Origin of the sequence: Streptomyces specialis (assembly GCF_001493375.1) — a bacterium.
Classification (GTDB): Bacteria; Actinomycetota; Actinomycetes; order Streptomycetales; family Streptomycetaceae; genus Streptomyces; species Streptomyces specialis.
Genome location: NZ_LN929894.1, coordinates 238513 through 293986 on the forward strand (window position 1 = coordinate 238513; position 55474 = coordinate 293986).

The window sequence follows — 55474 nt, forward strand, 5'->3', positions numbered from 1 at the left end:
GCGGCGTGGGGCGCGGGCGGCGGGCGGGGCGGCCGGGACGACGGCGGCGCGGGCGGCGGCGGCCAGCGACAGCGGCCGGAAACCGGCCGCGACGGCGGCGCGCAGCAGTCGCACGAGGGCCCGTTCGCCGCAGCGCAGCCAGGTCGCGGCGAGGAGGCCGACGGCCAGGTGCGCCGCGAGCAGCAGCCAGGGCGCGGCGGGATCGGCGCCCGTGGTGCCGGCGAGCGGGCTCAGCGGGTCGCCGAAATCGCCGCCGGCACAGACCAGATCCACGCCGAGCATCCGCAGCGGGCCGGTGACCGGCCCGCCGCCGGGCCCGTAACAGGCGGTCTGCCCGGCCGTGAAGACGGTGTCCGCGCCGAGCTGGAGCGGGATCAGCAGGGCGGCGATGGCCCCGAACCCGCGCTCGCGGTCCCCGGCGAGCGCCAGGGCCGGCGCCAGGACGGCGGCCGAGACGGCGACGACGGGCACGGCGGGCAACGGAGCGCCGGAGAGCAGGACATGGGCTCCTACGGACAGGGTGACGCAGAGCGCGGTGAACACCACCGCGCGCGTCACCCGGATCCAGAAGGCCGTCATGTCCATCGGGAAGGAGTGTGCCACGGTGTCGTGTACGGGGGCGATAAGGGGATCGCGTTGACCTTGGACGTTACCGTTCACGGCCCCTCTGACCTGCGGAAACGCGCGTGTTACGAGTCCGGGTGGGGGCGGTCGGCGGGCGGGTGGCGGATGTAGGGTTCGGGTATCCCTGACCCTGCTGCGGAAGGCCCGTGGAGTGACCAAGCCCTTCACACACCTGCATGTGCACACCCAGTACTCGCTGCTCGACGGAGCGGCGCGGCTGAAGGACATGTTCAAGGCGTGCCAGGAGATGGGCATGTCACACATCGCGATCACGGACCACGGCAACCTGCACGGCGCGTACGACTTCTTCCAGCAGGCGCGCGGCGCGGGCGTCACACCGATCATCGGGATCGAGGCGTACGTGGCGCCGGAGTCGCGGCGGCACAAGCGGCGCGTGCAGTGGGGGCAGCCGCACCAGAAGAAGGACGACGTCTCCGGCTCCGGCGGTTACACGCACAAGACGATCTGGGCCTACAACAAGACCGGGCTGCACAACCTGTTCCGGCTCTCCTCCGACGCCTACACCGAGGGCTTCTTCGTCAAGTGGCCCCGGATGGACAAGGAGACCATCGCGCAGTACAGCGAGGGCCTGATCGCCTCCACCGGCTGCCCGTCGGGCGAGGTCCAGACCCGGCTGCGGCTGGGGCAGTACGACGAGGCCCGCAGGGCGGCGGCCGAGTACCGGGAGATCTTCGGCAAGGAGCGGTACTTCCTGGAGCTGATGGACCACGGCCTGGAGATCGAGACCCGGGTCAGGGACGGGCTGTTGAGGATCGGCAAGGAGGTGGGCATCCCGCCGCTGGTCACCAACGACTCGCACTACACGCACGCGCACGAGGCCGGCGCGCACGACGCGCTGCTGTGCGTGCAGACCGGGAAGAACCTCTCCGACCCGGACCGTTTCCGGTTCGACGGCACGGGCTACTACCTGAAGTCGCCGCAGGAGATGTACGCCATCGACTCCTCCGACGCCTGGCAGGAGGGCTGCGCCAACACCCGGCTGGTCGCCGAACAGGTGGACATCGACGGCTGGTTCGAGCCGCGCGACCTGATGCCGCGCTTCGACGTGCCCGAGGGGTACACGGAGGTGACCTGGTTCCGGGAGGAGGTCAAGCGCGGCATGGCCCGCCGCTACCCGGGCGGGGTGCCGGAGGACCGGCAGAAGCAGGCCGAGTACGAGATGGACGTCATCATCCAGATGGGGTTCCCCGGGTACTTCCTCGTGGTCGCCGACTTCATCATGTGGGCCAAGGAGCAGGGCATCGCGGTCGGCCCCGGGCGCGGCTCGGCGGCGGGTTCCATCGTGGCGTACGCGATGGGCATCACCGACCTCGACCCGATCGACCACGGCCTGATCTTCGAGCGGTTCCTCAACCCCGAGCGCGTCTCCATGCCGGACGTCGACATCGACTTCGACGAGCGCAGGCGCGGCGAGGTCATCCGTTACGTGACGGAGAAGTACGGCGCCGACAAGGTGTCGATGATCGGCACCTACGGCACCATCAAGGCGAAGGCCGCCATCAAGGACGCCTCCCGCGTGCTGGGTTACCCGTACGCGATGGGCGACCGGATCACCAAGGCCATGCCCGCCGACGTCCTCGGCAAGGGCATCCCGCTCTCCGGCATCACCGACAAGGACCACCCGCGCTACAGCGAGGCGGCCGAGGTCCGGGGGATGTACGAGAACGAGGCGGACGTCAAGAAGGTCATCGACACCGCGCGCGGACTGGAGGGCCTGGTCCGGCAGATGGGCATGCACGCGGCCGGCGTGATCATGTCCAGCGAGCGGCTGGTGGACCATGTGCCGCTGTTCGCGCCGAAGAACGACGGCGTCGTCGTCACGCAGTGGGACTACCCCACGTGTGAGGCGCTCGGGCTGCTGAAGATGGACTTCCTCGGCCTGCGCAACCTCACGATCATGGACGACGCGGTCAAGCTCATCAAGAAGAACAAGGGCGTCGAGATCGAGCTGCTGAAGCTGGCGCTCGACGACCCCAAGACGTTCGAACTGCTGGGCCGCGGCGACACCCTGGGGGTGTTCCAGTTCGACGGCGGGCCGATGCGTTCCCTGCTGCGCATGATGAAGCCCACGGACTTCGAGGACATCTCCGCCGTCGGCGCCCTGTACCGGCCGGGCCCGATGGGCATGAACTCGCACATCAACTACGCGCTGCGGAAGAACGGCCAGCAGGAGATCACCCCGATCCACCCGGAGCTGGAGGAGCCGCTGCGGGAGGTCCTGGACGTCACCCACGGCCTGATCGTGTACCAGGAGCAGGTGCAGAAGGCCGCGCAGGTCCTCGCCGGGTACTCGCTCGGACAAGCGGACCTGCTGCGGCGGGCGATGGGCAAGAAGAAGAAGGAGATCCTCGACAAGGAGTTCGTCCCCTTCCAGCGCGGCATGCGGGACAACGGGTACTCCGACGAGGCGATCCAGGCCGTGTGGGACGTGCTGGTCCCGTTCTCCGGCTACGCGTTCAACAAGGCCCACTCCTCGGCGTACGGCCTGGTCACCTACTGGACCGCGTACCTGAAGGCCAACTACCCGGCCGAGTACATGGCGGCGCTGCTGACGTCGGTCCGCGACGACAAGGACAAGTCGGCCGTCTACCTCAACGAGTGCCGCCGGATGGGCATCCGGGTGCTGCCGCCGGATGTCAACGAGTCCGAGGCGCACTTCACGCCGCGCGGCGACGACGTGATCGTCTTCGGTCTCACCGCCGTCCGCAACGTCGGGCAGAACGTGGTGGATTCGATCGTCGCGACGCGGAAGGCGAAGGGGAAGTACAGCTCCTTCCCGGACTTCCTGGACAAGGTGGAGGCGGTGGTCTGCAACAAGCGGACCATCGAGTCGCTGATCAAGGCGGGCGCGTTCGACACCCTGAACCACACCCGCAAGGGCCTCACCGCGCACTTCGAGTCGATGATCGACAACGTGGTGCAGGTCAAGCGGAAGGAGGCCGAGGGGCAGTTCGACCTCTTCGGCGGCATGGACGAGGACGGCGGCGGCGACGGTCCCGGCTTCGGCATGGACGTCGTGTTCTCCGAGGAGGAGTGGGAGAAGACCTATCTCCTCGCGCAGGAACGGGAGATGCTCGGTCTCTACGTCTCCGACCACCCGCTGTTCGGCATCGAGCACGTTCTCGACGAGAAGGCGGACGCCGCGATCTCGGCGCTCACGGGCGGGGATCACGCGGACGGCGCGATCGTCACCATCGGCGGCATCATCTCGACTCTCCAGCGCAAGATGACCAAGCAGGGCAACCCCTGGGCGATCGCCACCGTCGAGGACCTGGCCGGCTCGATCGACTGCATGTTCTTCCCCGCCAGCTACCAGCTCGTCTCCACCCAACTCGTCGAGGACGCCGTGGTGTTCGTCAAGGGGCGGCTGGACAAGCGGGAGGACGTGCCCCGGCTGGTCGCCATGGAGCTGATGGTGCCGGACCTGTCGGAGGCGTCGGCCGACGCGCCCGTGACGATCACCATCCCGGGTGTGAAGATCACGCCTCCGCTGGTGGCCCAGTTGCGGGAGGTGCTCAGCCAGCACCGGGGGCCGACGGAGGTCAGGGTGAAGGTCCAGGACAGCCGCACCACGCGGGTGCTGAGGCTGGACCGGGACCGGGTCCGGGCCGATCCCGCGCTGTTCGGTGACCTCAAGGCGCTGCTCGGACCTGCGTGTTTGGCCGGTTGATGCCCTGCTTGGCCGGTTGATGCCCGCGTGTTGGCGGGATGATGGAAGTGGCTTTACCTGAACGCGGCGCACTCCACACTACCTTCGAAAACGGAGCGAAATCGCCGTGTGAGGGGTGGAAACGCCATGGATGTGCGGATGGTCAGAAAAGCAATGTTTCTGATCCGTGAAGTGCACGCGTCCCGCCAGGACGCCGTGCACGCCCTGCTGGAGTACTTCCCGGGATCGGCCTTCGAGGACCGGCTGCGCTGTGTCCACGAAGCCTGGGACATGCTCAGCCGGAGCGCGCACCGCGTGTGACGGAGGCGGACCGGTGATCGCGGAGGGGCGCACCCCGCTCGGTGCGCCCCTCTTCCGTGTCCGCCCACGGGTCCGGCGCGCGCGGTCAGTTGTGCCCGAACCGCTTCTCGCGTTTGCGGGACTTCGCCGTCTCCGCCGGTGCTCCCGCCTCCGACGTGCGGGTCTGCCCCGGCGAGGGCTGGGGGGTGGCCGGGCGGCTCCGGTTCTTGTTCTTGGCCATGATCGCCTCCTGATCACTTCGTTCCGTGGCGTGGAACGCTTTGCCGCGTTCAGATTCGCACGGCGGTGCATACTTCGCATTCCGGACAAGGTGGAGGGTGGATTCGCCACGCCGAAGATCGAGTTGGCACAGATAACGGCGGCCGGGTCGGGCAGACTCTGGGAAACCGTTTCCGGTGAAAGAAGGTGCAACGTGGACCGCTGCGTCGTCCTGGTGGACGCCGGGTATCTGCTCGGTGCCGCGGCCAGCCTTCTCGCCGGTGAAGCCGCCCGCCCCCGGATCTCCGTCGACCACAGCGCGCTCATCCAGGGCCTGCGCGAGCGGGCCGAGGCCGACACGGGCCGTGATCTCCTCCGTATCTACTGGTTCGACGGCGCCCCGGACCGGGTTCCCCAGCCGGAGCACCGGCGGCTGCGCGTGATGCCCCGCGTCACCGTCCGGCTCGGCGCGCTGACCCGCACCGACGGGCGCTGGGCGCAGAAGGGCGTCGACGCCGCGATGCACGCCGAGCTGACCGAGCTGGCGCGGAACCGGGCCTGCGCCGACATCGTGCTCGTCACCGGCGACGGCGACCTGCTGCCGGGGCTGATGTCGGCCAAGGAGCACGGTGTCGCCGTCCACCTGTGGGCCGTCCAGGCCGCGGGCGGCGACTACAACCAGTCCGAGGACCTGGTCGCCGAGGCCGACGAGCGCCGGGTGCTGGACCGGGCCTGGATCACCCGCGCCGTCCGCGTCAACGAGGCGACGGTCCCCGCGCCGCCGCACACCGTGACCCGCCCGGAGATCGCCGCCATCCTGGCCGCGCCGTTCCCCGACCCCACCGCGCCGTCCACCTCGCCCACGCCGCGCGAGCGGCCCGCCGCGGCGAAGAACGGCGTCCACCGCGAGAACGGCGAGCACCCGTTCCCCCCGGCGGACCGCGACCCGGGGGCGACGCCCGTCAAGGGGGTGCCGACCCCCAAGGACCTGGCCACGCTCGGTCGTTCCGTCCAGCCCGCGGCGACGGCCACGCTGCGCTGGTCGTCCGACCGGGGCTGGGTGGACCGGGGCGTCCCGGAGGAGCCCGCCGAGATCGCCGCGCTGCCGATGCTCTCCCAGCTCACCACCGCCGAGCAGCGGTGGGCCGACCGGGAGGAGGACATCACGGCCGTCAGCGGTGACCCGTTCGAGGTCGGCCAGGTCTTCGCCCGCCGCTGGGCCGAACGGCTCGCCAACACCGCGCACTTGCAACGCCTGTCCAGCGAGTACCCCCGCATCCCGCACCGCATCGACGGCGAACTGCTGCGGTACGCCGCCCGGTTCGGGCTCCTGGCGCACAAGGACGACCAGATCGACGAGCAGGACCGGTACGCGATCAGAGCCGGTTTCTGGCGCGAGGTCGACGCCAGGACGGGCACCGAACGCGCCTCCTGACGTCCGCCGCGGCGCGCGGCCGCGACATGTCCGGAACGTACCCCCGGATCCCGGCACCCGTGTGACCCGCGTAGGCTCGTGCACCGTGGCCTCATCTATCGCACGGCCCTGGCCCGGGCTCGCGGCACCCGAGCACACCCCGGACGGCACCGCGTCCGCCCCGGCGGCGTTCACCGTGCGCGGCCTGACCAAGACCTATCCGGCCCGGCGCCTCAAGCGCTCCCGGACCGCCGCGGAACCGGCGGCGCCGGCCAGCGACCGGATCACGCTCGACGTGGCGCGCGGCGAGATCTTCGGACTGCTCGGCCCCAACGGCGCGGGGAAGACCACACTCGTCAAGCAGCTCACCGGGCTGCTGCGGCCGGACTCCGGCGCCATCACGCTGCTCGGCCACGATCTGGTGCGCCACCCGCGCCGCGCCGCGCGGCTGCTGGCGTACCTGGGGCAGGAGTCGACGGCGCTGGACGAGCTGACCGTCGCGCTGGCCGCCGAGACCACCGCCCGGCTGCGCGGCCTGGACGCCGGGGCGGCGCGCCGGGAACGGGACGCCGTCATCGAGGAGCTGGGCCTGGGGCCGATCGCCTCCCGGCCGCTGAAGCGGCTCTCCGGCGGGGAGCGCCGGCTGGCGTGCGTGGCCGCCGCCCTCACCGGCAGCCGTCCGGTCCTGGTGCTGGACGAGCCGACCGCGGGCATGGACCCCGTCGCCCGCCGCGCGGTCTGGGCGGCCGTGGACCGGCGCCGCGCCCTGGACGGCACGACGGTCGTGCTGGTCACGCACAACGTCATCGAGGCGGAGACCGTGCTCGACCGGGTCGCCGTGCTGGACGCGGGCCGGGTCATCGCCTGCGACACCCCCGACGGCCTGAAGGCGCTGGTCGGCACGGAGGTGCGGCTCGATCTGGTGTGGCGCGGTGAGCCACCGCTCGCGGTGCGGGAGATCGCGGCGTTGCGGCACCTGGCGGCGGTCGCTGGCCGCCGCTGGACGCTGCGGCTGCCCCCCGACCGGGCGCGTGCCGTGGTCGCCGCCGTCACACAGGGCCCGGCGTTCGCGGCCCTGGACGACTTCACGCTCGCCACGCCCAGCCTGGAGGACGTCTACCTGGCCCTCGGCGGGCGCGGTGAGGGGCTGGTCAGGTCATGACGGCGGTGGTGCCGCCGGCGCCGCCGGCCCGGCTGTGTCCCTCGCTGGCGGCCGTGTACCGGGCGCAGCTCTCGCGGGCGCGGGGGGCCCGGATCCCGCTGCTGTTCGTCGCCACCTTCCAGTCGATCGGGATCATGGTCCTGATGCGCGGCGTCGTGGACGGCGGCGACGGGGACGAGGCGCGGGCCGTCGTCGCCGGGTCGGCCGTGCTCGTCGTGGCGTTCGTCGCGCTCAACCTCCTCGCCCAGTACTTCGGGCAGCTCCGGGCCACCGGAGGTCTGGACCACTACGCCACGCTCCCGGTGCCCGCCGCCGCCGTGGCGCTGGGCACGGCGGCGGCCTACGCGTCGTTCACCGTGCCGGGTGTCGTGGTCACGGCCGTCTGCGGCGCGCTGTTGTACCAGCTCCCGATGGGCGGGCTGTGGGTGCTGCTGGCCGTCGTGCCGCTGGCCGGGGCCGCGCTCGCCGGGCTCGGCGCCGCGCTGGGGCTGCTCGCCCCGCGTCCGGAGCTGGCCACCCTCTGCGGGCAGCTCGGCATGTCCGCCGCGCTGCTCCTGGGCGTACTGCCCGAGGCGCGGCTGCCGGAGCCGGTGCGGTGGCTGCGGGACCTGCTGCCGTCCACCTACGGCGTGGACGCGCTGGCCACCGCGCTGGAGCCGGGACCCGACTGGGGTTCGGTCGCCGCCGACCTCGCGGTCTGCGCGGGGGTGGGCGTCGCGGCGCTGGCGCTGGCCACCTGGGCGTACCGGCGGGCCGCTCTGCGCTGAGGCGCGTGGCGGTGTGACGATACGCCCGCGCGCTGGTCGGGGCCGCCCTCACCGCCGAACGGCCGTCCCGTAAGCCGAACAGACGCCCGACCTGGCAGGATGACGGGGTGACCGTTCCGCAGCCCACTCCGGACCACCGTTCCGCCGCCGCCGCCGAGGCCGGCGCCGAGACCCCGGGCGGGGGGCGGGACCCCGGCGTCCCGGCCCCGGCGTCCCGGGCGGCCTGGGGACGGGAGATACGCGAGGCCCTGCTGGTGGCCGTGCCGGTCGCCGCGCTCACCGGTCTGGTGCTGGGCCTGGTGTGGCTGTGGCGCGCGCCGCGCGTGCCGCTGGTCTCGGACGGCGAGGCGGTGCTGCCGGCCAACGCCGAGGGGCAGCAGGCGATCGGCGCGGACGGCACGGTCCTGCTGATCGGCCTGGTGCTCGGCGCGGTCGCCGGGGGCGTCGTCTTCCTGCTGCGCCGCGCGGGCGGTGTGGCCGTGGTCCTCGGGCTCGCGGTGGGCGCCGGGCTCGGCTCGGTCCTCGCCTGGCGCCTGGGTGTGTGGCTGGGCCCGACCGACGACATCGCCGGGCACGCCCGGTCGCTGGGGGCGGACGTCGTGTTCGACGCCCCGCTGGGGATCGGCGCGAAGGGCGTGCTGCTCGGACTGCCGTTCGCGGCCGTGGCGGTCCACATGTTCTGCCTGTCCGTCTGGGGTCCGCGCGACCCGGCGCCGCTGCCCGCCGAGCTGCCCCACTGGTACGAACCGGCCCGGGACGCGGGCGCCGGGCGGACCGGGGACTGAGCCGGTCCGCAGCCGTCAGGCGCGGGCGATCGGCGCCACCAGCGCGCCGGTGAGGCCGATCAGCGCGGCCGGGGCGAGTTCGATCTCCAGCCCGCGGCGGCCCCCCGAGACGAAGACCGTCGGGTGACCCGTGGCCGAGGCGTCCACCACCGTGGGGAGCCGCTTGCGCTGCCCGAGCGGCGAGATGCCGCCCAGCACGTAGCCGGTGGCGCGTTCGGCCGCCGCCGGGTCGGCCATCGCCGCCCGCTTCCCGCCGACCGCGGCGGCCAGCGCCTTCAGACCGAGCGAGGCCGCGACCGGCACCACCGCCACCGTCCACGCGCCGTCCACCTCCGCCACCAGCGTCTTGAACACACGGCCCGGGTCGGCGCCCAGCGCCCGGGCCGCCTCCTCGCCCCACGACGGGGCGGCCGGATCGTGCGCGTACGCGTGGAGGGTGAACGCCACCCCGGCACGGGTCGCCGCCACGGTCGCGGGCGTTCCGCCGGCCGTGGTGCCCCGCTGCCTCTTCCCCACGCGGACGGTCCCGCCGGTCAGTTCAGGCTCGTCGGGCGGGTCGTGTACTCCGCGCCCGGCACCGACGGGAGCTTGCTGATCAGGGCCGTCTCCTGCCGCAGGATCCGCAGCTCCTCGGCCAGCCGCGTCGCGGTGTCCTTGGCCTGGAGCAGCCGCTGCTTGTCTCCCGTGTGGAGCATCGTCGCCGCCGCCACCAGATACGACACCACCGAAGGGTCCTCGGGCAGGTCCTGGCCGGGCGCCAGGGTGCGTTCGTTCGCGCCCGCCAGCACCTTCTGGTACGACCGGAACGCCCGCAGCACCCCGGACGCCAGCGCGCCCGCGCCCTCCCCGGCGACCTCGGGCAGCGGCTCGACCTCGGCCTTCAGATACGGGCCGCTCGCGTCCACCGACAGCAGCCGGAACCGGGTCGTCCCGGTCGCCAGCACCTCGTAGCTCTCGCCCGCCTCGCCGCCCTCGCCGGGGCCCGAACGCTCCCTGATCGTGGAGGCGTCGGCGACGCAGCCGATGGCGTGGAAGGAACGCATCGGGTCCCCGGAGGCGACCCCGGCGCCCGGGCCCGCCTCGGTCGTCTCCGTCGGGTCCGGCAGGCCGATGCCGCTGGGCGCCACCTCGTGCCCGTCCCTGATCGCGATCACGCCGAACGGCCGGGGACCGTCCTCCGGCAGGGCCAGCAGATCGCGCATCAGTGCCCGGTACCTGGCCTCGAAGACGTTCAGCGGCAGCACGAGCCCGGGGAACAGCACGGTGTTCAGGGGGAAGAGCGGCAGGCGCGTGGTCGTCACGACCGGCCAGCCTATCGGCTGCTCTCCCGGGGCCGGGCCCGCATCGTGAAACGCGACGGCGGCCCGCCGCGCCGTTCTGCGAGACTGGTGAGGTGCTGAACCGAATCGATCTGCGCGGTTCGTCTCCCGCCCCCGGCGGGATCGACCGCGACCTGCTGCCCCGCGCCGAGCTCGACGTCGAGGCCGCCCTGGAGAAGGTGCGGCCCATCTGCGACGACGTGCGCCATCGCGGCACCGCGGCGCTGATCGAGTACGCGCGGCGGTTCGAGCAGGTCACCATCGAGCGCACCCGGGTCCCGGCCGAGGCGCTGACGCGGGCCCTGGCCGAGCTGGACCCGGCCGTGCGGGCCGCCCTGGAGGAGTCCATCCGCCGCGCCCGCCTCGTCCACCGCGAGCAGCGGCGCACCGACTCGACCGTGCGCGTGGTGCCCGGCGGCACCGTCACCGAGCGGTGGGTGCCCGTGGAGCGGGTCGGGCTGTACGTGCCGGGCGGGCGGGCCGTGTACCCGTCGTCCGTCGTCATGAACGTCGTCCCCGCCCAGGAGGCGGGCGTCGCCTCCCTCGCCGTCGCCTCGCCGCCGCAGAGGACCCCGGGCAACGACTGGGGCACCGGCCTGCCGCACCCCACCATCCTCGCCGCCTGCGCGCTGCTGGGCGTCGAGGAGGTGCACGCCGCGGGCGGCGCCCAGGCCGTGGCGATGTTCGCCTACGGCACCGAGGAGTGCCCGCCGGCCCGGCTGGTCACCGGCCCCGGCAATGTGTACGTCGCGGCGGCCAAGCGGCTGCTGAAGGGCGTCATCGGCATCGACGCCGAGGCCGGGCCCACCGAGATCGCCGTCCTGGCCGACGACACCGCCGACCCGGCGCTGATCGCCGCCGACCTCATCAGCCAGGCCGAGCACGACGTGCTGGCCGCCGCCGTCCTCGTCACGCCGTCCGTCGCGCTGGCCGACGCGGTGGACGCGGAGCTGGCGGTCCGGGTCCCGGCCGCCAAGCACCACGACCGCATCGCGGAGGCCCTGGCCGGCCGGCAGTCCGGGGTGGTGCTGGTGGACGACCTGGACCACGGACTGGCCGTCACCGACGCGTACGCGGCCGAGCACCTGGAGATCCAGACCGCGAACGCCGCCGAGGTCGCCGCCCGGGTCCGCAACGCGGGCGCCGTGTTCATCGGCCCCTGGGCGCCGGTCTCCCTGGGCGACTACTGCGCGGGCTCCAACCACGTGCTGCCGACCGGCGGTTGTGCCTGCCACTCCTCGGGCCTGTCCGTGCAGTCCTTCCTGCGCGGCATCCACGTCGTGGACTACAGCCGCGACGCCCTGGCCGAGGTGGCGCACCATGTGGTCGCCCTCGCCGAGGCGGAGGACCTGCCCGCCCACGGCGCCGCGGTGAAGGCACGGTTCGAGACCGGAGAGGTTCCGCACAGCAAGTGACCCGCATCGACGATCTGCCCATCCGGGACGAACTGCGCGGCAAGACCCCGTACGGCGCGCCGCAGCTCGACGTCCCCGTCCGGCTGAACACCAACGAGAACCCGTACCCCGTGCCGGACGCCCTGGTCCGGCGCATCGCGGAGCGCGTCTCGGACGCCGCCCGCACGCTCAACCGCTACCCCGACCGGGACGCGGTGGTGCTGCGCACGCAGCTCGCCGCCTACCTCTCCCGCACCGCCGGGTACCGGGTCGGCCCGACCCAGGTGTGGGCGGCCAACGGCTCCAACGAGGTGCTCCAGCAGCTCCTCCAGGCGTTCGGCGGCCCCGGGCGCACGGCGCTCGGCTTCGACCCGTCGTACTCGATGCACCCGCTCATCTCGCGCGGCACCGGCACCGGGTGGATCTCCGGGCCCCGCACCGAGGAGTTCGGCATCGACGTGGAGGCCGCGGTGGCGGCGATCCACGAGCACCACCCGGACGTGGTGTTCATCTGCTCGCCCAACAACCCGACCGGTACCGCCGTGGCGGCCGAGTCCGTTCTCGCGCTGTACGAGGCGGCGCAGGCCGCCGCGACGGGCGGGCGGGGCGCGCTGGTCGTGGTGGACGAGGCGTACGCCGAGTTCAGCCACCGGCCGTCGCTGCTGCCGCTGATCGAGGGCCGGCCGACGCTGGTCCTGACCCGGACCATGTCGAAGGCGTTCGGCGCGGCCGGGCTGCGGCTGGGGTATCTGGCCGCCGATCCGGGCGTGGTGGACGCGGTGCAACTGGTGCGCCTGCCGTACCACCTGTCCGCGATCACCCAGGCCACCGCGCACGCCGCGCTGGAGTTCGCGGATACGCTGCTGGGGTACGTCGCGGAGCTCAAGGACGAACGGGACCGGATCGTCGCCGAGCTGACGGCCCTGGGGTGCGATGTCACCGAGTCCGACGCCAACTTCGTGCAGTTCGGCCGCTTCGACGACGCGCACGACGTCTGGCGGCGGCTGCTGGACCACGGGGTGCTCGTCCGGGACAACGGCGTGCCGGGCCGTCTCCGGGTCACCACCGGGACCCGCGAGGAGAACGACGCGTTCCTGGATGCGGTACGCGCAGTGAAGAAGGAGATCGGCCAATGACCCGCGTGGGCCGCGTGACCCGCAGCACCAAGGAGACCTCGGTCGCCGTCGAGATCGGCCTCGACGGCACCGGAAAGGTCGACGTGTCGACCGGCGTCGGCTTCTTCGACCACATGCTCGACCAGCTCGGCCGGCACGGGCTGTTCGACCTCACCGTCAAGACCGAGGGCGACCTGCACATCGACAGCCACCACACGATCGAGGACACGGCGCTCGCGCTGGGGGCCGCGTTCCGGCAGGCGCTGGGCGACAAGCGGGGGATCGTACGGTTCGCGGACGCCTCGGTGCCGCTGGACGAGTCACTGGCGCAGGTGACCGTGGACCTGTCGGGGCGGCCGTATCTGGTGCACCGCGAGCCGGAGGGCATGGCGCCGATGATCGGCGCGTACGACACGACGATGACCCGGCACATCCTGGAGTCGTTCGTCGCCCAGGCCCAGATCGCGCTGCACGTCCACGTGCCGTACGGGCGCAACGCGCACCACATCGTGGAGTGCCAGTTCAAGGCCCTGGCCCGCGCCCTGCGGTACGCCAGCGAGCTGGACCCGCGCCAGACGGGGATCCCGTCGACCAAGGGCGCCCTGTGAGCGGCGGAGAATCTCACCGGAAGGATGCCGTGAGCGCCGCGCACGCGGCTGCCGGGGTGCGGGTGCGGGTGATGGCCGCGCGGTGCCGCGTGGGCGGAGAAGCTTACGAAAAGGATGCCGTGAGCGGCGCGCACGCGGCTGCCGGGGTGTGGGTGCGGGTGATGGCCGCGCGGTGCCGCGTGGGCGGAGAAGCTCACCGGAAGGATGCCGTGAGCGGCGCGCACGCGGCTGCCCGGGTGCGGGTGCGGCGGGGGAGGGTGCTGTGACCGGGTCGGCCGCGCTGTTCTTCGCCGTGGGGCTCTTTCTTCTCGGTGGGGTGTACTCGTTCGCCAAGCAGGGGCTGCCCAGAGGAGTCGTCGTGCTTCTCGGGCTGGCCTGTGCGCTGTGTCTGCTCGCCGGAGCGCTCCGGCTGGAGGTGTGAGCGGTGGGGACCGGTAAGAAGAAGGTCGTCGTCTTCGACTACGGGTTCGGCAATGTGCGGTCCGCCGAGCGGGCCGTCGCCAGGGCGGGGGCCGAGGTGGAGATCACCCGTGATCCCGACGCGGCCATGAACGCCGACGGGCTGCTCGTGCCGGGTGTCGGCGCGTTCTCGGCCTGCATGCGGGGCATCCGTGAGGCGCGCGGCGACTGGATCGTCGGGCGGCGGCTGGCCGGCGGCCGGCCCGTGCTCGGAATCTGTGTCGGGATGCAGATCCTCTTCGCGCGCGGCATCGAGCACGGCGTGGAGACCGAGGGCCTCGACCAGTGGCCGGGCTCCGTCACGCCCCTCCAGGCCGACATCGTGCCGCACATGGGCTGGAACACGGTCGAAGTGCCCGAGGACTCCGCGCTGTTCGCCGGGCTGCCCGCCGACACCCGGTTCTACTTCGTGCACTCCTACGCCGTGCACGACTGGGAGTTGCCGGCCGACAGCGGCGGGACGACGACCTCGCTGGCCGTGCCCCGCGTCACGTGGTCGACGCACGGCAAGCCGTTCGTCGCCGCCGTGGAGAACGGCCCGCTGTGGGCCACGCAGTTCCACCCCGAGAAGTCCGGCGACGCCGGCGCCCGCCTCTTCACCAACTGGATCGAGACGCTCTGAGATGTCCACGCTGACCCCCACGCTGGAACTGCTGCCCGCCGTCGATGTCCGGAACGGCCAGGCCGTGCGCCTGGTGCACGGCGAGTCCGGCACCGAGACCTCCTACGGCGACCCGCTCCAGGCCGCCCTGACCTGGCAGCGCTCGGGTGCCGAGTGGCTGCATCTGGTCGATCTGGACGCCGCGTTCGGCACGGGGAACAACCGGGAGCAGATCGCGGAGGTCGTCCGCGCGATGGACATCCGGGTCGAGCTGTCCGGCGGTATCCGCGACGACGACACGCTCGCCGCCGCGCTCGCCACCGGCTGCACCCGCGTCAACCTGGGCACCGCCGCCCTGGAGTCGCCGGAGTGGGTCGCCAAGGCGATCGCCCAGTACGGCGACCGGGTGGCCGTCGGTCTCGACGTGCGGGGCACGACGCTGCGCGGCCGGGGCTGGACCCGGGACGGCGGCGATCGGTACGAGACGCTGGAGCGGCTCAACTCCGAAGGCTGCGCCCGGTATGTCGTCACCGACATCAACAAGGACGGCACGCTGCAGGGCCCCAACCTGGAGTTGCTGCGGAACGTGTGCGCCGCCACCGACCGGCCCGTGGTGGCCTCCGGCGGGGTCTCCTCGCTGGACGATCTGCGGGCGCTGTCCGGCCTGGTGGGTGAGGGCGTCGAGGGCGCGATCGTCGGGAAGGCGCTGTACGCCGGGGCGTTCACCCTGGAGCAGGCGCTGGAGGCCGTGGCCGGATGAGTGTCGAGCGCGCGCCGGACGCGAGCCCCTGGGACGAGGCCCTCGGTTCCGCACGCGCGGTCGCGGCCGGTGAACTGGTGCTGGTCGGCGGGACGTTGCCGTCCGTCGCCGGGGCCGCCGGGGGCGACCCGTACGAGCAGGCGAGGTCCGCGCTGACGGAGGCGCTGGGGGCGCTGGAGCCGTTCGGGCTCGGCGCCGACTCGGTCGTCCGCACCCGGATGTACATCAGCCACGCCCGCGACGCGGAGGACGTGGGGCGGGCCCATCACGAGTTGTTCGGGTCCGTCCGTCCGGTCACCACGCTGGTGCTGGTGGCCGGGTTCGCCGACTCGCGGGCGCTGGTGCAAGTGGAGCTGGAAGCCTATCGAGGAGCCGCGACGTGAGCCTCGCCGTACGAGTCATCCCCTGCCTGGACGTGGACGGCGGCCGGGTCGTCAAGGGCGTCAACTTCGAGAACCTGCGGGACGCGGGCGATCCGGTGGAGATGGCGAAGGTCTACGACGCCGAGGGCGCCGACGAGTTGACGTTCCTCGACATCACGGCGTCCTCGGGGAACCGGGAGACGACCTACGACGTGGTGCGCCGGACGGCGGAGCAGGTGTTCATACCGCTCACGGTGGGCGGTGGGGTCCGCACGGCGGAGGACGTGGACCGGCTGCTGCGCGCGGGCGCGGACAAGGTGGGCGTGAACACGGCGGCGATCGAACGTCCGGAGCTGATCCGGGAGATCGCCGAACGGTTCGGCAATCAGGTGCTGGTGCTGTCGGTCGACGCCAGACGCTGCCCCGAGGGGACGGCGGTGACGTCTTCGGGTTTCGAGGTGACGACGCACGGCGGGCGGCGCGGTACGGGGATCGACGCGGTGGAGTGGGCGCACCGGGCGGCCGAGCTGGGCGCGGGGGAGATCCTGCTGAACTCCATGGACGCGGACGGCACCAAGGACGGGTACGACGCGGCGATGATCGCGGCGGTGCGGAAGCATGTGACGATCCCGGTGATCGCCTCGGGTGGCGCGGGGCGTCTGGAGCACTTCCCGCCGGCGATCGAGGCGGGCGCCGACGCCGTGCTGGCGGCGTCGGTCTTCCACTTCGGCGATCTGCGGATCGGTGAGGTCAAGGCCGCGCTGCGGGAGGCGGGTCACGCCGTTCGCTGAGCGTCGGTGGCCGGGCGTGCGACGGTGTCGGGGGGCGAGGGTGGTGCACGGGGGCGGTCCTCCGGCGCGGGGATCCGAGCCACTCCCCAGCGTGACCGCTGGGAGGTGTCCCCGCCGTTCCGGAGGGACCGCCCCCGCGTTCTGGGGGTTACGCGCCCTTGCGGAGCGCCCGCAGGTACTCGCGGTTCATGGTGCTGATCGAGGAGAGCGGGATGCCCTTGGGGCAGGCCGTGGCGCACTCGCCGGTGACCGTGCAGCCGCCGAAGCCCTCGTCGTCCATCGTGGCGACCATGTCCAGGACCCGGCTCTCGCGCTCGGGGCCGCCCTGCGGCAGGGAGTTGAGGTGGACGATCTTGGCGGAGGTGAAGAGCATCGCCGAACCGTTGGGGCAGGCCGCCACGCAGGCGCCGCAGCCGATGCACTCGGCGTGCTCGAACGCGGTGTCGGCGGCGGCCTTGGGGACCGGTGTGGCGTGTGCCTCGGGGGCGCTGCCGGTGGGGGCGGTGACGTAGCCGCCGGAGCCGATGATGCGGTCGAACGCGGACCGGTCCACGACGAGGTCCTTGACGACGGGGAACGCGGCGGCCCGCCACGGTTCGATGTCGATGGTGTCGCCGTCGGAGAAGTGCCGCATGTGGAGCTGGCAGGTGGTGGTCCGTTCCGGGCCGTGGGCCTGGCCGTTGATGACCATGCCGCAGGCGCCGCAGATGCCCTCGCGGCAGTCGTGGTCGAACGCCACGGGCTCCTCGCCGCGCAGGATCAGCTCCTCGTTGAGGGTGTCCAGCATTTCGAGGAACGACATGTCGGGGGAGATGTCCGCGACCTCGTAGGTGGTCATCGTGCCGTCGGTGTCGGGGCCCTGCTGGCGCCAGATGCGCAGGGTGAGGTTCACGCGTAGCTCCGCTGGGTGGGGTGGACGTGTTCGAAGACGAGGTCTTCCTTGTGCAGCACGGGGGCCTGGCCCGGTGCGGTGAACTCCCAGGCCGCCGCGTAGCAGAAGGTGTCGTCGCGGCGGGCGGCCTCGCCGTCGGGGGTCTGGCTCTCCTCGCGGAAGTGGCCGCCGCAGGACTCGGCGCGGTGCAGCGCGTCCAGGCACATCAGCTCGGCCAGCTCCAGGTAGTCGGCGACGCGGTTGGCCTTCTCCAGCGACTGGTTGAGGTCGGTGCCGCTGCCGGGCACCTTGATCCGCTCCCAGAACTCGGCGCGCAGGACCGGGATACGGTCCAGGGCCTTGCGCAGTCCGGTCTCGTTGCGGGCCATGCCGCAGTGGTCCCACAGCAGTTCGCCCAGCTCGCGGTGGAACGACTCGGGGGTGCGGTCGCCGTTGTTGGACAGCAACTGGTAGAGGCGGTCGGTGACGGCGAACACCGCCTCGCTGACCGCCGGATGGTCGGCGGGCACCTCGTCGGCCGGGGTGCGGGCGAGGTAGTCGGCGAGGGTGGCCGGGAGGATGAAGTAGCCGTCGGCCAGGCCCTGCATCAGCGCCGAGGCGCCCAGCCGGTTGGCGCCGTGGTCGGAGAAGTTGGCCTCGCCGATGGCGAACAGGCCCGGCACGGTGGTCTGGAGGTCGTAGTCGACCCACAGGCCGCCCATCGTGTAGTGGATCGCCGGGTAGATGCGCATCGGGACGCGGTAGGGGTCCTCGGCGGTGATCCGTTCGTACATCTCGAAGAGGTTGCCGTACTTGGCGGCGACGGCGTCGCGGCCCATGCGGGCGATGGCGTCGGCGAAGTCGAGGTAGACGCCCTGGCCGCCGGGGCCGACGCCGCGGCCCTCGTCGCAGACGTTCTTCGCGGCGCGGGAGGCGATGTCGCGGGGGACGAGGTTGCCGAAGGCGGGGTAGATCCGCTCCAGGTAGTAGTCGCGCTCGTCCTCGGGGATGTCGGCGGGGGAGCGGGTGTCGCCGGCCTGCCGGGGGACCCAGATGCGGCCGTCGTTGCGCAGCGACTCGCTCATCAGCGTCAGCTTCGACTGGTGGTCGCCGGAGCGCGGGACGCAGGTGGGGTGGATCTGGGTGAAGCAGGGGTTGGCGAAGAACGCGCCGCGCCGGTGGGCGCGCCAGATGGCGGTGGCGTTGGAGTTCTTGGCGTTGGTGGACAGGTGGAAGACGTTGCCGTAGCCGCCGGTGGCGAGGACGACGGCGTCCGCGAGGTAGGTGTCGACGCGGCCGGTGATCAGGTCGCGGGCGACGATGCCGCGGGCCCGGCCGTCGACCACGATCAGGTCCAGCATCTCGGTGCGCGGGTGCATCTCCACGTTCCCGGCGGCGATCTGGCGGGAGAGCGCCTGGTAGGCGCCGAGGAGGAGCTGCTGTCCGGTTTGGCCGCGGGCGTAGAAGGTGCGGGAGACCTGGACGCCGCCGAAGGAGCGGGTGTCGAGGAGGCCGCCGTACTCGCGGGCGAACGGCACGCCCTGGGCCACGCATTGGTCGATGATCTCGACCGACACCTGGGCGAGCCGGTGGACGTTGGACTCGCGGGCGCGGAAGTCGCCGCCCTTGACGGTGTCGTAGAAGAGGCGCCGTACGGAGTCGCCGTCGTTGCGGTAGTTCTTGGCGGCGTTGATGCCGCCCTGGGCGGCGATGGAGTGGGCGCGGCGCGGGGAGTCCTGGTAGCAGAACTGGACGACGCGGTAGCCCTGTTCGGCGAGGGTGGCGCCGGCGGCGCCGCCGGCCAGGCCGGTGCCGACCACGATGACGGTGTGCTTGCGCCGGTTGGCCGGGTTGACCAGCTTGGCCTCGAAGCGGCGGCGGTCCCACCGTTCGGCGATCGGGCCGCCGGGAACCTTGGTGTCCACGAGGGCGTCGCCCGTGGTGTAGTCCAGGTAGCTGCTCACACTGATCACATCGCTCACTTGACGATTCCGGTCATCACGCCGAAGGGGACGGAGAGGAAGCCGACGGTCAGGACGAGGGCGAGACCGTTGCCGGTGGCCCTCAGCGCGCGGTCGCGGGTGCGGCTGCCCGCGCCGAGCGTCTGGGCGGCGCTGTGGAAGCCGTGCTGGACGTGCAGGCCGACCGCGATCATCGCGACGGCGTAGATCACGTTGCCGTACCAGGTGTCGAACGTGGCGACGATGTTCTCGTACGGGTGGCCGCTCTCGCCGTTCGGGTTCACGGTGCCGGTGGTGAGGTCGAGGATGTGCCAGACGATGAACAGGGCCAGGATCACGCCGCCCCAGCGCATGGTGCGGGTGGCGTAGGAGGCGCGGCGCCCTCGGTGCGCGTACTTCACCGGGCGGGCCGCGATGTCCAGGCGGCTGAGCTGCCAGGCGGCCAGCCCGTGGGCGAGGACCGCCGCGAGCAGGACGACACGCAGGATCCACAGGAACCACTCGTGGTGCAGCACCGGCTCGCCGAGGGTGCGCAGCCAGTGGGCGTAGCCGTTCATGTCGTCCGGGCCGAAGAAGACCTTCAGGTTCCCGATCATGTGGGCGATCAGGTAGAGGAGCATGATCGCTCCGCTGACGGCCATCACCGTCTTCTTGCCGATCGTCGACCGCCACAGCCGGGCGGCCGTGCCGGCCGGCCGACGGTCCGTGCGGGTCGTCGTGCGGGGCCGCGTCGCCAGTGCCATGTCCACGACGGTAGGGCCGCCGGAGGAGATCGGTCCAAGACATAGCGGAGCTGATTTCGATAGGCTATCCCTATCGTGCTGTCGCCATCGTGCCTGTCGCGCGGGCCGGGCTCCCGGCCGGCCGCGCCGCCGGAAAGGGGTTGGCCATGCAGCTCCAGCAGCTCCGTTACTTCACGGCCGTCGCGGAGACCCTGCACTTCACGCGGGCCGCGCACCGCGAGCACGTCGCGCAGCCGTCGCTCTCTCAGCAGATCCGCGCGCTGGAACGGGAGCTGGGGGCCGAGCTGTTCCACCGGGCGCGCGGGCACATCTCGCTGACCGACGCGGGCGCGGCGCTGCTGCCGCTGGCCCGCCGCATCCTCGCCGACACCGAGACCGCGCGCCGCGAGGTGCAGGAGGTGGCGCGGTTGCGGCGCGGGCGGGTGCGGCTGGGGGCGACGCCGAGCCTGTGCGCCAGCCTGGTGCCCGGGGTGCTGCGGGCGTTCCGCGACGCCTATCCGGGCGTCGAGCTGTTCGTGCACGAGGACGGCTCGCAGGACCTGGTACGGATTCTGGCCGCCGGGGAGCTGGACCTCGCGCTGATCATCACCCCGCTGCCGGGCCAGGCCCCGGCGCTGGCCACGCGGGAGCTGCTGCGCGAGGACCTGGTGGTGATCTCGTCCCCGGCCGCTCCGGCACCGGTGACGGGCCGGCGCATCCGGGTGGCGGATCTGCGGGACCGGCCGCTGGTGATGTTCCGGCACGGGTACGACCTGCGGGAGCTGACCCTCGCGGCGTGCCACGGGGCGGGCTTCGAGCCGTCGTTCAGCGTGGAGGGCGGCGAGATGGACGCGGTCCTCGGCTTCGTGCGGGCCGGTCTGGGGGTGGCCGTGGTGCCGAGCATGGTCGCCGAGCGGTCCGGACTGCGGGCGACGCCGTTCGTCCCGCCGGGGCTGCACCGGACGATCTCGGTGGCGCACCGCAGTGACGTCTCCCCGCCGCGCGCGGCGCGCGAGTTGCAGCGGATCCTGCTGACGCACCGGCGCGGCCCGCTCTCCGGACCGGCCTGACCGGGGCCGCCGCCTCAGCCGTCGAGCCGGACGATGCCGAGACCGACGTCCGCCAGCAGGCCGGGGATGTCCCGGACGGCCTGCCGGTCCTTCTCCCGCGCGTCCTCCGCGAGGCGTTCCCAGGGGACGAGGTCGGGGTGGCGCCTGGCCGCGCCGTCGCGCCGCTCGCCGTGGGTCCAGCCGGCGGCGACGCGCTCCGCCGTCCACCGCCGGTGCTCGTGCTCGGACAGCCGCTCGATCTCGGCCTCGCGGTACTGGAAGGCCGCCGTGGTCTCGTCCCGCAGCGCCAGGGAGCAGCCGATCGTCCGCAGCTTCGCGCCGATGTCCCGGGCCTGGCGCCGGTTGGCCTCCTTGAGGACGGGCGACAGCTCGTGCCACGGCACGGTGGAGGGGGTGCCGGCCGGGTCCCCGCCCTCGGCGGCGCGGGCGCGGACATACCGTTCGTGGAGGGCGCGGGCGACGATCTCGGTCAGGTCCTCGTCGATCACCCCCGGATCGTGGGCGAGGTCGGCGACACCGGCCATGTGCAGGCGTTCACCGACGGCGTCCAGGAGCCGGCCGCCGTCCGCCGCGTTCCCGAACGCCTCGCCCACGCCGTCGAGCCCGTCGAGACGCACCACCACCGAGCGCCGTCCGCCGTGCCACAGGCGGGTGGTGGTGAGGGCGGTCCGCAGCGCCGCCTCGTTGTCCTCCTGGCAGATGTAGACCCGGTCGGGCGGCGGCTGCCCCCGGTCGGCCCGTTCCCGCAGCAGCCGCGCCAGGTCGCCGTCGTGGACGGTGAGCGCGCAGGTGTCCGCGAGGAAGGCGTAGCGCGCGGTCAGGTCCCGCAGCACGCCGCGCGCGTCCGGGTCGAGGACGGTCAGCCGGATCCGGCGGGCGGGGGGGCCGCCGGCCGCCCGCCACTGCCGCGCCGTCTCGACGAGAACGCCCCGGCCGAACGCGGTGAGTCCCGAGACGACCACGTCGGGGGAGGACACCCCCTCGGGGACGGGCCGGTGGTGGCGCAGCAGCACCCGGGCGGCCAGCTCGTCGGGGCTGAAGAAGTCGACCGCCGGGCCGGGGGCGGCGGCCTGGCTCCACCGGCGGGCGCGGAAGGCCATGCACAGGTCGGGGTCGTTGACGCGGACGAAGACCCGCAGGTCCGCCGGGGACCGGTGTCGGGCCCGGGTGGCGGCGAGGGCGACGGCGATGTTCCGCGCGCTGTCCTGGCCGCACACGTACAGGGTGGACGCGCCCTCGATCCCGGCCGCCCGCAGGGAGCGCGCGTCCTGGGGGTCGCCGCGCACGGTCGTCAGCCCGGCGTCCGCCGCCTGGGGCCGCTGCCCGACGCGGACGACGCGCAGGCCCCGGGCGCGGAGGCGGTCGGCCAGGATCAGGCTCGCGGCGTCGTCCCCGCACACGATGGCGTGCCGGGACAGGCGCCGGGTCCGCACCCTGCGCCACTCGGCCGCGAACAGCAGCCGGCCCGCCTCGAAGAGCGCGTAGACGGTGACGGCGGGCGCGGCGAACATCGCGACCCGGAGGGTCCAGGGGACGGGCTCCCGCCCTTCGAGCGGCGTGGAGCTGAGCACGAACAACTGGAGGTCGTAGTAGAGGATGTCGAACGGCCCGTGCTGGAACGCGGTCCGGCCGTCCAGATGGGTGCTCAGGCCCGCGTAGCCGAGGACCAGGGCCAGGACGGTCAGGGCGCCGAAGCAGAGCCGGGCCGCGGTGAGCACGTACGCGGGCCGGTCGTCGCCGTCGTCACCCACCGGTGGAGAACTCCGGGGAGGTGGCGGCACCGGCCGGGCCCGTGGTCAACTCCCCGGCGGGGGCGAGTGGTCGGGGCGTGGCGCTGATGCCGTCGGGGGCGGCCGTGACGCGGTCCATGGTGCCGTACGGTGCCACACCCGCTCCGGTCCGGGCGAGCCCGCCCGTTGCCCTGGCGCGGTCGGCGTTGCGATCATGCCGTTGGTCCGCCACCCCTGACCGCTGGAGAACGGCATGAGGCACCTGGGCATCCTCGGACACAGCACGGAGGGCGCGGCGCTCTGCTTCCGGGCGTTCTGCCAGGAGGGGTTCCGGCGCCTGGGGCCCGACGAGCACCCGGACGTGACGCTCGACGTCATCGCGCTGGCTCGCAGCATGCCCGGCTGGGAGGCGGGCGATCACGCGTCGGTGCGGGACATCCTGGCCGTGAGCGTGGAGCGGCTCGCGCGGGCGGGGGCCGCTTTCTTCGTCTGCCCGGACAACACCGCGCACCTGGCGCTGGAGCTGCCGGGCACCCAACTGCCGCTGCCGGGCCTGCACATCGCGGAGGTGGTGGCCGGGCAGGCGGCAAGTGAGGGGCGGAAGCGGGTCGGTGTGCTCGGCACCCGCTACACGATGGAGGGCCCGGTGTACCCCCGGGCGCTGGCGGCCCGGGGCATCACGGCCGAACTGCCGCCCCCGGCCGACCGGGCGATCGTCCACCGGATCATCTTCGAGGAGTTGCTGAACGGTGTGCTCCGGGAGGAGTCGCGCCGGGAGTACGCGCGGATCATCGGGGACCTGGCGGAGCGCGGCTGCGACGCGGTGGCGCTGGTCTGCACGGAGATACCGCTGCTGGTGACGCCCGGCGTCTCGCCGCTGCCGACGCTGGACTCCACCCGTCTGCTGGCCCGCGCGGCGTTCGACGTGGCGGTCGGCGAGCGGCCGTTCCCCGTCTGGCGGGGCGGCCCGGTCACGGGGTGAGCGTCGCGCGGCCGGGCGTCAGGTGCTGCCGACCGGGTCGGGGTCGAGGCGGGCCAGGAGCTGGGCGCGGTGCAGGTCGGCGACGGACGCCGTCAGATCGGGGTGGCGCATCAGGGTCGCGGCCTGCCGGTCGCGTTCGGCCGGGAAGGTCAGGCGGCGGAACTCGATCGGCATCTCGGCGGCGTGCTCCCCGGCGGTCACCGCCGCCACGGCCTGCTCGGCCAGGGCGGGCGAGCTGAGCAGGCACGCGGCCCAGCTCGCCACGGCCTCGTCCACCCAGGAACGCCACGCGACCTCGTCACCCTCGGGGAGCACGGTGTCCGCGCCGACGACCCAGTCCAGCCGGGCCGAGCCGCCCGGGCCCGCCATCGCGACGAGCGCGGCGTCCACCGGCGTCGGGTACCGCAGCCAGGCCGCGACGGTCACCGCCTGGCGGGCCTGGACCTCGGCGAGCACCTCGCTCAGGGCGCCGTCGGCGGCCGGGTAGGCGCGCAGCAGCCACTGCGTGGTGGCGGCTATGACGGGGGACAGATCGGCGCACACGGACGTAACACCCTCCCGATCCTGCGTGCGAAACGTGGCAAGCGTACTCCCGGGTTCCGGAAAACGGGATGACGGACGTCACGTTCCGTTGCCCTTTCCGGTCGGCTTTCGTCAGCCTTTCGGCCTAGTCCGAGGTGCGACACGCCCGGCGGTCACGCACGGTAGCGGCTGGGACGCGCATCGCGTCCCGGACCTCAGAAACGGAGTGCCACCGTGATACCTGCCCGACTGGCCGCGAGTTCGCTGGCCGCCCTCTTCCTCGTCGGCGCCTCGGCCGGCCTCGCCCGCGCGGACGGAACGGACTCCGGGATTTCCCCGGCGGACGCGACGTTCCTCAAGAGCGCCCACCAGGGCAACCTGGCCGAGATCGCCGCCGGCACCGACGCCGGGCGGAACGCGACCACCGCGTGCGTCAAGGAAGTCGGCGCCGCCCTCGTGACCGACCACACGACGCTCGACGAGGCGGTCCCCGGCCTCGCCGACCGGCTCCCCGTGCCCCTGCCGGAGGAGCCGACGCCCGAGCAGACGAGCACCCTCGAAGAGGTGCGCGCCAGGGCGGGCACCCCCGCCTACGACGAGGCGTGGCTGGCGGCCCAGGACGCCGCGCACCGCGAGACGCTCGCCCTGATCGACCAGGAGCTGAGCGACGGCGAGAACGCCGAGGTCAAGGCCGCGGCGAGCGCGGCGCGGCCCGTGGTGGAGGCGCATCTGGAGAGGGTGGCGGGCGGCGAGTGCCATCTCGACGCCGGTTCCGGCGCGGTGGCGGACCCCTCGCGGGTGCCCGCGGGGTTCGGCGGCCGGGCGGACGGCGCGGACGGGGGCCGGTCGGAGGCGGGCGTGGCGGCGGTGACCGGCGGCACGCTGCTGACCGGCGCCCGCGGGGGGCGGGCCCCCGGGGGGGCCCGGGGGGCGACGACCGCTTCCCCCGTCCCGCTTTTTTTCACCTCCTCGGAGCCACCACGACGGCCGAAAACTCCTTTGGCCGCCTCTTCCGGCGCGGACGGGGGCCGGTCGGAGGCGGGCGTGGCGGCGGTGACCGGCGGCACGCTGCTGACCGTCGCCGGCGCGGTGTGGCTCGCGCGGCAGCGCGAGGCGGAACCGACGGATCCCCGGTGACGGCGCGGTGCCGCGCGGACGCCCGCGGGGACGCCGCCCCGCCGCGGTCCTGACGTCGTGCGGGGTCTGCGCGGCACTCGCCGGTTCGCTGCTGCTGTGGGCCGAGCCGGCCCGGCTCGCGGACGCGGGGGCGCTGCCGGGGCTCGTCCCGGACCGTGCCGGGGCGCAGCCCGCCGCGCTCCCCCCGTCGCCGCCTCAGCTCCTCACCCTGCCCGGCCGGTCGCGGACCCCGGTGGTGCCCGTGGCGGCCGGGGCGGACGGGGCGCTGCGCCTGCCCGAGGCGCCGGACGAACTCGGCTGGTGGTCGCTCGGCGCCCAGCCGGGCGCCCCGCGCGGCACGGTGCTCATCGCCGGTCATGTGGACACGGCGGACGGCGGGCCCGGGGCGTTCGCCGCGCTCGCGGACGTCCCGGTCGCGGACCGGGGCGGGGTCACCACGGCGGACGGGCGGCGGCACGGGTACCGGATCCCCGCGCGCCGCGTGTACGACGGGGACGCCCTGCCCGCCGACCTGTTCACCACGACGGGCCCCGCCCGGCTCGCGCTCGTCACGTGCGCGGGCCCGTACGACGACCGGGCCGGCCGTTACGAGCAGAACCTCGTCCTCTACGGGCAACCCGTCTAGCCCGCCCGCTTCCCCCGCCCGCACCGCCTGGGGCGGGGGTGGGCCATGTTTCCGCCGCGCACGGCCGGTTACCCGGTGGTGCACGGCCATCACCGCGAAGTGCTAGGGAAAGGCAGGGAGTCATGGGTCACGAGGGAGACATCATCCGGGAACTGGTCACCGATCACGGCGAGGTCGAGGAGATGTTCCGTGAGATCGAGCGCCTGCCGCGGGGCGAGAAGCGGCGGAAGCTGCTGGCGGATCAGGTGACCATCGAGCTGATCCGGCACTCGATCGCGGAAGAGGTGCACCTGTACCCGGCCGTCCGCGAGCACCTCACGGACGGCGACCGCATCGCGGACAAGGAGATCGACGACCACGCGACCGCCGAGCAGATCATGAAGGAGCTGGAGGGCCACGACGCGGACGATCCCGAATTCGACCGGCTGATCGACCAGTTGATGATGGAGATCCGCAGCCACATCCAGGACGAGGAGGACAACCTCTTCCCGGCGCTGCGACTGTCGTGCCCGGAGGAGGAGTTGGAGCGGCTCGGTGACAAGGCGCGGCACACCAAGAAGACGGCGCCGACCCGCCCGCACCCCGCCGCCCCCGACAAGCCGCCGTTCAACAAGCTGCTCGCGCCCGGCACCGGCCTCGTGGACCGCGCCCGCGACGCCCTCTCGGGACGCGGCAAGGAGCAGTAGCGGGAAGGGCCGGCCAGGAGCGGGCCGCCGCCGCGCCGGCGGCCCGCTCCTCGCCGGCGGGACGGCCGGGGGCCCAGGGGCCGGGGGAGTGTTTGCTGGCCGTCGCGGGGGCTCGGAGATGTGTATAAGAAGCAAGTTCAGTCGGGGGCGGTGACGCCGAGGGCGCGGGCGACGACCACGTGCACCAACTGGTCGTGGGGCGCGCGGTTCTCCGTCAGCCGGTCCAGGTCACCGGGGCCGAACCACCCGAAGCGCGGGTGCTTGGCCCATTCCAGGTCGGGGCGGTCGAGGTCGCCGTCCACCTCGACCACGTAGTCCGCCTCGTGCCGCACCCCGAGGCCGTCGTCGCCCCGCCACGTGATCACGCCGAGGAACCGGCGCACCCGGCACACGCGCCCGGCCGGTCTCCTCGGCGACCTCGCGGACCAGGCAGCCGAGCGGGCTCTCGCCCGGCTCGACATGGCCGCCCACCAGATCCCAGCAGTCCGGGAAGGCCGCCGGCCCAGGGCGCGGTACTGGGCGAACGCCTCGCCGCGCGCGTCGAGGATCACCGCGCCCACGACCCACGTCCGGCCGGGGTCCACGGCGGGGAACTCCACGCCCGCGTCCACCGTGACCCGGCCCGTGACCCCGCCGGGGTTCTCCTCCGTCACGCGGCCCACTCCGGGTCGGTGAAGTGCGGGGTCAGGCTGCCGGGCAGCACCTCGCGGCGGCACGCGCCGCACACCACGACCGGCTCCACCCGCGCGCCGCAGTCGTGCGCGAAGGTGACGGGCGGCACCTGCGTCAGGTAACGGTCGCCCCAGGCCATCAGGGTCAGCAGCACCGGCCGCAGGTCCTGGCCGGCCTGGGTCGGCCGGTACTCGAAGCGCTGGGGACGCTCGTTGTACGGGACCCGCTCCAGGACGCCCGCCTCGACCAGGCGGCGCAGCCGGGCGGCGAGGACGTCGCGCGGGGCGCCGACGTTGCGCGCGATGGCGTCGAACCGGCGGACGCCGAAGAAGATCTCCCGGAGCACGAGAACGGAGTACTTCTCGCCGATCACGCCGAGCGTGGCGGCGATCGAGCAGGGGCGCTGGGTCTTCATGCGGTCCAGCGTAAGCCACCCGCCCGAGTCCGTTTGATTTTCCAACCTACCCCGCTATAGTCGTACCCGCGAGTAGGTCCAGTTTTCAAACTCGCTGGTTTCTCCGTCTCGTTGTCCCCGCTCGTCAGCCTCAAGGAGGCGACCGCCATGCGCGACGCCGTCATCGTCGAAGCCGTCCGCACCCCCATCGGCAAGGGCAAGCCGAACGGGGCGCTCGCCGGTGTCCATCCCGTGGACCTCCTCGGCCACACGCTCCGCGCGCTCGTCGAGCGCAGCGGCATCGACCCCGCCCTCGTGGACGACGTGATCGGCGGCTGCGTCGATCAGGTCGCGGAACAGGCCATGAACACCACCCGGCTCGCCTGGCTCGGCGCCGGGCTGCCCGAGTCCGTGCCCGCCACCACGGTCGACCGGCAGTGCGGCTCCTCCCAGCAGGCCGCGCACTTCGCCGCGCAGGGCGTCATGTCCGGTGCCTACGACCTCGTCGTCGCCTGCGGCATCGAGTCCATGAGCCGGGTCCCGATGTGGTCCAACGTGCCGCCCGGCGCCGACCCGTTCGGCACCGCGCTCGCCGCCCGTTACCCCGAAGGGCTCGTCCCGCAGGGCATCAGCGCCGAACTCATCGCCGCCAAGTGGCCCGTCGGCCGCGAGCGGATGGACGAGTTCGCCGTCACCTCCCACCGCCGCGCCGCCGCCGCGCACGCCGCCGGCCTGTTCGCCGACGAGATCGTGCCCGTGCCGACCGAGGCCGGCCTCGTCACCGCCGACGAGTCCGTGCGCCCCGGCTCCACGCCCGAGGTCCTGGCCGGACTGCGCCCGTCGTTCGCCGACCCCGCCTACGCCGAGCGCTTCCCGCAGATCGAGTGGTCCGTCACGGCGGGCAACAGCTCCCCGATCAACGACGGCGCCTCCGCCGTGCTGATCACCAGCGGCGAGACCGCGCGACGCCTCGGCCTGCGCCCGCTCGCCCGTCTGCACACCTTCGCCGTCACCGGCTCCGACCCGCTGCTGATGCTGACCGGCGTCATTCCCGCGACCGAGAAGGTGCTGCGCCGGGCGGGACTGAAGCTGAGCGACATCGACCTGTTCGAGGTCAACGAGGCGTTCGCCAGCGTCGTCCTCGCCTGGCTCCAGGAGACCGGGGCCGACCCGGCCCGGCTCAACGTCAACGGTGGCGCCATCGCCCTCGGCCACCCGCTGGGCGCCAGCGGCACCCGCCTGATGACGACCCTGACGCACGCCATGCGGCAGCGCGGCGCGCGGTTCGCGCTCCAGACCATGTGCGAGGCGGGCGGCCTGGCGAACGCGACGATCCTGGAGAACCTCGCGACCGCCGACTGACCCGCCCACCGGGCGCCGGTCAGGCCGGGGGCACCGCGCTGTCGGGGGGCAGCGCGGTGCCCCGGGCGTACTGCGCCGCGAACTCCGCGTCGCCCAGGGCCTGCCGGGCGCGGGCGGTGATCCGGTCGATGTCGCCGCGTTCGGCCGGGGGCAGGGGAGCGCCCACCGTGGCGCGGGTCGCCGCCGCCGCGCCCAGGAGACGGGCGGCGACGGCCGCGTCGCCCGCCGCCGCGTGGGCGCCGGCCAGACCCTCCAGGGCCAGGGCCACCGCCCGGGGATCCCCGACCGAGCGGGCCGCCGCGTAGCCCTCCCGGTGCAGGCGCAGCGCCTCCCCGGCGTCGCCGCGCAGCTCCGCGACGAACCCCAGTTCGGCCAGGACGAACGCCACGCCCGACGTGCCGCGCACGCCGCCGAGCCAGGTCAGCCAGCCGCGCAGGTGCCGTTCCGCGTCGTCCAGGCGGCCCTGCCGCCGCGCCACCAGGCCGAGACCGACCTCGGCGAACTCCTCGGCCGGCTTGTCCGAATGCTCGATCGCCAACCGCCGCCCGCGCTCGTGGAGTTCCGCCGCCCGCGCCAGGTCGCCGGTGAGCAGCGCGATCCGGCCCAGGCCCGAGACGCGGAACGACGCCTCGGTCCACATGCCCAACTCCTCCGCCAGGCGCAGCCCTTCCCGCTGGAGTTCGGCCGCGCGCCGGTAGTCGCCGCCGATCTCGGCGAGGACGCCGAGCGCGTACCCGGCCTCCAGACGGCCCCAGGTGTCGTCCAGCGCGTCGAACAGCTCCAGGCTCCGCCGTGCGTCGCGCTCCATCCCGGCCAGGTCCGCCCGGCCCAGGCCCAGCCTGGCCCGGGTGGCGCGGGCCGCCGCCTCGCCCCAGCGGTCGCCCAGCGCGCGGAACGTGGTGAGCGCCCGGTCCACGGCGCGCCGGTGGGCGTCGTAGTCGCCGTAGGCCCAGTGCGTCAGCGTCAGGAACCACTCCGCGTACGCCCGCCCGGCCGGGTCGCCGGCCTCGTCGAACAGGGCCATCGCCCGCCGGCTGTCCACCGTGTGCCCTGTCGAGGCGGCCGTCACCCCGGCGTGCCAGGCCAGCGCCGCGGTCCGCGCGGCGGCCGGTGCCCGCCCCGGGACCGCCAGCGCCGTCGCCAGGGAACGGCGCGCCTCCCCGTTGCGCCCGCGCAGGAACCAGTACCAGGCCAGCGCGCCGACCAGCCGCAGCGCGCGGTCCGCCGCGCCCGTGGCCGCCAACCAGTCGAGCGCGGCGCGGAAGTTGGCGGCCTCCTCGTCCAGCCGCCGCAGCCACGCCAGTTGACCCGAGCCGCGCAGCAGCGGCGCCGCCCGTTCCGCCAACGCCGTGTAGTGCGCGGCGTGCCGGTCCCGCGCGGGTCCCTCCTCGCCCGCCTCGCGCAGCCGTTCCAGGGCGTACGCGGCGACCGACTCGAGCAGCCGGTACCGGCCGCCGTCCGCGACGACCAGCGAGCGATCCACCAGACGGGCGAGCAGTTCCATCGCGTCGGGCACCGCGCAGACGGCTTCCGCCGCGTCCAGGGCGCAGCCGTCCACGGCAACCGACAGCCGCCGCAGCGCGACGCGTTCGGGCTCGGTGAGCAGGTCCCAGCTCCAGTCCAGCACCGCGCGCAGCGTCCGCTGCCGGGCGGGCGCGTCCCGGCGCCCGGCGGCCAGCAGCCGGAACCTGTCGTCCAGCCGGGCGGCCAACTCCCGCACCCCCAGCGCCCGGACGCGGGTCGCGGCCAGTTCGAGGGCGAGCGGCATGCCGTCGAGGCGGCGGCAGATCGCCGCCACGGCCGCCGCGTTGTCCGCGTCCAGCGCGAACCCGGGCGCCGCCGCCCCCGCTCGGGCCACGAACAGCCGCACCGCGCTGAACTCCTCGGTGGCCGCCGTGCCGTCCGGTGGCGGCCGGAGCGGCTCCACGGCCTCCAGCCGCTCGCCGGTGACCCCGACCGGCTCCCGGCTGGGCGCCAGGATCCGCACCCCGGGCGCCGCCTTCAGCAGCCGCTGCGTCAGCCCGGCCACCGGCTCGACGACGTGCTCGCAGTTGTCCAGCACGAGCAACGTCCGCCGCGCGGCGAGGGCTTCGGCCAGCCGGTCGGCCAGCGGCACGCCCGAGGCGTTGTCGCGCACCCCGAGCACCGCGGCGACCGCGTCGACGACCTCCTTGTCCGTCACCGCCGCCAGCTCCACCAGCCACACGCCGTCCGGGAACTCCCCGCCAGCCGCCGCCCGTTCGGCCACCGCCAGGGCGAGCCGCGTCTTGCCCACCCCGCCCGGGCCGGTCAGGGTCACCAGCCGGGCCGAGGCGAGCGCCGACCCGGCGGCGGCGAGCGCGTCGTCGCGGCCGATGAGATCGCTCAGCGGCGCCGGCAGGTTGGTGCGCGCGCGGGTGGCCAGCGCCGGGTCGTGGCCGAGGATCCGCCGGTACAGGTCGGCGAGTTCGGGCCGGGGATCGACGCCCAGCTCCTCGGCCAGCGCGGTCCGCAGCTCCCCGTACGCGGCCAGCGCCGCGTCCTGCCGCCCCGCCCCGTACAACGCGCGCATCTGCGCGGCGCGCAACCGTTCCCGCAGCGGCTCGTGGGCGACCTGCTCGGCCAACTCGGCGACGAGCGCGTCGTGTTCACCCAGTTCGAGACGTGCCTCCGCCCGGTCCTCCAGCGCGGTCAGCCGCTGCTCCTCCAGCCGCGCCACAGCCGCCTCGGTGAACTCCTCGTCCGCGAAGTCCGCGTACGCCCGGCCGCGCCACAACTCCAGCGCCTCGCCCAGCAGCAGCGAACGCGCCCGGGGCTCCCCACCGGCCCCGGCCCGCGCCACCAGCGCGCCGAACCGGTGGGCGTCCACTGCCTCCGGCGCCGCGCGCAGCGCGTAACCGGCCGGGCCCAGCACCACCAGATCGCGGGCGCCTGGCTCCGCGTCGTTCAGCGCGCGGCGCAGTTGCGAGACGCGGGCCTGGAGCGTGCCGGCCGGGTTGCGCGGCGGGCGGTCGCGCCACAGGGCGTCGATCAGCCGGTCGGCCGGGACCGGCCGGCCCTCCGCCACCAGCAGGGCGGCGAGCAGCGCGCGGACCTTGGTGTCGGGCACGGTGACGGGCGTGCCGTCGTCCGTCCACACGGCCAGCGGGCCGAGCACCCCGAAACGCATTCCGCCAGGTTAACCGCGGGCCACGGGCCGGCCGCGCCGCGCCCGAAGTCCGCCCGTAGAGATCCCGAAGGCCCGCCGCGCAGAGTGCGACCCACACGGACGAACGAAGAGTGAAAGAAGGAACGTCATGGCGACACGCGAGCCGGTCACCGTCATCGGCCTGGGCGCGATGGGCTCGGCGATGGCCGGGGCCTTCCTGGCCGCCGGCCACCCCACCACCGTGTGGAACCGCACCCCGTCCCGCGCCGACGCCCTCGTGGCCAGGGGCGCCACCCTGGCCGCCTCGCCCGCCGAGGCGCTGGCCGCCGCCGGTGTCACCGTCCTCAGCCTGGTCGACTACCAGGCCATGTACGACATCCTCGGCACCACCGACCCCGCCGCGCTCGACGGCCGGGTCCTGGTCAACCTCAGCTCCGACTCGCCCGAGCGGCTGCGCGAGGCGGCCCGCTGGGCGGCCGGACACGGCGCCGAACTCCTCACCGGCGGCATCATGGTCCCGCCGCCCGGCATCGGACAGCCCGGCGCGTACACCTTCTACAGCGGCCAGAAGGCGGCGCTGGAGGCCCACCGCGCGACGCTGGAGGTCCTCAGCCGCGTCGACCACATCGGCACCGACCCCGGCCTGGCGATGCTGTACTACCAGGCGATGCTGCACATCTTCTGGTCCACGCTGACCAGTTACTTCCACGCCGCGGCCCTGCTCGGCACGGCCGGTACCGGTCCCGCCGCGCTGCGGCCCTATGTGGACGGCATGCTCGCCGACCTCGCCTCCGAAGGACCGATGGGCTTCCTCGGCATCGTGACCCGCGAGATCGAGGAAGGCGTGTACCCCGGCGGGGAGAACAACCTGCACATGCAGGCCGTCGGCGCCGAGCACATCGTGCACGCCTTCCGCGACGCGGGCATCGACACCGGCACCGCGACGGCCCTGCGCCGCCTCTTCGCCGCCGCCGACGCGGCCGGTCACGGCGCCGACGGCCTGACCAGCGTGATCGAGGTGATCAAGAAGCCGGTGTGAGACCCGTCATCCCAGCCCGAGCGGCGCCGACCGCGCCTTCGCGACGGCGTCGTCGTCGCCCGACAGCTCCACCCGGGCCGCCTCCTGCCGCCCGTAGGCGAACAGCAGCAGCTCTCCCGGGTCCCCGGTGACCGTCGCCACCGGCAGGCCCTTGCGCGCGACGACCGTCTGGCCGTTGGGCCGCCGCAGCACCAGACCGACCGGGCTGCGGCGGCCGAGCAGCTTCGCCACCGTCTCCAGCCGCTTCCACAGCGCGTCCGCGAACACCGGGTCCAGCGCGCGCGGCGCCCAGTCCGGCTGCGCCCGCCGCACGTCCTCGGCGTGGACGAAGAACTCCACCGTGTTCGCCGCCTCGTCGAGCTGCTTCAGCGCGAACGGCGACCGGCGCGGCGGACCCGTCCTGATGAGCTGGATCAGCTCGTCGTAGGGCCGGGCCGCCGTCTCGGCCCGCACCCGCTCGGCGCGCGTCGCCAGCGGCCGGACCACCACGGACGCGATCGGCTCCACGTTCCGCTCCCGCACCACCAGATGTGCCGCCAGATCACGGGCCGACCACCCCTCGCACAGGGTGGGCGCCTCCGGCCCCACGGTCTCCAACTGGTCCGCCAGCAGAAGGCGTTCGCGCTTCGCATGAGTCGACATGCGTTCACCCTACGGGCCACCGGGGTCCCGCGCCCGGTATACGTCCCCCGGAAGGGCGGCAGAATGAGGGCATGTCCAGCAGCACACCCGGCGCCCCCGGCACCCCCACCCTCGATCCGGCCATCGCCGCCCGCCTCAAGCGCACCGCCGACGGCCTCGTGCCCGCCATCGCCCAGCAGTACGACACCGGGGAGGTGCTCATGCTCGGCTGGATGAACGACGAGGCCCTGCGCCGCACCCTGACCACCGGCCGCTGCACCTACTGGAGCCGCAGCCGCCGCGAGTACTGGGTGAAGGGCGACACCTCGGGACACGTGCAGTACGTGAAGTCCGTGGCCCTCGACTGCGACGGCGACACCGTCCTCGTCCGCGTGGACCAGGTGGGCGCCGCCTGTCACACCGGGGACCGCACCTGCTTCGACGCCGGGCGCCTCCCGCTCGACACCCCCGGAAAGTAGGCTCGGCCGCCATGACGACGCCAGACCTCGCGCACTTCCGGATCCTCGCGAAGGACCGCCGGGTCATCCCGGTCACCCGCCGCCTCCTGGCCGACGGCGACACCCCGATCGGGCTCTACCGCAAGCTCGCGGGCGAGCGCCCCGGCACGTTCCTGCTGGAGTCCGCCGAGAACGGCCGCACGTGGTCCCGCTACTCGATCATCGGCGTCCGCAGCTCCGCCACCCTCACCGTCCGCGAGGACGGAACGGCGCGGTGGCTGGGCAGCCCGCCCGTCTTTGTGCCCACCACCGGCGACCCGCTGGACGTGCTCCGCCGGACCCTCCAGGCCCTGCACACCCCCAGCTCCCCGGAGCTGCCGCCCTTCACCGGCGGCATGGTCGGCTACCTCGGCTACGACATCGTCCGCCGCCTGGAATCCATCGGCGACAGCGCCGAGGACGACCTCGGACTGCCCGAGCTGACTATGCTGCTCGCCTCCGACGTCGCGGTCCTCGACCACCGCGACGGCACGGTCCTGCTGATCGCCAACGCGATAAACCACAACGACCTGGAGACCGGCGCCGACGAGGCGTGGGCCGACGCCGTCGCCCGCCTCGACGCGATGACCGCCGACCTCGCCCGGCCCGCGCCCGCCCTGCCGGTCGCCGAACTGCCCCCGTCCGAGCTGCCGTCCTACGAGGCGCTCTGGGGCGGCCCCGACTACCAGCGGGCCGTCGAGACCGCCAAGGAGTACATCCGGGCCGGCGACGCGTTCCAGGTCGTCCCCTCGCAGCGCTTCCAGACGCCGTGCCCGGCGAGCGCCCTCGACGTCTACCGGGTGCTGCGCGCGACCAACCCCAGCCCGTACATGTACCTGCTGCGCTTCGAGCACTGCGACGTCGTCGGCTCCAGCCCGGAGGCCCTGGTCAAGGTCGAGGACGGGCACGCCATGCTCCACCCCATCGCCGGCACCCGGCCGCGCGGCGCCACCCCGCAGGAGGACGCGGCACTCGGCGAGGAACTGCTGGCCGACCCCAAGGAGCGCGCCGAGCACCTGATGCTCGTCGACCTCGGCCGCAACGACCTCGGCCGCGTCTGCGCCCCCGGCAGCGTCGAGGTCGTCGACTTCATGGCGATCGAGCGCTACAGCCACGTGATGCACATCGTATCCACCGTCACCGGACGGCTGGCCGAGGGCCACACCGCCTTCGACGCGCTCACCGCCTGCTTCCCGGCCGGGACCCTCTCCGGCGCCCCCAAGCCCCGCGCGATGGAGATCATCGAGGAGCTGGAGCCCACCCGGCGCGGCGTCTACGGCGGCTGCGTCGGCTATCTCGACTTCGCCGGCGACGCCGACACGGCCATCGCCATCCGCACCGCGCTGCTCCGCGACGGCATGGCGTACGTGCAGGCCGGGGCCGGTGTGGTGGCCGACTCCGACCCGGTCGCCGAGGACACCGAGTGCCGGAACAAGGCCGCGGCCGTGCTCAGGGCGGTCGCCACCGCGGGGAAGCTGCGCGGTAGCGTGGACGGGTGACTCCCGACCCCGCCGACCCCGCGGACATCGGCCCCGCCGACCCCGACGGCCCAGACGGCCCCGGAACGGACACCCGGACCACCCCCGGAGCCCCCACGCCCACACCCTCACCACTCGGGTGTTAGTTCCTGGCGCACACACTCGTCGAGCTCCACGGTGTCGTGACACGTGATTGCGCCCGCTTTTTTGTTAAGAAGCCGGACCCCCGGGAGAGTTCCATTCGCCCCGCGGCAGCGTCGGATGGATGTGTATAAGAGCCAGCCCCCGGACCACCCCAGGATTCGGCACCGACACGGATGCCGCCCTCGGTCCCGACGACGACCCCGCCGACGCCGGTCCCGGCGTCGGCACGACCCGCCGCACGCTCGCCGTGGCGCTGCTCTCCGGCGCCGCCGGCGCCGCCGTCGTGCTGATCTCTGCGGGCCAGACGTGGGGCGAGGCCGAGACGGCCGTCGCCGGCGCCGAGCTGCCGGTGACCGCCAGCGGCAGCGCCGTCTCCGGCCTGCCCAGCGCCCTGGCCCTGGTCGGTCTCGCCTCCCTGGTCGCGGTCTTCGCGGTCCGCCGCACCGGCCGGGCCGTCGTCGCCTCCGTGCTGGCCCTCAGCGGGGCCGGCGCCATCGGCGCCGCGCTGCTCGGCTCGGGCGACACCGACGCGCTGGAGGCCAACGCCGCCGAGGCCATGGGCCTCACCCAGGCCGCCGTCACGGGCGTCAGCCACACCGGCTGGCCGTGGCTGTCGGCCCTGGGCGGCCTGCTGCTGCTGTGCGCCGGGCTGCTCGCGCTGAGCTACGGGCAGCAGTGGCCCGCGATGTCCGGCCGGTACGAGCGCCCCGGACGGCGGCCGGTCGCGGGACGGCGGACGGCCGGCGCCGGGACAGCCGGGGGCGCGACGGACCCGGACCGGCCGGAGGACATCTGGCGGGCCCTGGACCGGGGCGAGGACCCGACGTAGAACGCGTCACACCCGGGGGGACCCCGCCCGGGATCGCGGCAGCGGCCTGCCACAATGGCTGAGGGCGCGCTCAAGGCGGCGCCCCGCGAATCCTGACCGACGAGGAGCACACACATGCCGGGCCCTTACCACCACGGAAACTCTCCGGCCGCCTGGACCGGTGTCGTCATCGCCTTCATCGGGTTCGGCATCGGCGGTGCCTTCACGGTGATGGCCGAGCCCCTGGGCGGGGTGGGGGGCGCGGTCGTCGTCGGCCCCGGCGGGGTCGTCGGGCTGGTCCTGCGGGCCATGGGACACGGCCAGCCGCCGGCCAAGCTGCACGCCTCCCCGGCGCAGAAGGCCCAGGCGCAGGCCGCGGCGGCGGGCGTCACCGTCGGCGAGGACGGCGTGCCCCCGCCCGCCTCGTCGCCCGAGTCGGAGCGGTCGGCCGTCAACGGCTGACCGGCGACGGGGACCGGGCGGCGCCCCCTCGCCTCCACCGCCGCGCCGCTGGCGGCCCTGGCCGCCGCGGGCGCGGCGTTCGGCTGGGTGGCGGCCGTCGATCCGCGTGAGCCCGGCCACTACCCGGCCTGTCCCGTGCTGGCCCTCACCGGGCTGTACTGTCCCGCCTGCGGCGGGCTCCGCAGCGCCCACGACCTGGCGCACGGCGATCTGGCGGGCGCCCTGGGCGCGAACGCGGTGGCCGTCGCCGGTTTCGCCGCCCTGGCCGTGGGGCTGGTGGCGTGGCTGGTGCTGGTGTGGCGCGGGGCCGCGTTCACGCCCGTGATCCGTCCGGCGCACGGGTGGGCGGCCGGCGGGGCGCTCGCGGCGTTCACCGTGGTGAGGAATCTCCCGTTCGGCGCCGCGCTGATCCCCTGACCAGCGGCTTGACAGGCGGATGCGAACCCTCCGCCGTTTGGCGGATACCATCGAAGGGTCTGGTCGCCCGGACCAGACAGGAAGGGGCCGGTCGCGTGAGTGTGCTCGACGAGATCATCGAGGGAGTCCGCGAGGACCTCGCCGAGCGGCAGGCGCGGGTGAGCCTCGACGAGCTCAAGGAGTCCGCCGCGAAGGCCCCCGCGAGCAAGGACGGGGTGGCCGCGCTCAAGGGCGACAGCGTCACCGTGATCTGCGAGGTGAAGCGCTCCAGCCCGTCGAAGGGCGCGCTGGCCGCGATCGCCGACCCGGCCGGGCTCGCCGCCGACTACGAGGCGGGCGGCGCCGCGGCGATCTCCGTCCTGACCGAGGGCCGCCGCTTCGGCGGCTCCCTGGAGGACCTGGCCGCCGTCCGGGCCCGGGTGGACGTCCCGCTGCTGCGCAAGGACTTCGTCGTCACCTCCTACCAGCTCTGGGAGGCCCGCGCGTACGGCGCGGATCTGGTGCTGCTGATCGTCGCGGCGCTGGAGCAGGAGGCCCTCGTCTCCCTGGTCGAGCGGGCGGAGTCCATCGGGCTCACGCCGCTGGTCGAGGCGCACGACGAGGAAGAGGTGCGCCGCGCGGTCGACGCGGGCGCCAAGGTCATCGGCGTCAACGCGCGGAACCTGAAGACGCTCCAGGTGGACCGTTCCACCTTCGCCCGGGTCGCCCCGGAGATCCCCGACCACATCGTCAAGGTCGCGGAGTCCGGTGTGCGCGGCCCGCACGACCTGATCGCCTACGCCAACGAGGGCGCCGACGCCGTCCTGGTCGGCGAGTCCCTCGTGACCGGCCGCGACCCGCGCGCCGCCGTGGCCGACCTGGTCGCCGCCGGCGCCCACCCGGCCCTGCGCCAGGGACGCTGAGCACGGTGCGCGCGGCGAAGAACCCGTTCCGGGGCACGCGGCCACGCGGCTGCCGCGCCCCGGCCCGGCGTGTGCTGGGCCGCCGCGTGCGCTACCACATCGGCTGCGAGCCCGGTCAGATCAACGGGCGCCGATGGCCCGCCCGGTCCGGCGGCCCCACCCCGCGCCACTCCCGCGGCCTGCCGCGCGCCTGAGCCGGCGTCCGCCCTCCGGGTGGGCGTCCGCCCGGCCGTGACGCGGCCCGGAGGGGCGCGGCGGCGCGCGTTTCCGCCCATGGCGGTCCTCACGTCTCCGCCCGGCCCGGGTCCCGGCGTTTCGCCGTGCCCGCGCGCCGGCGCCGCCGTCGTACCGTCGTGGTCCGGCCGCGCGCGTCCGCCCCGACGTCCACCGCACCGACGTTCCCCGCACCACGCCTGAAAGGCAGAGGAACTGCATGTCCGCACATCACTTCTTCCCCGATCCCGAGGGTCAGGTCCCCGACGCCGGGGGCTACTTCGGCGACTTCGGCGGCACCTTCATCCCCGAGGCCCTGCGCGCCGCCGTCGAGGAGGTCGCCGCCGAGTACGAGAAGGCCAAGGCCGACCCGGCGTTCGCCGCCGAGCTGGACGATCTGCTCGTCCACTACACCGGCCGTCCCAGCCCGTTGACCGAGGTGCCGCGCTTCGCCGAACACGCGGGCGGCGCCCGGGTCTTCCTCAAGCGGGAGGACCTCAACCACACCGGCTCCCACAAGATCAACAACGTGCTGGGCCAGGCCCTCCTCACCCGCCGGATGGGCAAGACCCGCGTCATCGCGGAGACCGGCGCCGGTCAGCACGGCGTGGCGACCGCCACCGCCTGCGCGCTGTTCGGCCTCGACTGCACCATCTACATGGGCGAGATCGACACCCGGCGCCAGGCGCTGAACGTGGCCCGGATGCGCATCCTCGGCGCCGAGGTCATCCCGGTCACCTCCGGCAGCCGCACCCTGAAGGACGCGATCAACGAGGCGTTCCGCGACTGGGTGGCCAACGTGGAGCACACCCACTACCTGTTCGGCACGGTCGCCGGCCCGCATCCGTTCCCGACGCTGGTGCGCGACTTCCACCGCGTCATCGGGGTCGAGGCCCGCCGCCAGATCCAGGAGCGGGCCGGGCGGCTGCCCGACGCGGTCGTGGCGTGCGTGGGCGGCGGGTCGAACGCCATCGGCCTGTTCCACGCGTTCATCCCGGACACCGAGGTCCGTCTGGTGGGCTGCGAGGCCGCCGGGCACGGCGTCGAGTCCGGTGAGCACGCCGCGACCCTGACCGCGGGCGAGCCCGGCATCCTGCACGGCTCGCGGTCCTACGTCCTCCAGGACGACGAGGGGCAGATCACCGAGCCGTACTCGATCTCCGCCGGTCTCGACTACCCGGGCATCGGCCCCGAGCACGCCTACCTGAAGGACCTCGGCCGTGGCGAGTACCGCCCGGTCACGGACGACGAGGCGATGCGGGCGCTGCGGCTGCTGTCGCGCACCGAGGGCATCATCCCGGCCGTCGAGAGCGCCCACGCGCTGGCCGGCGCGCTGGACGTCGGCCGCGAGCTGGGGCCGGACGGCCTGATCGTGGTCAACCTCTCCGGCCGGGGGGACAAGGACATGGACACCGCCGCCCGCTACTTCGGGCTCTACGACGACGGAGACGACCAGTGAGCGGCGCGCCCCGGGCCGGGGACGGTGGATCGGTGACGGTTGGTGGGTTTGCCCGGGGGGCGGAGAAGCGAACGGAGGGTCCGGTGAGCGGCGCGCCCCGGGCCGGAGATGGTGGATCGGTGACGGTTGGTGGGTTCGCCCGGGGGGCGGAGAAGCGAACGGAGGGTCCGGTGAGCGGCGCGCCCCGGGCCGGAGACGGTGGATCGGTGACGGTTGGTGGGTTCGCCCGGGGGGCGGAGAAGCGAACGGTGGATTCGGTGAGCGGCGCGCCCCGGGCCGGAGACGGTGGATCGGTGACGGCTGGTGGGCTCGCCCGGGGGGCGGAGAAGCGAACGGAGGGTCCGGTGCGTGGGCAAGCGCGGGCGCTGGGTGCCGTGCTGGCGGGGGCCAGGGATGAGAACCGGGCCGCTCTCATCGGGTACTTCCCGGCCGGGTTCCCCACCCTGGAGGGCGGCATCCGGGCCGTGACCGCGATGGTCGAGGGCGGCTGCGACATCATCGAGATCGGTCTGCCGCACAGCGATCCGGTGCTGGACGGCCCGGTCATCCAGACCGCCGACGACATCGCGCTGCGCGGCGGCATCCGGATCTCCGGGGTGCTGCGCACGGTCCGCGAGGTGCGGGCGGCGACCGGCGTGCCGGTGCTGGTGATGACGTACTGGAACCCGGTGGACCGGTACGGTCCCGAGCGGTTCGCCGCCGAGCTGGCGGAGGCGGGCGGCGCGGGCTGCATCCTGCCGGACCTGCCGGTTGAGGAGTCGGAGGCGTGGCGGAAGGCGGCCGAACGGCACGGGCTGGCCACGGTGTTCGTCGTGGCGCCCAGCAGCAAGGACGCGCGGATCGCGGACATCACGGCGGCGGGCAGCGGCTTCGTCTACGCCGCGTCGCTGATGGGCGTGACCGGGACCCGGGAGTCCGTCGGCCGGGACGCGGCGGAGCTGGTCGGGCGTGTGCGGGGGACCCCCGAGCTGCCGGTGTGCGTCGGGCTCGGCGTGTCCGACGCGCGGCAGGCGGCGGAGGTCGCGGCGTTCGCGGACGGCGTGATCGTCGGATCGGCGTTCGTGCAGCGGCTGTTGGACCATCCGGACGACGAGGCGGCGGGGCTGGCGGCGTTGCGGTCGCTGGCCGCCGAGCTGGCGTCGGGCACCCGCAGGTAGCACGCGCGGCGCGGGGCGGTTCCCGGCCGGTACGCGGTGCGTACCGGCCGGGGGCGGCGCCCGCTACCCTCGTGACCATGGGGATTCAGGGGGCTGCGGAAAGCGCTTCGTGGCAGGCGCCGACGGCCGTGGAGCAGGGCCTGTACGAGGCGGGGAGCGGCGAGAACTGGCCCGTGTTCTTCGACATCCTGGCCGGTACGGACCTCTACTTCCCCATGTCCCGCGAGCTGATGGACGCCGTTCCCGGCAGCATCCCGTTCCGGCCGTTCCGCGACCCGAAGTTCGACGGGCTGGCGCTGGCCGTGTTCACGCGCGGCATGCTGGAACCGCCGGTCGGGGACCATGTGTTCGAGCGCAGCGATCTGCGGTCCCTGGCCCGGGTGTGGCCCAAGTCGGTGCGCTGGCTGGCGGTCAACCCCGGCACGCCGGTGGAGGCGTTCCTCCCGGCCGATCCCAAGCGCTGGAAGCGGCACGCCAAGAACCCGCCCACCGAGCCGCAGTTGAAGACGCTGTGGACCGGTGACCGGCACGGCCCGCTCGCGCACGGCATGGCGTGCGGCGCGATGCTGCTGGTGAACAACGGCTCGATCTGGAACCACCTCGGCTGGCAGTGGGGCGGCTACACCGAGGAGAAGGAACTGCTGCGCAAGTGGTGGGGTGTCACCGGCCGCGCCGAGTGGCTGGAGACCGTGGAGCGGCTGCTCAACGGTGAAGTGGTGTCCCCGGCGTGGGAGTTCGTGCTGCGGGTGCGGCAGGCGCTGGTCCTGGAGTACGGCGTGCTGCCGGAGGCGTCGCAGTGGCGCGAGACGGCCGAACGGGTGCTGGTGTCCCGGACCGCCGAGGTCGTGGACCAGACCGGCAGGCCGCCGGAGTTCGATCTCGACGCGGACATCGAGCTGGTGCAGGAGCTGATCGGCCGGGTGCTGCGGTACGAGGCCCGTTTCCGCGCGGACGGGCTGCTGGACGGCGGCCGGTGCGTCCGTTCGGTCATGGCCTGGGACTTCGGGCGCGCGTCGTGCATGGCACGTTGGGGCCTGGGCGCCCGGTACGGCGAACGGGACGAGACGGAGCGGGCGTTGCTGCGGGTGGGGGACGCCAGCCGCCAGGTGTACCGGTCGTGGGCGGAGTTCGCGGTCGGGTTCGTGCTGGGGCGCTGTCTGCACTTCGACAGCGAGGAGTTCGGCGACTGGTACACCGACATGGTGACCGTTCATCAGATTCTCAGCACCGAGCCGGACAGTCCGTGGCTGAGCGTGCCGTGGGAGCAGTCGCCGGCGGATCTCACGGAACGCTGACGGCCGCGCCGCGCCGCGCCTGCCCCGCCCGCGGGTGCGGGCTGGCTAGCGTGGCGGCATGCGCGTACTGGTCACCGGCGGAGCCGGGTTCATCGGATCGCACGTCGTGGCGGAGCTGCTGGCCCGTGGCCACCAGCCGTCCGTGCTCGACCTCGCCCCGCCGGAGCCGCCGGGACCCGGTGTGGAGTGGACGGTCGCGGACATCCGCGACCCGGCCGCGCTGGCGCGGGCGGTGCGCGGTGTGGACGCGGTCTGTCACCAGGCCGCGAAGGTGGGCCTGGGCAGGGACTTCGCGGACGCGCCCGACTACGTGAGCGTCAACGACCACGGAACGGCGCTGCTGCTGGCCGCGATGGCCGGGGCGGGGGTGGGCGGCCTGGTGCTGGCCGGGTCGATGGTGGTCTACGGCGAGGGCCGTTACGACTGCGTCCGGCACGGCCGGGTGCGGCCGGGGCCGCGCGCTCCCGGTGACCTGGCGGCGGGCCGTTTCGAGCCGCTGTGTCCCGGGTGCGGCGCGGAGTTGACGCCGGGCCTGGTGGAGGAGGACGCTCCGGCCGACCCGCGCAACGTGTACGCGACGACGAAGCTGGCGCAGGAGCACCTGGCCGCCGCCTGGGCCCGTTCGACGGGCGGCCGGGTGATCAGCCTGCGCTACCACAACGTGTACGGCGACCGGATGCCGCGCGACACCCCGTACGCCGGGGTGGCGTCCTTCTTCCGCTCGGCGCTGGAACGCGGCCTGCCGCCCCGGGTCTTCGAGGACGGCGCGCAGCGGCGGGACTTCGTGCACGTGGAGGACGTGGCGGCGGCCAACGCGGTGGCGCTGGCCGGTCTCGGCGAGGTGCCGGCCGGGACGCTGCGGGCGTACAACACGGGCAGCGGCGAGCCCCACACGGTGGGGGAGATGGCGCGTGCCCTGGCCTTGGCGTTCGGCGGCCCGGAGCCGGTGGTCACCGGCGCGTACCGGCTGGGCGACGTCCGCCACATCACGGCCAGTTCGGCGCGGTTGCGGGACGAACTGGACTGGCGTCCGCGGGTGGCCTTCGACGAGGGCATGGCCCGCTTCGCCAAGTCGCCGCTGCGGTGAGGGGCTTCTCGCGGGCGGCGCCCCCGGCCGCGGGCCGGGTGGTGCTCAACCGCCGTCCGCCGCACCGGTGATGCGCGGCAGCAGGTCGTCCGTCGCGTTGGCGCCGGTGATCACCAGGGCGGTCACGCCGTCCCGGCCGTCACCGGCGTACTCCGGGTGGTCCAGCAGCGCCGCCATCGCCGCCGCGCCCGAGGGCTCGGTGAGCACCCCGCAGGAGTCCCACAGCGCGCGGGCGGCGGTCAGCAGTCGGTCCTCCCCGACGAGCACGAACTCGTCGAGCACCGCCCGCAGTACGCCGACCGCCTGCGGCACCGGGACCCGGGCGCACAGGCCCTCGGCGATTGTCCGGAACGGCGGCCCGGGTACCAACTCCCCGGTGGACCAGGCCCGTTGGGTCGCGGGGGCGGCAGCGGGGCCGATGCCGATCACCTGGGTGTCCGGGCTGACCGCCCGCAGCCAGGTGCCGAGGCCGCAGGCCAGCGATCCGTTGCCGACCGGCACCAGCACCCGGCGCAGCTCCGGGCCGTGGCGGCGGGCCAGTTCGACGGCGATCGAGGCGGCGCCCTCGGCGAGGGCCGGTTCGCGGCCGTCCTCCACCAGCCGCCAGCCGTGTTCCGCCGCGAGCCGCGCCGCACGCTCCTTCGCCGCGTCGAAGTCGCCGTCCACCAGGTGCACATGGGCACCGAGCCGCTGGACGCGCCGCAGTTTCACCGGGTTCGCGGTCCGGGCCGCGACGACATGCGCCGCCCGGCCGTGCCGCCGCGCCCCGTAGGCCACGCCCTGGCCGAGGTTGCCCGCCGAGGCGCAGACCAGCACCTCGCCCGGCGCCGCGCGGCGGCCCAGCCAGTCCCCGCCGCGCCCCTTGAAGGAGCGGACGGGATTGAGGGTTTCGAGCTTCAGCACCACCCCGGGGCGCAGCGTGACCTCCGGGCTGTCGCGGAACACGGGATCGATGACGCGCGCGGCCTCCTCGACGGCGGCGAGCGATATGTCGAACGGCACGCTGGGACCGTACCGGCGGCGGGTCCTGCCGTCACCCCGCCGCCGGCGGGATCCGCCCGGACCCGGAGCCACCCGGCACGTTCCGTACATCCGTGCGCCCCACGTGCGCCTCCACCCTCACGCGCCGGGCGCGGGGCGACGCCGTCGGGGTTTCGCGGGGAGCAGTGTCCGTAAATGCCCGGCTTGTCTCCGTAGAGTAAGGGCCGTGACCAACTCCCCGCATACAACGGGTGACCTGGTGTTGCCCTGCCTGAACGAGGCCGAGGCCCTGCCCTGGGTGCTGGGCCGTGTCCCGGACGGCTGGCGGGCCGTGGTCGTGGACAACGGGTCCACGGACGGCTCGGCCGCCCTCGCCGAACGGCTCGGCGCCCGCGTCGTCCACGAGCCGCGCCGCGGTTTCGGCGCCGCCTGCCACGCCGGACTGCTCGCCGCCACGGCCGACCTCGTCGCGTTCTGCGACTGCGACGCCACCCTCGACCCGGCCGAACTGCCGCGCGTGGCCGCCCCGGTGCGCGCGGGCGCCGCCGATCTGGTGCTCGCCGGCCGCCGCCCCACCGCGCGCGGCGCGTGGCCGCTGCACGCGCGGCTCGGGAACCGCGCCCTGTCGCGGATGCTGCGCCGCCGCACCGGGGTGCGGCTGTCGGACCTCGGCCCGCTGCGGGTCGCCCGCCGCCCGGCCCTGCTCGGCCTGGGCCTGACCGACCGGCGCAGCGGCTACCCGCTGGAGATGGTGGTCAGGGCCGCCGACGCGGGCTGGCGCATCGAGGAGACCGAGGTGGACTACCGGCCCCGCACCGGCCGTTCCAAGGTGACCGGCACCTGGCGCGGCACCTGGCACGCGGTCAACGACATGCGGGCGGTGCTGAGATGACCACCCTCGTCGTCATCGCCAAGGAGCCGGTGCCCGGCCGGGTGAAGACGCGGCTCACCCCGCCGTTCACCCCGGCGGAGGCCGCGCTCCTGGCCGAGGCCGCCCTGGCGGACACGCTGCGGACGCTGCTGGACGTGCCCGCCGGGCGCCGCGTCCTCGCGCTGGAGGGGCGTCCCGGGCCGTGGCTCCCGGCCGGGTACGAGGTGGTGCGGCAGTGTGGCGGCGGCCTGGACGCACGCATCGCCGCCGCGTTCGCCCACTGCTCCGGGCCCGCGCTGCTGGTCGGCATGGACACCCCGCAGGTGACTCCCGCGCTCCTGGCCCCGGCCACCGGGCCCCGGTCGTGGCCCGCGCGCCGCGCCTGGTTCGGCCCGGCCGCCGACGGCGGTTTCTGGACGCTGGGCCTGGCCGAGCCGCGCCCGGAGCTGATCCTGGGCGTCCCGATGTCCACCCCCGCCACCGGCGCGGTCCAGCGGCGGCGGCTCGTCGAAGCGGGCCTGGACGTGCGGGACTTGCCGCTTCTGCGGGACGTGGACACGGCCGCCGACGCCGCCGAGGTCGCGGCGGCGGTACCGCCCGGCGGCCGGTTCGCCGCCGTGTACACCCGGCTCGGGCAGCGGGAAGGCGTGGCCCGATGACGTGGGCCGGGGCCGCGTACGCGGCGGCCCTGCGCCACGGCCGGGGCCCGCTGTTCCTGCACCGTGCCGACGGCGGCAGGCTGCCCCTCGACGTCGAACGCTGGTGCGCCGCGCCCGATCACGCCGACCGCACGGTGCTGGCGCGCTGCGCGGGCAGCGTCCTCGACATCGGCTGCGGGCCCGGCCGGATGGTCGCCGCGCTGGCCCGCGCGGCGCGCCCGGCCCTGGGCATCGACACGGCTCCCGCAGCCGTCGCCAGGACACGCCGGGCAGGCGGTTCGGCGCTGCTGCGTTCGGTGTTCCAGGACCTGCCGGCCGAAGGAGGGTGGGGGAGTGTGCTGTTGATGGACGGCAACGTGGGCATCGGCGGCGATCCGGCCGCGCTGTTCCGTCGCGTCCGGCGACTCCTCGCGCCCGGCGGCCTGTTGATCGCCGAGGCCGCGACGGCCGAGGTGGACGAGCGGTGCGACGTCACCCTGGACGCGGGCGACGGCCCACTCGGGCATCCGTTCCCCTGGGCCCGCCTCGGCCCGTCCGCGCTCCGCTCCCACGCGGAGGCGGACGGCTGGACGACGACCGGCCAGTGGTCGATCCACGGCCGTACCTTCCTGGCCCTGCGTGGCTAGCACGCGTACGCCGCCGGACGATCATCGACGCCTGCCGCACCGCCTGACCCGTCCGGTGCCTCCGCCCTCCCGGGGCGGAGGCGTCCCGGGCGGCGGGGCGGGTCACCAGCGCGTCAGCCACAGGGAGTTGACGCAGAACGCCAGCACCGCCTGGGCGGCCAGCCACCACCGGGCGTGCCGGTAAGGCAACAGCGCCGCGGCGGGCAGCAGCCACACCGCGAACGGCAGCCAGATCCGTTCCGTCTCCGCCTTGCTCATCCCGGAGACGTCCGCGAGCAGCATCGCGCACAGCGCCGACCCCACCAGGACCGTCAACGGGCCCCGCCACGACCGGCGCAGCGCCGCGCGCCGCAGACCGGCCACCGCCGCCAGGCCGACCGACGCGACCTGGACGGCGAGATTCGCCCATACGAAGTACGCGTAGGGGCGGTGGCCGCCCGCGCCCGCGTAGTACCGGTCCACCAGCGTGAAGTAGCCGTCGAACCACCAGAACCCGGCCGCCGTGAACGCCACCGCCCACGGCACGACGCCCAGCAGCAGCCACGGCAACGGCCGCCACTCGCGGGCGAGATACAGCACCGCGAGCCCGACGACCCCCATCAGCACCAGCCCGTACGACAGATACAGCAGCAGCCCGAAGAGCAGCCCCGAGCCGAACGCCGCCGCGCGCGGGGCCCGCACCGAGCGGGTGGCCGCCAGCGCCAGCAGCGCCACCGCCCGCGCCGCCCCCGCCGTGAACCAGGCGTCCGCCGACACCCCCAGCCACACCGCGGCGGGCGCCACCACCATGAACGGCGCGGCGCGGCGCGCCAGTTCCTCCCCGGCCAGCGCCCGCACCGTGATCAGCACGGCCGCCGCCCCGCCGGCGGCGGCCGTGACGCAGAACGCCGTCGCCCAGCCGCCCCCCGCCAGCCCGATCCGGTCGAGGACGACGAACGTCAGCGTCGCGCCCGGCGGATGACCGGCCACGTGCGCGGGCCACTGGCCCGGCGCACCGTCCGGGATGTGGTCGGTGAAGGTACTCAGGAAGTCGTGGATCCCGCCGATCCGGTCCATCACCGTCAGGTACTCGTGCCCGTACGCCAGCGTGCCGTAGATGCCCGGACGCCAGCCGTCGATCAGCGCCAGCGACCAGATCCACGCCAACGACCCCCCGGCCGCCGCGACCGGCACCCACCGCCAGGGCAACCGCCGTGCCAGCGGCGGCCCGTACAGCACGGTGAGCCCGGCCACGACGAGCGCGGCCGGGGTGCCGGGCCCGGTGTGCGGCTCCCACCGGGCGAACAGCGGCGGCCAGGCCAGCACCAACCGTTCCCCGCCGTAGCCGACGGCCCCGACGACCGCCGCCGCCGCGAAGAACAGCGCCGCCAGCGCGGCCGTCACCAGATCCGGCGTGGAGGACTTCCGTACGTTCACCCCGCTCACGCTAGGCGCCGGAGAGCCGCCGGCCCGCCGTCAACGGGCGGGTGTCACCGCATCGTCCGATCGGGCCGGGGCGTGTCCTGGCCGGGCCCGGTTCGTTGGCTCAGGACGTGAGCGAACGGAATCGTGAGGGAAAGCGCAGCGCCCGCGAACGGCTGCGCGAGGAGCGGGAACGGGAGAAGGCGGCCGAGCGCAGGAAGCGCACCGCCAAGGTCGCGGGCGCCGCCGTCGCGGCGCTGGCGATCGCGACCGTGGTCGGCGTGTTCGCGGCGAACGGCGGTGAGACGACCGAGGGCCCGGCGGTCGATCCCATCTCGGTGGGGGACAAGGATGCCCCGGCGACGCTCGCGGTCTACGAGGACTTCCGCTGCCCGGCCTGCGGCCAGTTCGAGACGACGTTCCGGGACACGATCCACGAGCTGACGGACGCCGGGAAGCTCCGGGTGGACTACCACCTGGTCACGATCATCGACGGCAACATGGGCGGCACCGGCTCGCAGAACGCGGCCAACGCGGCGGTCTGCGCGGACGACGAGGGCAAGTTCCCCGAGTACCACGACGTCCTGTTCGAGAACCAGCCCGCCGAGACGGACGACGCGTTCGCGGACAAGTCCCGCCTGATCGACCTGGCCGGCGACGTGGAGGGCCTCGACACGGCGTCGTTCCGCGCGTGCGTGGAGGACGGCGACCACGACCAGTGGGTGGACACATCCAACGCGGGCTTCCTCGACTCGGACTACAACGCGACCCCGACGATCCTGCTGAACGGCGACACGATCTACGGCCAGTCCTCCGACCCCCTCACCCCCGACGCCCTGCGCGAACGGGTCGACGAGATCGCCGCCTCCGAAAGCTGACACCACCCGGCGGCGGGACCGGAGCAACATTGCGATTCGATCTCGCCGCCCGCTGGTCTAGTCCTTATCGTCTGCCTATATGCGGATCTTCCCCCCGTAGGTGACGTGTCATCAGCAAGTCACCATCTTGCGTCGAAGGCGTGAAGGCGTGAACGCTGATCCCACGCGTCTCAATGATCCCTGGGGGATTCCGTGCGCCGTGCACGTCGGCTCGCCCTGCCCGTCGCGGCACTCATGGCAGCCCTGACAGCCCTGGACCCGGCCGCCGACGGCACCGCCCCCGAGGAGACACCGGGTCAACTCCCCCTGCCCGTCACCGATTCGCGCTCCGGGCAGCCGGTTCCCACCGGTGGGATGCCGTGACGCGGAGGGGAGAGACGCCATGAGCGGCTTTCACGCGCTCACCGGCATCATGCCGCCGCACGAGGGCGCGGGGGACCGACTCGACTGGGACGAGGTCGCGAGACACTGGGGGACGCGCTTCCCCGGGGATTACGTCGACTTCGTGGGCACTTACGGCGAAGGGGCGATCGAGGACTTTCTCAGTATCCAGATTCCGCTCTCCCGGCGCTTCTCGCACGACCAGTACGGAATGGCCTTCGAGACGCGCAATGCGCGAGGCACATGGCCGGCCGCATCGGCGTCCGCCGCCCTGGCCGACTTGGCAGGCACGGACCTCATCGCTTGGGGGGTCGACGCGGCCGCCGACATCCTCTGCTGGAAGGCGGACGACGAGGACCCGGACCAGTGGCCGGTCGTGGTGTACGAACGACACGGCAGTCCGAGCTGGGAGAAGTACGCATGCGGCATGACCGAGTTTCTCGTGCGGACGTTCACGGGGGATCTCCCCGCATGCCCCCTGAGCGGTACCGATCTCTGGCGGAAGGAGCGGCCCAGGTTTCTTCACTGGCGTGAGGAGGACCGGCTTCTGGCCGAGGGCATCGATCCATGGACAGGGGAGCCCGACCCCTATGCGGGCATGTTCGACTGATGCGAGCCGCCACGGTGATCAGGGTCGCCGGTGATGATCCCAGGCGGTGGGTCAGGTGAGCGGGGGAGCGCTCACGGCCGTGGCCGCCAGTGCGGCCGACCGCCCGACGTCGAGCACCTACCTCACCGGTACCCAGATCAACGCGACCCGCGGCTGCACCTACGACCGGGCCCACCACCTCACCTCCTGGTCCCACGGCACCGAGACCCACACCTACACGTGGGACACGGCAGGCCACCGCACCTCGGTGGGGCGGCCCGGCGGCCCCCTACGACGTACTGCGCGGGCGACAGGACGGTGCCCGCGGCGTTCCACCGAATCCGCTTCACAGCCCGGCGGCCGGCTGGCGGAACCTGGGACCGGGGACAAGATGGGGTCAGCCCGTACCGACCGGTGCGACCCCCTGGTAAGAGGTGAGGCCCGGTGCCACCTACTGACGACCTGGCCGATGTGATGCCCCCGCATGCGGGGGCGGGCGATGCCGTCGACTGGCGGGAGGCCGAGAGACTGTGGGGGACGCCCTTTCCCGACGACTACCGGCAGTTCGTCGGGAAGTTCGGCGAGGGTGCCATCGAGAACTATCTGGCGACGCTTGTCCCGATGAACTCCTGGTACGGGGGCGAGGACGGCATGTCTGAGGAGACGGAGAACGCCCGGGGCACCTGGGCGGGGGAGTCCGTCGACAGCCTGCCTGCGGGCGTGGACGGAACGTCACTCATCGCGTGGGGGGTGGACGCGAGCGGTGACATTCTATGCTGGGCGGCTGGAGGGAAGGACCCCGACCGCTGGCCCGTCGTCGTGTTCGCGCGTCAAGGTTGGCCGACGTGGAGGGTGTCTGAGTGCGGAATGGTCGAGTTCCTGTTGAAGTCGATTCGGGGCGAGTTCGAGGATTGTCCGCTGAGCGGTACCGACATCTGGGCGATCAACAGTCCTCGCTTTCTGCACCGCCGTGAGGAGCAGAGGATCCGGAATGTGACCGGGCGGAGTCCATGGCTCGACGATCACACCTGACAAGGCGCCACTCCTTTCCCTGGTGAAGCTCCTGCGATTCCGGCAGAGATACGCATGCGGGCATTCGGGACTGCGGGCTTCGAAATGAGTTGCGTGGTCTACAATCGTCCCACTGGCGGATGCGACTGTGAGGATGGGTGACCGTGGAAATTTCGGCGTTCGTGGAGTTTTTCGGTCCTCCGCTGTACGACCGGTCTGTTGAGAGAGATTGGGAGGAATTCGAGAATCTCGTCGGGATCCAGATGCCGTCGGACTACAAAGAGTTCGTCTCGGCTTACGGTCCGTGCTGCATCAATGACACGCTGCTGATCTTCCATCCAGCAGCCCCGAGAGACGGCAGCCTCAACTTGTTCGAAGAGGTCGGAAATGTCGTCGATCAGTATCGCTTTTTGCGTGCTGTGCAGAGTTATGAGAAGCCCTACCCGATCTATCCCGAGCCAGGTGGGTGCATCCCAGTTGCGCGGACCACGGGCGGAAATCAAGTATTCTTGAAGCCTCCGAGCGGTGAAGCTCCAACATGGAGTCTTGTCGTGGAAATGGGAGAATGGGTGGACTTTCCTTCTGATTTCACCTATTTTCTCTATCGGGCGACAGTCGGCGACCTGTACGTGCCCTTTATGGTGGATTTGGATGTTTCGTTCGAAGCGGTGGGGCGATTGGGTGATTGAGTCGCGGGGCGCGGTCGCTTCGACGGAGTGCCGTTTCGACGGCCGGTGCTGAAATTCTGCACAGCCGATGGCCTGATTCCGCTGCTCTCCACGGACAGGGGGGAGACTTTTTTCTGGGCGCCGGCTGTTTCGCCGCCCACGGGGTGCATCTTCGTTTTCTCAGTGGTTCTACCGTTACCTCAGCGGTGAGGACATGTCCGGCCCGGAGAGTGGATTGGATGCGTCCGGGCCGATTATGTTCGAAAATCTCCCGATGGTGCACGATGAGGAATTCGTGACGTGGTTCGGTCCGGAACGTGACGAAGGGGCCGCAGCGTTCCGCAACCGATGAGGTGGGAGCGCGACGCGGTCACGGTCTTCAGCCGCTTCCACGCCCGGGCACGCCACTGTCCTTGGCGACAGCGTCCCGGTGCGCGGCCGGATCCGCCGGGGCGGGGCCGGTGAGGTGCGTGAACGCCGTGTGACACAGCGGGGGGAATGCGGGCCGCGGTTCGGTCATCCGTGCCGGGCACGGTAGCGTCGGGCACACCATGGAGATCCTTGCCTCAATCCCCAGTCCCGGCGAGAGCGAGATCCATCTCGGACCGTTCCCGCTCCGCGGCTACGCGCTGTGCATCATCCTCGGTGTCTTCCTCGCGATCTGGCTCGGCGGGCGGCGCTGGGTGCGGCGCGGCGGACAGCCGGGGACCGTTGCCGACATCGCCGTGTGGGCCGTTCCCTTCGGACTCGTCGGCGCCCGCGTGTACCACGTCGTCACCGACTACCAGCTCTATTTCGGTGACGACCGCGACTGGGTCGACTCGTTCAAGATCTGGGACGGCGGTATCGGTATCTGGGGCGCGATCGCCGGTGGTGCCCTGGGCGCCTGGATCGCCTGCCGCAGGCGCGGCATCCCGCTCCCCGCGATGGCCGACGCGGTCGCGCCGGGCATCGCGTTCGCGCAGGCCATCGGCCGCTGGGGGAACTGGTTCAACCAGGAGCTGTACGGCAAGGCCACCGATCTGCCCTGGGCCGTGGAGATCGACAACGGCCTCCACGACGGCACCTTCCACCCGACCTTCCTGTATGAGTCGCTGTGGTGCCTGGGCGTCGGCCTGCTGGTGCTGTGGGCAGACCGGAAGTTCCGGCTGGGGCACGGCCGGGCGTTCGCGCTGTACGTGGCGGGCTACACGGTCGGCCGCGCGTGGATCGAGTACCTGCGGATCGACGAGGCGCACGAGTTCCTCGGTCTGCGCCTGAACAACTGGACGGCCGGACTGGTCTTCCTGGCGGCCGTCGCCTATCTGGTGATCTCGGCCAAGCGCCGCCCCGGCCGCGAGGACATCGTGGAACGGCTCCCGGGCGACGACGGCGACGACACGTCCTCGGCGGACAACCAGCCGAACGCGGAGGCGACACCGGAAACGGACCCGACCCGCACCCCGGAGAGCACGGCCCCGGAGACGGACGGGCAGGCCGAGGCAGCGACGGTCGTTGACGGGCCTGCGGACACGGGAACGGACGGGCAGGTGGAGTCGGAGCAGGTTCAGCCTGTTGCGGACGAGTCGGCCCAGGGAGCGACGGTGGTCGACGGACCCGCGCCCATGGGAACGGACGGCGAGGTCGAGTCGGAGCGGGTTCAGCCTGTGGCGGACGAGTCGGCCGAGGCAGCGGCGGTGGTTGATGGGCCTGCCCCTAAGGGAACGGACGGCCGGGTCCAGCCCGTCGCGGACGGGCAGGCCGAGGCAGGGACGGTGGTTGACGGGCCTGCCCCTACGGGAACGGACGGGCAGGTCGAGTCGGAGCAGGTCCAGCCCGTCGCGGACGAGTCGGCCGAGGCAGCGGCGGTCGTTGACGGGCCTGCGCCCACGGAAGCGGACGGCCAGGTCGAACCGGCCGAGGCCGGGGAACCGGTCGCCGCTCAGCCGGACGCCGCCCAGGCGGGGGTCGAGACGGCTGTCGCCGACGCCGGACCGGCCGCCGCCGCGGGGGCGACTGTCGCCCCGGCCGCCGGTGGCGGCGACGAGGCGCCCGCCGGGAAGCGGCTTTGGGGGCGGCGGAAGACGAAAGCCGCTGGTCAGCGCGGTTAGTACGGCCTGCCTTGCTGGCCGCCGCGCGGAATGGGTGCCACGCTGCTGAGCGTTGAACGAACGTACGACCGACGCTCGTCGAGAAGGGCCCGCACCGCCATGGCCGCAGAGGCGCACCACGATCACCGCGACGTCAACGGGGGCTGGCTCCGCCCCGCCGTGTTCGGGGCCATGGACGGGCTCGTCTCCAACCTCGGGCTGATCAGCGGCGTCGCCGGCAGCTCCGCCTCCTCGCACGCCATCGCCGTCGCGGGCATGGCGGGGCTCGCCGCCGGGGCGTTCTCCATGGCGGCCGGGGAGTACACCTCCGTCGCGTCCCAGCGGGAGCTGGTCCTCGCCGAGATCGACATCGAGCGCCGCGAGCTGCGGCGGCATCCCGAGGACGAGCTGGCCGAGCTGACCGACATCTACGTCGGGCGCGGGGTCGAGCCGGGCCTCGCGCGGGAGGTCGCGCGGCAGCTCTCCGCCGATCCCGATCAGGCGCTGGAGATCCACGCCCGGGAAGAGCTGGGCGTGGCGCCCGACGATCTGCCGTCGCCCATGGTGGCGGCCGTCTCGTCCTTCGGGTCGTTCGCCGTCGGGGCCGTCCTGCCCCTGCTGCCGTATCTGCTCGGCGCCACCGCGCTGTGGCCCGCCGTGGCGCTGGCGCTGCTGGGACTCTTCGTGTGCGGTGCCGTTGTGGCGCGTGTCACGGCCAGGCCGTGGTGGTTCAGCGGGCTGCGTCAGCTCGTGCTCGGCGCCGCCGCCGCGGGTGTGACCTACGTCATCGGATCCGCCTTCGGTACCGCCCTCGGCTGAGGTCCCGCATGGCGCGGGCCTGCCCCGGGAATACGACGGGAAGCCCGGGCGCTATCACCCGCACACGAGCTTTGTTTCCAGTGGGTTTCATTTGATTGAACCCAGGGGATGTGCCTTCTGGTCCGCGAGCATCGACGCCCGCGCCGGTCAGAGCCAGCGGCGGGCATATCCGCCATCTCCGGCACGGTCTCGCGGCGACAGGGCACCTCAAAGTCCGCATCGCGGACAGTGGTATCCGCTTCCCGGGATCCGGGCCATCGTGTAACCTGCACGAAAATTTAACGCACCAGGGCCAGCGTCGTCCCTCGGACCGTGCACACCACCAAGACGACGACGGGAGAGCCGATGCGTTCTGCGTCCCACCCGGTACAGCAGGGGATGTACGACCCTCGCCACGAGCACGACGCATGTGGTGTCGGCTTTGTCGCGACGCTCACCGGCGAAGCCAGCCGCGAGCTGGTCGACCAGGCGCTCACTGTGCTCCGGAACCTCGAACACCGCGGTGCCACCGGGGCCGACCCGGACACCGGTGACGGTGCCGGCATCCTTCTTCAGGTGCCCGACGCCTTCCTCCGCGAAAGCGTCGCCTTCGACCTTCCCGCCGCCGGCGCCTACGCCGTCGGTCTGGCCTTCCTTCCCACGGCCGCCGACGCGGCGACCGCCGCCGTCGACCAGGTCGCCGCCATCGCGGCCGAGGAGCGTCTGACGATCCTCGGCTGGCGCGACGTTCC

At 73.5% G+C, this 55474-nt stretch carries 59 protein-coding genes and 1 pseudogene (1 of these 60 cut by a window edge); 44 read left to right on the forward strand and 16 right to left on the reverse strand.

Annotation, left to right across the window (positions count from 1 at the left end; translation table 11 throughout):
- On the reverse strand, nucleotides 1-585 hold a 585-nt coding region (locus tag BN2279_RS28575), incomplete at its 3' end, for a hypothetical protein (RefSeq protein WP_059009127.1).
- A gap of 190 nt (nucleotides 586-775) precedes the next feature.
- Between BN2279_RS28575 and dnaE the strand changes: the two genes are divergently transcribed.
- Nucleotides 776-4315, forward strand: a complete 3540-nt coding sequence (gene dnaE, locus BN2279_RS13155; RefSeq protein ID WP_059009128.1) for a DNA polymerase III subunit alpha — start codon at nucleotides 776-778, stop codon at nucleotides 4313-4315.
- Nucleotides 4316-4468: 153 nt separating this feature from the next.
- Nucleotides 4469-4615 (forward strand): hypothetical protein, encoded by a 147-nt coding sequence (locus tag BN2279_RS29345; protein ID WP_159037213.1) that lies wholly within the window; start codon nucleotides 4469-4471, stop codon nucleotides 4613-4615.
- A gap of 85 nt (nucleotides 4616-4700) precedes the next feature.
- Here the strand turns inward: BN2279_RS29345 and BN2279_RS31030 are convergent, their stop codons facing one another.
- Nucleotides 4701-4835 carry a hypothetical protein gene (locus BN2279_RS31030; RefSeq protein ID WP_267887126.1) on the reverse strand — a complete coding sequence of 45 codons (135 nt, stop codon included), beginning with the start codon at nucleotides 4833-4835 and terminating at the stop codon, nucleotides 4701-4703.
- A gap of 192 nt (nucleotides 4836-5027) precedes the next feature.
- On the opposite strand from BN2279_RS31030, the gene BN2279_RS13160 reads away from it, so the two are divergent.
- From BN2279_RS13160 to BN2279_RS13175, 4 genes are all read left to right on the forward strand, one after another.
- The gene (locus BN2279_RS13160) at nucleotides 5028-6248 is read left to right on the forward strand and encodes an NYN domain-containing protein (protein ID WP_059009129.1); all 1221 of its coding nucleotides are present in this window, start codon (nucleotides 5028-5030) and stop codon (nucleotides 6246-6248) included.
- Between the two features lie 175 nt (nucleotides 6249-6423).
- Entirely contained in the window at nucleotides 6424-7389 is a 966-nt protein-coding gene (locus BN2279_RS13165; RefSeq protein WP_059009649.1) for an ABC transporter ATP-binding protein, read from the forward strand.
- Nucleotides 7386-8156: an ABC transporter permease gene (locus BN2279_RS13170; protein ID WP_059009130.1), complete on the forward strand. Its 771-nt coding sequence runs from the start codon at nucleotides 7386-7388 to the stop codon at nucleotides 8154-8156. Before BN2279_RS13165 ends, BN2279_RS13170 begins: the two co-directional genes overlap by 4 nt.
- Nucleotides 8157-8263: 107 nt before the next feature.
- Nucleotides 8264-8941, forward strand: coding sequence for a hypothetical protein (locus BN2279_RS13175; RefSeq protein WP_059009131.1), 678 nt, complete (start codon nucleotides 8264-8266; stop codon nucleotides 8939-8941).
- Nucleotides 8942-8956: 15 nt separating this feature from the next.
- Here the strand turns inward: BN2279_RS13175 and ybaK are convergent, their stop codons facing one another.
- Together ybaK and BN2279_RS13185 are read right to left on the reverse strand one after the other, a co-directional pair.
- Entirely contained in the window at nucleotides 8957-9457 is a 501-nt protein-coding gene (gene ybaK / locus BN2279_RS13180; protein ID WP_059009133.1) for a Cys-tRNA(Pro) deacylase, read from the reverse strand.
- Nucleotides 9458-9474: 17 nt separating this feature from the next.
- The gene (locus tag BN2279_RS13185) at nucleotides 9475-10242 is read right to left on the reverse strand and encodes an LON peptidase substrate-binding domain-containing protein (RefSeq protein WP_059009136.1); all 768 of its coding nucleotides are present in this window, start codon (nucleotides 10240-10242) and stop codon (nucleotides 9475-9477) included.
- Between the two features lie 92 nt (nucleotides 10243-10334).
- On the opposite strand from BN2279_RS13185, the gene hisD reads away from it, so the two are divergent.
- From hisD to hisF, 9 genes are read left to right on the forward strand one after another with little or no spacing between them, the layout of a single operon-like run.
- On the forward strand, nucleotides 10335-11675 hold the full coding sequence (gene hisD / locus BN2279_RS13190; protein ID WP_059009138.1) for a histidinol dehydrogenase: 1341 nt from the start codon (nucleotides 10335-10337) through the stop codon (nucleotides 11673-11675).
- Nucleotides 11672-12790, forward strand: coding sequence for a histidinol-phosphate transaminase (locus BN2279_RS13195; RefSeq protein ID WP_059009140.1), 1119 nt, complete (start codon nucleotides 11672-11674; stop codon nucleotides 12788-12790). Before hisD ends, BN2279_RS13195 begins: the two co-directional genes overlap by 4 nt.
- Nucleotides 12787-13377, forward strand: a complete 591-nt coding sequence (gene hisB / locus BN2279_RS13200) for an imidazoleglycerol-phosphate dehydratase HisB (RefSeq protein WP_059009142.1) — start codon at nucleotides 12787-12789, stop codon at nucleotides 13375-13377. Before BN2279_RS13195 ends, hisB begins: the two co-directional genes overlap by 4 nt.
- A 29-nt stretch (nucleotides 13378-13406) precedes the next feature.
- Nucleotides 13407-13643 carry a hypothetical protein gene (locus tag BN2279_RS13205; protein WP_059009144.1) on the forward strand — a complete coding sequence of 79 codons (237 nt, stop codon included), beginning with the start codon at nucleotides 13407-13409 and terminating at the stop codon, nucleotides 13641-13643.
- The gene (locus tag BN2279_RS29900) at nucleotides 13640-13798 is read left to right on the forward strand and encodes a hypothetical protein (protein WP_059009145.1); all 159 of its coding nucleotides are present in this window, start codon (nucleotides 13640-13642) and stop codon (nucleotides 13796-13798) included. The genes BN2279_RS13205 and BN2279_RS29900 overlap by 4 nt, the downstream gene beginning before the upstream one ends.
- A gap of 3 nt (nucleotides 13799-13801) precedes the next feature.
- Nucleotides 13802-14458 (forward strand): imidazole glycerol phosphate synthase subunit HisH, encoded by a 657-nt coding sequence (gene hisH, locus BN2279_RS13215; RefSeq protein WP_059009150.1) that lies wholly within the window; start codon nucleotides 13802-13804, stop codon nucleotides 14456-14458.
- A gap of 1 nt (nucleotide 14459) precedes the next feature.
- Nucleotides 14460-15197: a bifunctional 1-(5-phosphoribosyl)-5-((5-phosphoribosylamino)methylideneamino)imidazole-4-carboxamide isomerase/phosphoribosylanthranilate isomerase PriA gene (gene priA, locus BN2279_RS13220; protein WP_059009151.1), complete on the forward strand. Its 738-nt coding sequence runs from the start codon at nucleotides 14460-14462 to the stop codon at nucleotides 15195-15197.
- Nucleotides 15194-15580, forward strand: a complete 387-nt coding sequence (locus BN2279_RS13225; protein WP_059009153.1) for a Rid family hydrolase — start codon at nucleotides 15194-15196, stop codon at nucleotides 15578-15580. The genes priA and BN2279_RS13225 overlap by 4 nt, the downstream gene beginning before the upstream one ends.
- The gene (gene hisF, locus BN2279_RS13230) at nucleotides 15577-16350 is read left to right on the forward strand and encodes an imidazole glycerol phosphate synthase subunit HisF (RefSeq protein ID WP_059009155.1); all 774 of its coding nucleotides are present in this window, start codon (nucleotides 15577-15579) and stop codon (nucleotides 16348-16350) included. The genes BN2279_RS13225 and hisF overlap by 4 nt, the downstream gene beginning before the upstream one ends.
- A 148-nt stretch (nucleotides 16351-16498) precedes the next feature.
- Here the strand turns inward: hisF and BN2279_RS13235 are convergent, their stop codons facing one another.
- The 3 genes from BN2279_RS13235 to BN2279_RS13245 are packed head-to-tail and all read right to left on the reverse strand — an operon-like array spanning nucleotide 16499 to nucleotide 19925.
- The gene (locus BN2279_RS13235; RefSeq protein ID WP_059009156.1) at nucleotides 16499-17242 is read right to left on the reverse strand and encodes a succinate dehydrogenase/fumarate reductase iron-sulfur subunit; all 744 of its coding nucleotides are present in this window, start codon (nucleotides 17240-17242) and stop codon (nucleotides 16499-16501) included.
- Nucleotides 17239-19185: a fumarate reductase/succinate dehydrogenase flavoprotein subunit gene (locus BN2279_RS13240; protein ID WP_059009651.1), complete on the reverse strand. Its 1947-nt coding sequence runs from the start codon at nucleotides 19183-19185 to the stop codon at nucleotides 17239-17241. The genes BN2279_RS13235 and BN2279_RS13240 overlap by 4 nt, the downstream gene beginning before the upstream one ends.
- Before the next feature lie 14 nt (nucleotides 19186-19199).
- Complete coding sequence (locus BN2279_RS13245; protein ID WP_059009157.1) at nucleotides 19200-19925, reverse strand: succinate dehydrogenase cytochrome b subunit; 726 nt, start codon at nucleotides 19923-19925, stop codon at nucleotides 19200-19202.
- A gap of 146 nt (nucleotides 19926-20071) precedes the next feature.
- On the opposite strand from BN2279_RS13245, the gene BN2279_RS13250 reads away from it, so the two are divergent.
- Complete coding sequence (locus tag BN2279_RS13250) at nucleotides 20072-20974, forward strand: LysR family transcriptional regulator (RefSeq protein WP_059009160.1); 903 nt, start codon at nucleotides 20072-20074, stop codon at nucleotides 20972-20974.
- Nucleotides 20975-20988: 14 nt separating this feature from the next.
- Here BN2279_RS13250 and BN2279_RS13255 read toward each other — a convergent pair whose 3' ends face one another.
- Together BN2279_RS13255 and BN2279_RS30605 are read right to left on the reverse strand one after the other, a co-directional pair.
- On the reverse strand, nucleotides 20989-22725 hold the full coding sequence (locus tag BN2279_RS13255; protein ID WP_059009161.1) for a RyR domain-containing protein: 1737 nt from the start codon (nucleotides 22723-22725) through the stop codon (nucleotides 20989-20991).
- Nucleotides 22718-22861: a hypothetical protein gene (locus BN2279_RS30605; RefSeq protein ID WP_234347811.1), complete on the reverse strand. Its 144-nt coding sequence runs from the start codon at nucleotides 22859-22861 to the stop codon at nucleotides 22718-22720. Before BN2279_RS30605 ends, BN2279_RS13255 begins: the two co-directional genes overlap by 8 nt.
- Nucleotides 22862-22957: 96 nt before the next feature.
- Here BN2279_RS30605 and BN2279_RS13260 point away from each other — a divergent pair, with 96 nt between their 5' ends.
- Nucleotides 22958-23686, forward strand: coding sequence for an aspartate/glutamate racemase family protein (locus tag BN2279_RS13260; RefSeq protein WP_059009163.1), 729 nt, complete (start codon nucleotides 22958-22960; stop codon nucleotides 23684-23686).
- 18 nt (nucleotides 23687-23704) lie between these two features.
- Here BN2279_RS13260 and BN2279_RS13265 read toward each other — a convergent pair whose 3' ends face one another.
- Nucleotides 23705-24229, reverse strand: a complete 525-nt coding sequence (locus BN2279_RS13265; protein WP_059009165.1) for a hypothetical protein — start codon at nucleotides 24227-24229, stop codon at nucleotides 23705-23707.
- 213 nt (nucleotides 24230-24442) lie between these two features.
- On the opposite strand from BN2279_RS13265, the gene BN2279_RS13270 reads away from it, so the two are divergent.
- The 3 genes from BN2279_RS13270 to BN2279_RS13280 all read left to right on the forward strand — a co-directional run bounded on the left by BN2279_RS13270 (nucleotide 24443) and on the right by BN2279_RS13280 (nucleotide 26656).
- A complete protein-coding gene (locus BN2279_RS13270; RefSeq protein ID WP_234347813.1) occupies nucleotides 24443-25345 on the forward strand; it encodes a DUF4142 domain-containing protein in 903 nt (300 codons plus the stop codon).
- A gap of 7 nt (nucleotides 25346-25352) precedes the next feature.
- On the forward strand, nucleotides 25353-25970 hold the full coding sequence (locus BN2279_RS13275; protein WP_059009167.1) for a class F sortase: 618 nt from the start codon (nucleotides 25353-25355) through the stop codon (nucleotides 25968-25970).
- 122 nt (nucleotides 25971-26092) lie between these two features.
- Entirely contained in the window at nucleotides 26093-26656 is a 564-nt protein-coding gene (locus BN2279_RS13280; protein ID WP_059009168.1) for a hemerythrin domain-containing protein, read from the forward strand.
- A 228-nt stretch (nucleotides 26657-26884) separates the two neighbouring features.
- Here BN2279_RS13280 and BN2279_RS13285 read toward each other — a convergent pair whose 3' ends face one another.
- Nucleotides 26885-27223: an NUDIX domain-containing protein gene (locus tag BN2279_RS13285; RefSeq protein WP_324612833.1), complete on the reverse strand. Its 339-nt coding sequence runs from the start codon at nucleotides 27221-27223 to the stop codon at nucleotides 26885-26887.
- An 82-nt stretch (nucleotides 27224-27305) separates the two neighbouring features.
- Nucleotides 27306-27743 carry a winged helix-turn-helix transcriptional regulator gene (locus tag BN2279_RS13290; protein ID WP_059009170.1) on the reverse strand — a complete coding sequence of 146 codons (438 nt, stop codon included), beginning with the start codon at nucleotides 27741-27743 and terminating at the stop codon, nucleotides 27306-27308.
- A gap of 147 nt (nucleotides 27744-27890) precedes the next feature.
- On the opposite strand from BN2279_RS13290, the gene BN2279_RS13295 reads away from it, so the two are divergent.
- The gene (locus BN2279_RS13295) at nucleotides 27891-29084 is read left to right on the forward strand and encodes a thiolase family protein (protein ID WP_059009172.1); all 1194 of its coding nucleotides are present in this window, start codon (nucleotides 27891-27893) and stop codon (nucleotides 29082-29084) included.
- Nucleotides 29085-29103: 19 nt separating this feature from the next.
- On the opposite strand, the gene BN2279_RS13300 is transcribed toward BN2279_RS13295, so the two are convergent.
- The gene (locus BN2279_RS13300) at nucleotides 29104-32232 is read right to left on the reverse strand and encodes an ATP-binding protein (protein WP_059009174.1); all 3129 of its coding nucleotides are present in this window, start codon (nucleotides 32230-32232) and stop codon (nucleotides 29104-29106) included.
- 127 nt (nucleotides 32233-32359) lie between these two features.
- Here BN2279_RS13300 and BN2279_RS13305 point away from each other — a divergent pair, with 127 nt between their 5' ends.
- The gene (locus BN2279_RS13305) at nucleotides 32360-33250 is read left to right on the forward strand and encodes an NAD(P)-dependent oxidoreductase (protein ID WP_059009176.1); all 891 of its coding nucleotides are present in this window, start codon (nucleotides 32360-32362) and stop codon (nucleotides 33248-33250) included.
- Between the two features lie 6 nt (nucleotides 33251-33256).
- On the opposite strand, the gene BN2279_RS13310 is transcribed toward BN2279_RS13305, so the two are convergent.
- Entirely contained in the window at nucleotides 33257-33892 is a 636-nt protein-coding gene (locus tag BN2279_RS13310) for a TIGR03085 family metal-binding protein (protein WP_059009178.1), read from the reverse strand.
- Nucleotides 33893-33963: 71 nt separating this feature from the next.
- Between BN2279_RS13310 and hisI the strand changes: the two genes are divergently transcribed.
- From hisI to BN2279_RS13365, 11 genes are all read left to right on the forward strand, one after another.
- Nucleotides 33964-34350 (forward strand): phosphoribosyl-AMP cyclohydrolase, encoded by a 387-nt coding sequence (gene hisI, locus BN2279_RS13315; RefSeq protein WP_059009181.1) that lies wholly within the window; start codon nucleotides 33964-33966, stop codon nucleotides 34348-34350.
- A gap of 11 nt (nucleotides 34351-34361) precedes the next feature.
- Nucleotides 34362-35867: an anthranilate synthase component I gene (locus tag BN2279_RS13320; protein WP_059009183.1), complete on the forward strand. Its 1506-nt coding sequence runs from the start codon at nucleotides 34362-34364 to the stop codon at nucleotides 35865-35867.
- Between the two features lie 244 nt (nucleotides 35868-36111).
- Nucleotides 36112-36819: a TIGR02234 family membrane protein gene (locus tag BN2279_RS13325; protein WP_079032125.1), complete on the forward strand. Its 708-nt coding sequence runs from the start codon at nucleotides 36112-36114 to the stop codon at nucleotides 36817-36819.
- A 114-nt stretch (nucleotides 36820-36933) separates the two neighbouring features.
- Nucleotides 36934-37260: an HGxxPAAW family protein gene (locus tag BN2279_RS29905; protein WP_199827716.1), complete on the forward strand. Its 327-nt coding sequence runs from the start codon at nucleotides 36934-36936 to the stop codon at nucleotides 37258-37260.
- Between the two features lie 48 nt (nucleotides 37261-37308).
- On the forward strand, nucleotides 37309-37677 hold the full coding sequence (locus BN2279_RS13335; RefSeq protein ID WP_059009185.1) for a DUF2752 domain-containing protein: 369 nt from the start codon (nucleotides 37309-37311) through the stop codon (nucleotides 37675-37677).
- A gap of 95 nt (nucleotides 37678-37772) precedes the next feature.
- Entirely contained in the window at nucleotides 37773-38579 is an 807-nt protein-coding gene (gene trpC, locus BN2279_RS13340; protein ID WP_059009187.1) for an indole-3-glycerol phosphate synthase TrpC, read from the forward strand.
- Nucleotides 38580-38584: 5 nt separating this feature from the next.
- Nucleotides 38585-38773, forward strand: coding sequence for a tryptophan biosynthesis modulator TrpM (gene trpM / locus BN2279_RS13345; protein WP_079032126.1), 189 nt, complete (start codon nucleotides 38585-38587; stop codon nucleotides 38771-38773).
- A 239-nt stretch (nucleotides 38774-39012) separates the two neighbouring features.
- Nucleotides 39013-40251 (forward strand): tryptophan synthase subunit beta, encoded by a 1239-nt coding sequence (gene trpB, locus BN2279_RS13350; RefSeq protein ID WP_059009189.1) that lies wholly within the window; start codon nucleotides 39013-39015, stop codon nucleotides 40249-40251.
- Nucleotides 40252-40595: 344 nt separating this feature from the next.
- Nucleotides 40596-41408 (forward strand): tryptophan synthase subunit alpha, encoded by an 813-nt coding sequence (trpA, locus tag BN2279_RS13355; RefSeq protein WP_059009190.1) that lies wholly within the window; start codon nucleotides 40596-40598, stop codon nucleotides 41406-41408.
- A gap of 77 nt (nucleotides 41409-41485) precedes the next feature.
- Nucleotides 41486-42703 carry a DUF1266 domain-containing protein gene (locus BN2279_RS13360; protein ID WP_079032169.1) on the forward strand — a complete coding sequence of 406 codons (1218 nt, stop codon included), beginning with the start codon at nucleotides 41486-41488 and terminating at the stop codon, nucleotides 42701-42703.
- A 58-nt stretch (nucleotides 42704-42761) separates the two neighbouring features.
- Complete coding sequence (locus BN2279_RS13365) at nucleotides 42762-43790, forward strand: NAD-dependent epimerase/dehydratase family protein (RefSeq protein ID WP_059009194.1); 1029 nt, start codon at nucleotides 42762-42764, stop codon at nucleotides 43788-43790.
- Between the two features lie 45 nt (nucleotides 43791-43835).
- Here the strand turns inward: BN2279_RS13365 and BN2279_RS13370 are convergent, their stop codons facing one another.
- Nucleotides 43836-44792, reverse strand: coding sequence for a threonine ammonia-lyase (locus BN2279_RS13370; RefSeq protein ID WP_059009197.1), 957 nt, complete (start codon nucleotides 44790-44792; stop codon nucleotides 43836-43838).
- Nucleotides 44793-44997: 205 nt separating this feature from the next.
- On the opposite strand from BN2279_RS13370, the gene BN2279_RS13375 reads away from it, so the two are divergent.
- Genes BN2279_RS13375 through BN2279_RS13385 form a run of 3 tightly spaced genes read left to right on the forward strand, consistent with a single transcriptional unit; the run spans nucleotide 44998 to nucleotide 46927 of the window.
- Nucleotides 44998-45663, forward strand: coding sequence for a glycosyltransferase family 2 protein (locus BN2279_RS13375; RefSeq protein WP_059009199.1), 666 nt, complete (start codon nucleotides 44998-45000; stop codon nucleotides 45661-45663).
- A complete protein-coding gene (locus BN2279_RS13380; RefSeq protein WP_059009200.1) occupies nucleotides 45660-46301 on the forward strand; it encodes a TIGR04282 family arsenosugar biosynthesis glycosyltransferase in 642 nt (213 codons plus the stop codon). The genes BN2279_RS13375 and BN2279_RS13380 overlap by 4 nt, the downstream gene beginning before the upstream one ends.
- Entirely contained in the window at nucleotides 46298-46927 is a 630-nt protein-coding gene (locus tag BN2279_RS13385; protein ID WP_059009203.1) for a methyltransferase domain-containing protein, read from the forward strand. The genes BN2279_RS13380 and BN2279_RS13385 overlap by 4 nt, the downstream gene beginning before the upstream one ends.
- Before the next feature lie 102 nt (nucleotides 46928-47029).
- Here BN2279_RS13385 and BN2279_RS13390 read toward each other — a convergent pair whose 3' ends face one another.
- Nucleotides 47030-48343 (reverse strand): hypothetical protein, encoded by a 1314-nt coding sequence (locus BN2279_RS13390; protein WP_407702237.1) that lies wholly within the window; start codon nucleotides 48341-48343, stop codon nucleotides 47030-47032.
- A gap of 116 nt (nucleotides 48344-48459) precedes the next feature.
- On the opposite strand from BN2279_RS13390, the gene BN2279_RS13395 reads away from it, so the two are divergent.
- The 8 genes and pseudogenes from BN2279_RS13395 to gltB all read left to right on the forward strand — a co-directional run.
- Entirely contained in the window at nucleotides 48460-49206 is a 747-nt protein-coding gene (locus BN2279_RS13395) for a DsbA family protein (protein WP_059009206.1), read from the forward strand.
- 192 nt (nucleotides 49207-49398) lie between these two features.
- Nucleotides 49399-49569, forward strand: coding sequence for a hypothetical protein (locus BN2279_RS29355; RefSeq protein WP_159037215.1), 171 nt, complete (start codon nucleotides 49399-49401; stop codon nucleotides 49567-49569).
- A gap of 19 nt (nucleotides 49570-49588) precedes the next feature.
- Nucleotides 49589-50197 carry an SMI1/KNR4 family protein gene (locus BN2279_RS13400; protein ID WP_199827717.1) on the forward strand — a complete coding sequence of 203 codons (609 nt, stop codon included), beginning with the start codon at nucleotides 49589-49591 and terminating at the stop codon, nucleotides 50195-50197.
- A gap of 423 nt (nucleotides 50198-50620) precedes the next feature.
- A complete protein-coding gene (locus BN2279_RS13405) occupies nucleotides 50621-51208 on the forward strand; it encodes an SMI1/KNR4 family protein (RefSeq protein ID WP_059009208.1) in 588 nt (195 codons plus the stop codon).
- A 137-nt stretch (nucleotides 51209-51345) separates the two neighbouring features.
- Complete coding sequence (locus tag BN2279_RS29360) at nucleotides 51346-51876, forward strand: SMI1/KNR4 family protein (RefSeq protein WP_159037217.1); 531 nt, start codon at nucleotides 51346-51348, stop codon at nucleotides 51874-51876.
- 530 nt (nucleotides 51877-52406) lie between these two features.
- Nucleotides 52407-53250: pseudogene (lgt, locus tag BN2279_RS13410) on the forward strand (prolipoprotein diacylglyceryl transferase); the annotation flags it as partial.
- Nucleotides 53251-54044: 794 nt separating this feature from the next.
- Complete coding sequence (locus BN2279_RS13415; RefSeq protein WP_059009211.1) at nucleotides 54045-54743, forward strand: VIT1/CCC1 transporter family protein; 699 nt, start codon at nucleotides 54045-54047, stop codon at nucleotides 54741-54743.
- A 345-nt stretch (nucleotides 54744-55088) separates the two neighbouring features.
- A protein-coding gene (gene gltB / locus BN2279_RS13420) for a glutamate synthase large subunit (RefSeq protein ID WP_059009214.1) crosses the window boundary here: on the forward strand, nucleotides 55089-55474 show its beginning. It continues 4171 nt past the right edge of the window; 386 of the gene's 4557 nt are visible here — the first part of the coding sequence; its start codon is at nucleotides 55089-55091; the stop codon falls past the right edge of the window.

What these genes read in the sequence shown, in the direction of transcription:
- BN2279_RS29345 (WP_159037213.1), top strand. Translation starts at nt 4,469, where the DNA reads ATGTTTCTGATCCGTGAAGTGCACGCGTCCCGCCAGGACGCCGTGCAC.
- BN2279_RS31030 (WP_267887126.1), bottom strand. Translation starts at nt 4,835, where the DNA reads ATGGCCAAGAACAAGAACCGGAGCCGCCCGGCCACCCCCCAGCCCTCG.
- BN2279_RS13170 (WP_059009130.1), top strand. Translation starts at nt 7,386, where the DNA reads ATGACGGCGGTGGTGCCGCCGGCGCCGCCGGCCCGGCTGTGTCCCTCG.
- hisB (WP_059009142.1), top strand. Translation starts at nt 12,787, where the DNA reads ATGACCCGCGTGGGCCGCGTGACCCGCAGCACCAAGGAGACCTCGGTC.
- priA (WP_059009151.1), top strand. Translation starts at nt 14,460, where the DNA reads ATGTCCACGCTGACCCCCACGCTGGAACTGCTGCCCGCCGTCGATGTC.
- BN2279_RS13225 (WP_059009153.1), top strand. Translation starts at nt 15,194, where the DNA reads ATGAGTGTCGAGCGCGCGCCGGACGCGAGCCCCTGGGACGAGGCCCTC.
- BN2279_RS13245 (WP_059009157.1), bottom strand. Translation starts at nt 19,925, where the DNA reads ATGGCACTGGCGACGCGGCCCCGCACGACGACCCGCACGGACCGTCGG.
- BN2279_RS13250 (WP_059009160.1), top strand. Translation starts at nt 20,072, where the DNA reads ATGCAGCTCCAGCAGCTCCGTTACTTCACGGCCGTCGCGGAGACCCTG.
- BN2279_RS13260 (WP_059009163.1), top strand. Translation starts at nt 22,958, where the DNA reads ATGAGGCACCTGGGCATCCTCGGACACAGCACGGAGGGCGCGGCGCTC.
- BN2279_RS13280 (WP_059009168.1), top strand. Translation starts at nt 26,093, where the DNA reads ATGGGTCACGAGGGAGACATCATCCGGGAACTGGTCACCGATCACGGC.
- BN2279_RS13290 (WP_059009170.1), bottom strand. Translation starts at nt 27,743, where the DNA reads ATGAAGACCCAGCGCCCCTGCTCGATCGCCGCCACGCTCGGCGTGATC.
- BN2279_RS13295 (WP_059009172.1), top strand. Translation starts at nt 27,891, where the DNA reads ATGCGCGACGCCGTCATCGTCGAAGCCGTCCGCACCCCCATCGGCAAG.
- BN2279_RS13300 (WP_059009174.1), bottom strand. Translation starts at nt 32,232, where the DNA reads ATGCGTTTCGGGGTGCTCGGCCCGCTGGCCGTGTGGACGGACGACGGC.
- BN2279_RS13305 (WP_059009176.1), top strand. Translation starts at nt 32,360, where the DNA reads ATGGCGACACGCGAGCCGGTCACCGTCATCGGCCTGGGCGCGATGGGC.
- BN2279_RS13310 (WP_059009178.1), bottom strand. Translation starts at nt 33,892, where the DNA reads ATGTCGACTCATGCGAAGCGCGAACGCCTTCTGCTGGCGGACCAGTTG.
- hisI (WP_059009181.1), top strand. Translation starts at nt 33,964, where the DNA reads ATGTCCAGCAGCACACCCGGCGCCCCCGGCACCCCCACCCTCGATCCG.
- BN2279_RS13320 (WP_059009183.1), top strand. Translation starts at nt 34,362, where the DNA reads ATGACGACGCCAGACCTCGCGCACTTCCGGATCCTCGCGAAGGACCGC.
- BN2279_RS13325 (WP_079032125.1), top strand. Translation starts at nt 36,112, where the DNA reads ATGTGTATAAGAGCCAGCCCCCGGACCACCCCAGGATTCGGCACCGAC.
- BN2279_RS29905 (WP_199827716.1), top strand. Translation starts at nt 36,934, where the DNA reads ATGCCGGGCCCTTACCACCACGGAAACTCTCCGGCCGCCTGGACCGGT.
- trpB (WP_059009189.1), top strand. Translation starts at nt 39,013, where the DNA reads ATGTCCGCACATCACTTCTTCCCCGATCCCGAGGGTCAGGTCCCCGAC.
- BN2279_RS13360 (WP_079032169.1), top strand. Translation starts at nt 41,486, where the DNA reads ATGGGGATTCAGGGGGCTGCGGAAAGCGCTTCGTGGCAGGCGCCGACG.
- BN2279_RS13365 (WP_059009194.1), top strand. Translation starts at nt 42,762, where the DNA reads ATGCGCGTACTGGTCACCGGCGGAGCCGGGTTCATCGGATCGCACGTC.
- BN2279_RS13380 (WP_059009200.1), top strand. Translation starts at nt 45,660, where the DNA reads ATGACCACCCTCGTCGTCATCGCCAAGGAGCCGGTGCCCGGCCGGGTG.
- BN2279_RS13385 (WP_059009203.1), top strand. Translation starts at nt 46,298, where the DNA reads ATGACGTGGGCCGGGGCCGCGTACGCGGCGGCCCTGCGCCACGGCCGG.
- BN2279_RS13400 (WP_199827717.1), top strand. Translation starts at nt 49,589, where the DNA reads ATGAGCGGCTTTCACGCGCTCACCGGCATCATGCCGCCGCACGAGGGC.
- BN2279_RS13415 (WP_059009211.1), top strand. Translation starts at nt 54,045, where the DNA reads ATGGCCGCAGAGGCGCACCACGATCACCGCGACGTCAACGGGGGCTGG.